General features: G+C 75.9%; 52 protein-coding genes. 13 read left to right on the top strand and 39 right to left on the bottom strand.

Going from position 1 to position 56,566, the window contains the following annotated elements; all coding sequences use genetic code 11:
- Nucleotides 1-106 precede the first annotated feature (106 nt).
- Nucleotides 107-1,447, bottom strand: a complete 1,341-nt coding sequence (locus tag ACI781_RS15295; RefSeq protein ID WP_456566974.1) for a M23 family metallopeptidase — start codon at nt 1,445-1,447, stop codon at nt 107-109.
- A gap of 215 nt (nt 1,448-1,662) precedes the next feature.
- On the opposite strand from ACI781_RS15295, the gene ACI781_RS15290 reads away from it, so the two are divergent.
- The gene (locus ACI781_RS15290; RefSeq protein ID WP_456566973.1) at nt 1,663-2,727 is read left to right on the top strand and encodes a Glu/Leu/Phe/Val family dehydrogenase; all 1,065 of its coding nucleotides are present in this window, start codon (nt 1,663-1,665) and stop codon (nt 2,725-2,727) included.
- 183 nt (nt 2,728-2,910) lie between these two features.
- The gene (locus ACI781_RS15285) at nt 2,911-3,132 is read left to right on the top strand and encodes a DUF3073 domain-containing protein (protein WP_456566972.1); all 222 of its coding nucleotides are present in this window, start codon (nt 2,911-2,913) and stop codon (nt 3,130-3,132) included.
- Between the two features lie 220 nt (nt 3,133-3,352).
- Here the strand turns inward: ACI781_RS15285 and purM are convergent, their stop codons facing one another.
- From purM to purS, 9 genes are all read right to left on the bottom strand, one after another.
- Complete coding sequence (gene purM / locus ACI781_RS15280) at nt 3,353-4,414, bottom strand: phosphoribosylformylglycinamidine cyclo-ligase (RefSeq protein WP_456566971.1); 1,062 nt, start codon at nt 4,412-4,414, stop codon at nt 3,353-3,355.
- Nucleotides 4,411-5,976, bottom strand: a complete 1,566-nt coding sequence (gene purF, locus ACI781_RS15275) for an amidophosphoribosyltransferase (RefSeq protein WP_456566970.1) — start codon at nt 5,974-5,976, stop codon at nt 4,411-4,413. The genes purM and purF overlap by 4 nt, the downstream gene beginning before the upstream one ends.
- Nucleotides 5,977-6,104: 128 nt before the next feature.
- A complete protein-coding gene (locus ACI781_RS15270) occupies nt 6,105-6,725 on the bottom strand; it encodes an MBL fold metallo-hydrolase (protein ID WP_456566969.1) in 621 nt (206 codons plus the stop codon).
- 2 nt (nt 6,726-6,727) lie between these two features.
- Nucleotides 6,728-7,813 (bottom strand): S-(hydroxymethyl)mycothiol dehydrogenase, encoded by a 1,086-nt coding sequence (locus tag ACI781_RS15265; protein ID WP_456566968.1) that lies wholly within the window; start codon nt 7,811-7,813, stop codon nt 6,728-6,730.
- Between the two features lie 247 nt (nt 7,814-8,060).
- Nucleotides 8,061-8,846: an acyl-CoA thioesterase domain-containing protein gene (locus ACI781_RS15260; protein ID WP_456566967.1), complete on the bottom strand. Its 786-nt coding sequence runs from the start codon at nt 8,844-8,846 to the stop codon at nt 8,061-8,063.
- A 17-nt stretch (nt 8,847-8,863) separates the two neighbouring features.
- Nucleotides 8,864-9,247: a sterol carrier family protein gene (locus tag ACI781_RS15255; RefSeq protein WP_456566966.1), complete on the bottom strand. Its 384-nt coding sequence runs from the start codon at nt 9,245-9,247 to the stop codon at nt 8,864-8,866.
- Nucleotides 9,248-9,270: 23 nt separating this feature from the next.
- Nucleotides 9,271-11,556 (bottom strand): phosphoribosylformylglycinamidine synthase subunit PurL, encoded by a 2,286-nt coding sequence (gene purL, locus ACI781_RS15250; RefSeq protein WP_456566965.1) that lies wholly within the window; start codon nt 11,554-11,556, stop codon nt 9,271-9,273.
- Nucleotides 11,553-12,224 (bottom strand): phosphoribosylformylglycinamidine synthase subunit PurQ, encoded by a 672-nt coding sequence (gene purQ, locus ACI781_RS15245; RefSeq protein ID WP_456566964.1) that lies wholly within the window; start codon nt 12,222-12,224, stop codon nt 11,553-11,555. The genes purL and purQ overlap by 4 nt, the downstream gene beginning before the upstream one ends.
- Before the next feature lie 10 nt (nt 12,225-12,234).
- A complete protein-coding gene (gene purS / locus ACI781_RS15240; RefSeq protein WP_456566963.1) occupies nt 12,235-12,474 on the bottom strand; it encodes a phosphoribosylformylglycinamidine synthase subunit PurS in 240 nt (79 codons plus the stop codon).
- 147 nt (nt 12,475-12,621) lie between these two features.
- Between purS and ACI781_RS15235 the strand changes: the two genes are divergently transcribed.
- A complete protein-coding gene (locus ACI781_RS15235) occupies nt 12,622-13,290 on the top strand; it encodes a flagellar brake protein (protein ID WP_456566962.1) in 669 nt (222 codons plus the stop codon).
- Nucleotides 13,291-13,331: 41 nt separating this feature from the next.
- On the opposite strand, the gene ACI781_RS15230 is transcribed toward ACI781_RS15235, so the two are convergent.
- Together ACI781_RS15230 and purB are read right to left on the bottom strand one after the other, a co-directional pair.
- On the bottom strand, nt 13,332-14,192 hold the full coding sequence (locus tag ACI781_RS15230) for a phosphoribosylaminoimidazolesuccinocarboxamide synthase (protein WP_456566961.1): 861 nt from the start codon (nt 14,190-14,192) through the stop codon (nt 13,332-13,334).
- Nucleotides 14,193-14,269: 77 nt separating this feature from the next.
- The gene (purB, locus tag ACI781_RS15225) at nt 14,270-15,577 is read right to left on the bottom strand and encodes an adenylosuccinate lyase (RefSeq protein ID WP_456566960.1); all 1,308 of its coding nucleotides are present in this window, start codon (nt 15,575-15,577) and stop codon (nt 14,270-14,272) included.
- A gap of 103 nt (nt 15,578-15,680) precedes the next feature.
- Here purB and ACI781_RS15220 point away from each other — a divergent pair, with 103 nt between their 5' ends.
- On the top strand, nt 15,681-17,099 hold the full coding sequence (locus tag ACI781_RS15220; RefSeq protein ID WP_456566959.1) for an AI-2E family transporter: 1,419 nt from the start codon (nt 15,681-15,683) through the stop codon (nt 17,097-17,099).
- 25 nt (nt 17,100-17,124) lie between these two features.
- Here the strand turns inward: ACI781_RS15220 and purD are convergent, their stop codons facing one another.
- Together purD and rsgA are read right to left on the bottom strand one after the other, a co-directional pair.
- The gene (gene purD, locus ACI781_RS15215; RefSeq protein WP_456566958.1) at nt 17,125-18,396 is read right to left on the bottom strand and encodes a phosphoribosylamine--glycine ligase; all 1,272 of its coding nucleotides are present in this window, start codon (nt 18,394-18,396) and stop codon (nt 17,125-17,127) included.
- Nucleotides 18,397-18,445: 49 nt separating this feature from the next.
- Nucleotides 18,446-19,468, bottom strand: coding sequence for a ribosome small subunit-dependent GTPase A (gene rsgA / locus ACI781_RS15210; RefSeq protein ID WP_456566957.1), 1,023 nt, complete (start codon nt 19,466-19,468; stop codon nt 18,446-18,448).
- 180 nt (nt 19,469-19,648) lie between these two features.
- Here rsgA and ACI781_RS15205 point away from each other — a divergent pair, with 180 nt between their 5' ends.
- On the top strand, nt 19,649-20,716 hold the full coding sequence (locus ACI781_RS15205; protein ID WP_456566956.1) for a glycerophosphodiester phosphodiesterase family protein: 1,068 nt from the start codon (nt 19,649-19,651) through the stop codon (nt 20,714-20,716).
- 16 nt (nt 20,717-20,732) lie between these two features.
- Here the strand turns inward: ACI781_RS15205 and ACI781_RS15200 are convergent, their stop codons facing one another.
- On the bottom strand, nt 20,733-22,019 hold the full coding sequence (locus ACI781_RS15200; protein WP_456566955.1) for an adenylosuccinate synthase: 1,287 nt from the start codon (nt 22,017-22,019) through the stop codon (nt 20,733-20,735).
- A 67-nt stretch (nt 22,020-22,086) separates the two neighbouring features.
- Here ACI781_RS15200 and ACI781_RS15195 point away from each other — a divergent pair, with 67 nt between their 5' ends.
- The 3 genes from ACI781_RS15195 (at nt 22,087) to ACI781_RS15185 (ending at nt 24,683) form a co-directional block, all read left to right on the top strand.
- A complete protein-coding gene (locus tag ACI781_RS15195) occupies nt 22,087-22,710 on the top strand; it encodes a hypothetical protein (protein WP_456566954.1) in 624 nt (207 codons plus the stop codon).
- Nucleotides 22,711-22,818: 108 nt separating this feature from the next.
- Nucleotides 22,819-23,871, top strand: coding sequence for an ABC transporter permease (locus tag ACI781_RS15190; protein ID WP_456566953.1), 1,053 nt, complete (start codon nt 22,819-22,821; stop codon nt 23,869-23,871).
- A complete protein-coding gene (locus tag ACI781_RS15185) occupies nt 23,868-24,683 on the top strand; it encodes an ATP-binding cassette domain-containing protein (RefSeq protein ID WP_456566952.1) in 816 nt (271 codons plus the stop codon). The genes ACI781_RS15190 and ACI781_RS15185 overlap by 4 nt, the downstream gene beginning before the upstream one ends.
- Before the next feature lie 60 nt (nt 24,684-24,743).
- On the opposite strand, the gene ACI781_RS15180 is transcribed toward ACI781_RS15185, so the two are convergent.
- The 10 genes from ACI781_RS15180 to clpB all read right to left on the bottom strand — a co-directional run bounded on the left by ACI781_RS15180 (nt 24,744) and on the right by clpB (nt 35,946).
- A complete protein-coding gene (locus ACI781_RS15180) occupies nt 24,744-24,890 on the bottom strand; it encodes a GPGG-motif small membrane protein (RefSeq protein ID WP_456566951.1) in 147 nt (48 codons plus the stop codon).
- A 100-nt stretch (nt 24,891-24,990) separates the two neighbouring features.
- Nucleotides 24,991-25,398: a DUF3151 domain-containing protein gene (locus ACI781_RS15175; RefSeq protein WP_456566950.1), complete on the bottom strand. Its 408-nt coding sequence runs from the start codon at nt 25,396-25,398 to the stop codon at nt 24,991-24,993.
- Nucleotides 25,395-26,429 carry a class II fructose-bisphosphate aldolase gene (gene fbaA, locus ACI781_RS15170; protein WP_456566949.1) on the bottom strand — a complete coding sequence of 345 codons (1,035 nt, stop codon included), beginning with the start codon at nt 26,427-26,429 and terminating at the stop codon, nt 25,395-25,397. Before fbaA ends, ACI781_RS15175 begins: the two co-directional genes overlap by 4 nt.
- Before the next feature lie 99 nt (nt 26,430-26,528).
- The gene (locus ACI781_RS15165; protein ID WP_456566948.1) at nt 26,529-27,878 is read right to left on the bottom strand and encodes an FAD-dependent oxidoreductase; all 1,350 of its coding nucleotides are present in this window, start codon (nt 27,876-27,878) and stop codon (nt 26,529-26,531) included.
- A 5-nt stretch (nt 27,879-27,883) separates the two neighbouring features.
- Nucleotides 27,884-29,281: an FAD-binding oxidoreductase gene (locus ACI781_RS15160; RefSeq protein ID WP_456566947.1), complete on the bottom strand. Its 1,398-nt coding sequence runs from the start codon at nt 29,279-29,281 to the stop codon at nt 27,884-27,886.
- A 73-nt stretch (nt 29,282-29,354) separates the two neighbouring features.
- The gene (gene pyrE, locus ACI781_RS15155) at nt 29,355-29,912 is read right to left on the bottom strand and encodes an orotate phosphoribosyltransferase (RefSeq protein ID WP_456566946.1); all 558 of its coding nucleotides are present in this window, start codon (nt 29,910-29,912) and stop codon (nt 29,355-29,357) included.
- 90 nt (nt 29,913-30,002) lie between these two features.
- Nucleotides 30,003-30,677 (bottom strand): fasciclin domain-containing protein, encoded by a 675-nt coding sequence (locus tag ACI781_RS15150; RefSeq protein WP_456566945.1) that lies wholly within the window; start codon nt 30,675-30,677, stop codon nt 30,003-30,005.
- A gap of 151 nt (nt 30,678-30,828) precedes the next feature.
- Entirely contained in the window at nt 30,829-32,544 is a 1,716-nt protein-coding gene (locus tag ACI781_RS15145; RefSeq protein WP_456566944.1) for a molybdopterin-dependent oxidoreductase, read from the bottom strand.
- 82 nt (nt 32,545-32,626) lie between these two features.
- Complete coding sequence (locus tag ACI781_RS15140) at nt 32,627-33,256, bottom strand: hypothetical protein (RefSeq protein ID WP_456566943.1); 630 nt, start codon at nt 33,254-33,256, stop codon at nt 32,627-32,629.
- A gap of 101 nt (nt 33,257-33,357) precedes the next feature.
- Nucleotides 33,358-35,946 (bottom strand): ATP-dependent chaperone ClpB, encoded by a 2,589-nt coding sequence (clpB, locus tag ACI781_RS15135; RefSeq protein WP_456566942.1) that lies wholly within the window; start codon nt 35,944-35,946, stop codon nt 33,358-33,360.
- Between the two features lie 209 nt (nt 35,947-36,155).
- On the opposite strand from clpB, the gene ACI781_RS15130 reads away from it, so the two are divergent.
- Together ACI781_RS15130 and ACI781_RS15125 are read left to right on the top strand one after the other, a co-directional pair.
- Nucleotides 36,156-36,614, top strand: coding sequence for a MarR family winged helix-turn-helix transcriptional regulator (locus ACI781_RS15130; protein ID WP_456566941.1), 459 nt, complete (start codon nt 36,156-36,158; stop codon nt 36,612-36,614).
- Nucleotides 36,615-36,696: 82 nt separating this feature from the next.
- Complete coding sequence (locus ACI781_RS15125) at nt 36,697-37,137, top strand: OsmC family peroxiredoxin (protein WP_456566940.1); 441 nt, start codon at nt 36,697-36,699, stop codon at nt 37,135-37,137.
- Between the two features lie 59 nt (nt 37,138-37,196).
- On the opposite strand, the gene ACI781_RS15120 is transcribed toward ACI781_RS15125, so the two are convergent.
- From ACI781_RS15120 to ACI781_RS15090, 7 genes are all read right to left on the bottom strand, one after another.
- Nucleotides 37,197-38,792, bottom strand: coding sequence for an MFS transporter (locus ACI781_RS15120; RefSeq protein ID WP_456566939.1), 1,596 nt, complete (start codon nt 38,790-38,792; stop codon nt 37,197-37,199).
- A gap of 74 nt (nt 38,793-38,866) precedes the next feature.
- Complete coding sequence (locus ACI781_RS15115) at nt 38,867-39,352, bottom strand: MarR family winged helix-turn-helix transcriptional regulator (protein ID WP_456566938.1); 486 nt, start codon at nt 39,350-39,352, stop codon at nt 38,867-38,869.
- Between the two features lie 355 nt (nt 39,353-39,707).
- Nucleotides 39,708-40,184, bottom strand: a complete 477-nt coding sequence (locus ACI781_RS15110) for a MarR family winged helix-turn-helix transcriptional regulator (RefSeq protein ID WP_456566937.1) — start codon at nt 40,182-40,184, stop codon at nt 39,708-39,710.
- A complete protein-coding gene (locus ACI781_RS15105; RefSeq protein WP_456566936.1) occupies nt 40,181-40,654 on the bottom strand; it encodes a heat shock protein transcriptional repressor HspR in 474 nt (157 codons plus the stop codon). Before ACI781_RS15105 ends, ACI781_RS15110 begins: the two co-directional genes overlap by 4 nt.
- Nucleotides 40,651-41,820 carry a DnaJ C-terminal domain-containing protein gene (locus ACI781_RS15100; RefSeq protein ID WP_456566935.1) on the bottom strand — a complete coding sequence of 390 codons (1,170 nt, stop codon included), beginning with the start codon at nt 41,818-41,820 and terminating at the stop codon, nt 40,651-40,653. Before ACI781_RS15100 ends, ACI781_RS15105 begins: the two co-directional genes overlap by 4 nt.
- Nucleotides 41,817-45,170: a lysine--tRNA ligase gene (lysS, locus tag ACI781_RS15095; protein ID WP_456566934.1), complete on the bottom strand. Its 3,354-nt coding sequence runs from the start codon at nt 45,168-45,170 to the stop codon at nt 41,817-41,819. Before lysS ends, ACI781_RS15100 begins: the two co-directional genes overlap by 4 nt.
- Nucleotides 45,167-45,352: a hypothetical protein gene (locus ACI781_RS15090; RefSeq protein WP_456566933.1), complete on the bottom strand. Its 186-nt coding sequence runs from the start codon at nt 45,350-45,352 to the stop codon at nt 45,167-45,169. Before ACI781_RS15090 ends, lysS begins: the two co-directional genes overlap by 4 nt.
- A gap of 244 nt (nt 45,353-45,596) precedes the next feature.
- Here ACI781_RS15090 and ACI781_RS15085 point away from each other — a divergent pair, with 244 nt between their 5' ends.
- On the top strand, nt 45,597-46,352 hold the full coding sequence (locus ACI781_RS15085) for a hypothetical protein (protein WP_456566932.1): 756 nt from the start codon (nt 45,597-45,599) through the stop codon (nt 46,350-46,352).
- Nucleotides 46,353-46,573: 221 nt separating this feature from the next.
- Nucleotides 46,574-49,492: an AfsR/SARP family transcriptional regulator gene (locus tag ACI781_RS15080; RefSeq protein WP_456566931.1), complete on the top strand. Its 2,919-nt coding sequence runs from the start codon at nt 46,574-46,576 to the stop codon at nt 49,490-49,492.
- Nucleotides 49,493-49,515: 23 nt separating this feature from the next.
- Here ACI781_RS15080 and ACI781_RS15075 read toward each other — a convergent pair whose 3' ends face one another.
- Genes ACI781_RS15075 through ACI781_RS15065 form a run of 3 tightly spaced genes read right to left on the bottom strand, consistent with a single transcriptional unit; the run spans nt 49,516 to nt 52,559 of the window.
- Nucleotides 49,516-51,042 (bottom strand): class I adenylate-forming enzyme family protein, encoded by a 1,527-nt coding sequence (locus tag ACI781_RS15075; RefSeq protein ID WP_456566930.1) that lies wholly within the window; start codon nt 51,040-51,042, stop codon nt 49,516-49,518.
- Between the two features lie 42 nt (nt 51,043-51,084).
- Complete coding sequence (locus tag ACI781_RS15070; RefSeq protein WP_456566929.1) at nt 51,085-52,269, bottom strand: alpha/beta hydrolase family protein; 1,185 nt, start codon at nt 52,267-52,269, stop codon at nt 51,085-51,087.
- Nucleotides 52,269-52,559 carry a hypothetical protein gene (locus ACI781_RS15065; RefSeq protein WP_456566928.1) on the bottom strand — a complete coding sequence of 97 codons (291 nt, stop codon included), beginning with the start codon at nt 52,557-52,559 and terminating at the stop codon, nt 52,269-52,271. The genes ACI781_RS15070 and ACI781_RS15065 overlap by 1 nt, the downstream gene beginning before the upstream one ends.
- Nucleotides 52,560-52,759: 200 nt before the next feature.
- On the opposite strand from ACI781_RS15065, the gene ACI781_RS15060 reads away from it, so the two are divergent.
- A complete protein-coding gene (locus ACI781_RS15060) occupies nt 52,760-53,962 on the top strand; it encodes an alpha/beta hydrolase family protein (RefSeq protein WP_456566927.1) in 1,203 nt (400 codons plus the stop codon).
- Nucleotides 53,963-53,974: 12 nt separating this feature from the next.
- Here the strand turns inward: ACI781_RS15060 and ACI781_RS15055 are convergent, their stop codons facing one another.
- The 4 genes from ACI781_RS15055 to ACI781_RS15040 form a co-directional block, all read right to left on the bottom strand.
- Nucleotides 53,975-54,994, bottom strand: coding sequence for an NAD(P)-dependent alcohol dehydrogenase (locus ACI781_RS15055; protein WP_456566926.1), 1,020 nt, complete (start codon nt 54,992-54,994; stop codon nt 53,975-53,977).
- Nucleotides 54,991-55,737, bottom strand: a complete 747-nt coding sequence (locus ACI781_RS15050; protein ID WP_456566925.1) for a DUF4386 domain-containing protein — start codon at nt 55,735-55,737, stop codon at nt 54,991-54,993. The genes ACI781_RS15055 and ACI781_RS15050 overlap by 4 nt, the downstream gene beginning before the upstream one ends.
- Nucleotides 55,734-56,015: a hypothetical protein gene (locus ACI781_RS15045; RefSeq protein WP_456566924.1), complete on the bottom strand. Its 282-nt coding sequence runs from the start codon at nt 56,013-56,015 to the stop codon at nt 55,734-55,736. The genes ACI781_RS15050 and ACI781_RS15045 overlap by 4 nt, the downstream gene beginning before the upstream one ends.
- A 104-nt stretch (nt 56,016-56,119) precedes the next feature.
- On the bottom strand, nt 56,120-56,305 hold the full coding sequence (locus ACI781_RS15040; RefSeq protein ID WP_456566923.1) for a response regulator transcription factor: 186 nt from the start codon (nt 56,303-56,305) through the stop codon (nt 56,120-56,122).
- Between the last annotated feature and the right edge of the window lie 261 nt (nt 56,306-56,566).

Here is a 56,566-nt window from a genome sequence, read left to right as displayed (position 1 = left end):
TTTCGGCACCGCCAAGTGCACGGGCGGCGCACCACCCCGCGACCGACGACCGCGCCCCCCCCCCCCCGCGGGGGGGCGGGCCGCTGTCGTGCGGGGGCCGGGTGGCTCAGCAGCCGCCGATGCTCACGCCGCGGGCGCGCAGCCACGGCGCCGGGTCCACCTGGCCGCCGTACATCGCGCCGCCGGGGTGCACCTCGAAGTGCAGGTGCGGGCCCGTGGACTGCCCGCGGTTGCCCACCTCGGCGATCTGCTCGCCGGCGGAGACCCGCTCGCCGGCACGGACGAAGTACTGGTTCACGTGCCCGTACACCGTCACCGCACCGTCGTCGCCGCGGATGTAGACGGCGTACCCGAAGCCCGTCGCCGTCCCCGCGCGCTGCACGACGCCGCTGTGGGCCGCGTAGATGGGCGTTCCGATCGGGGCCGCGATGTCCACGCCGCCGTGCAGCGTGCCCCAGCGGTAGCCGAAGCAGCTGGAGGTGCGGCCCGAGGTGGGCTTGACGTAGGGGCCGCCACCCCCGGAGGCAGCCGCCCCGCCGCCACCCGAGCTCTGCGCGCGGGCCGCCGCGGCCGCGGCCGCGGCCTCCTGGGCGGCCCGCTCGGCGGCGGCCGCGGCGGCGGCCTCCTCGGCCGCCTTCTGCTGCTGCCACTGCTGGTAGGCGTCCCGGGCGCCCTGCAGCTGCAGGAGCTGGATGTTGGCCGCCTCCAGCTGCTGGTCGTAGGCGGCCTTCTGGGCGGAGATCTCGGTGTAGGCGGCCTGCGCGGACGCGGCCTGGTCGTCGGCGGCCTGCTTGGCGGCCTCGGCCTCGGCCTCGGCGGCGGCCGCGGCGTCACGGGCGGCGCGGGCCGCGGACTCGGCGTTGGCCTGCTGGACGCGGGCGACCTCCAGGCCGTCGAGGACGTCGACCTGCGTGTCACCGACGTACTCCAGGAGGGCGGCGCGCTGCACGAGCTCCGCCGGGCCCTCCGCGTCGAGCAGCGCCTGGGTGGTGGTGAGCCGGCTGCCGTTCATGTAGCTGGTGCGGGCGAACTCGCCGATCCGGACGCGGGCGGCGGCCACCGCATCGGCGGCGGCCTGCAGCTGCGCGGCGGCCTCGTCGGCGGCGGCCTGCGCGGCCTGGCGCTGCTCCTCCGCGGCCAGGTACGCGGCGCCGGCGGACTCGGCCTGCAGGTTCAGCCGCTCGAGCTCGGCCTCGGCGCCGGCCACCAGGGCGGCGATGCGGCCCACCTCGGCGGCGGCGGCGTCCTGGGCGGCGCGGGCGTCGGCGAGCTGGCCGTCGCTGGGGTTGACCGGCGGGGCGGGCGCCGCGAGCGCGGGACCGGCGGCGCCCAGCAGCGCCGCGCCGGCGAGCGCGGTGGCCAGGGCCAGGCGCAGCCCCCGCGGACGGCGGCCGGATCGGGTCCGGTCGGCGTGCGTCCGGCGCCGGCCGGCGAGGCCCTGCAGCATGGTGTCGCTCCCTGGGGAAGAGGGGTCGGGCCTGGGCCCGGCGCGGTGCACTCCCGTCACGGGAGCCCCACGCGCTCGTTCCTGTCCCAGGAGTTCTCGTCACCCTCCCGGGTGACCTTGAGGCTTCCGGCCGGATTTCTCCCGGAACGTGCGCTGGGGCACACCGCCCGCGGCGCGGCCCGCGGGCAACCGGGTCCCTTCCCTACGCTCGGTCCGTGGACGTCTTCGGCTCCGGTCACGAACAGGTCGTCTTCTGCTCCGACCCGGGGTCGGGGCTGCGGGCGGTGATCGCCATCTACTCGACCGCGCTCGGGCCCGCGCTGGGCGGCACCCGCTTCCACCCGTACGCGGACGAGGCCGGGGCGGTCGCCGACGCCCTCGCCCTGTCGAGGGCCATGGCCTACAAGAACAGCCTGGCCGGCCTGGACCTCGGCGGCGGCAAGGCCGTGGTCATCGGCGACCCGCGGACGGACAAGACCGAGGCGCTGCTGCGGGCCTACGGGCGGTTCGTGGAGTCCCTGGGCGGGCGCTACCTGACCGCGTGCGACGTCGGCACCACCAACGCCGACCTCGACGTCGTCGCCCGCGAGACCCGGTTCGCGCACGGCCGGTCGGTGGCCATGGGCGGGTGCGGCGACTCCTCGGTGCTCACCGCCCACGGCGTCTTCCAGGGCATGCGGGCCGCCGCCGAGCACCGCTGGGGAGCGCCGTCGCTGGCCGGGCGCCGGGTCGCCGTCGCCGGGGTGGGCAAGGTCGGGAGCTGGCTGGTCGACCGGCTCGTCGCGGACGGCGCGGCCGTCGTCGTCACCGACGTGGACGCCGCCGCCGTGGCCCGGGTCCGGGCCCGCCACCCCGCGGTGGAGGCGGTGGCCGACACCGCCACGCTGGTGCGCACCCCGGCCGACGTCTACGCCCCGTGTGCGCTCGGCGGCGCCCTCGACGACGACACGGTGGCCGCGCTGCAGGCCGAGGTGGTCTGCGGCGGCGCGAACAACCAGCTCGCCCACGAGGGGACGGCGGACCTGCTGCTGCGCCGCGGCGTCCTGTACGCGCCGGACTACCTGGTGAACGCCGGCGGGGTGATCCAGGTCGAGGACGAGCGGCACGGTTTCGACTTCGCCCGGGCCGAGGCGCGCGCCGACGGCATCTTCGACGTCACGCTGCGGGTGCTGCGCGAGGCCGACGCCGCCGGCGTCTCCCCCGCCGTCACCGCCGACCGGATCGCCGAGGAGCGCATGCGCTCGGTGGGCCGTCTGGCCACGATCCGCCTGCCGCACTGAGCCCCCGGTCACACCGCGGGCGGGCGCGCCGACCCGGACGGGGGACCGGGGAGGGAGGACGTGTGCCCGGCGTCGACGCGTGTCGTAAGCTCGGTCCAGACACAGTCACTCAGTCGGGGTCGCCACGCGGGCCGCTCAGCCCGGAGCTGGGCTCCCGTACTCCGTAACGAGGGGGTCGAGCCGATGGGGCGCGGCCGAGCGAAGGCCAAGCAGACACGCGTGGCCCGTGAGCTCAAGTACAGCTCACCCAACACCGACCTCTCCGCGCTCCAGCGCGAACTGGCCGGTTCTCCGTCGACCTACACGCCGTCGCGTGCGGCGAAGGACGACGACGAGGACGACGACGAGTACGCCGACCGCTGGGCGGACGACGACTCGGACGACGACTGGGCGACCAGCCGCTGAGCAGCGGCTGAGCCCGGGCGCAGGCGCCTGACTCGACACCGCCGTCCCCTCCGGGGGACGGCGGTGTGTCACGCGTGCGTCCGGTCCCGCGCGGTCCGACGTCCTCCCCCGCCGCCGGCGGTGGGGTCGCCTCCGGGCGGCGCCGTCGCCGCCGGCGGCCACCTCCCTGCCCTGGGCTGCGCCCGGGGCCGGGTGAGACCTGGTCCCCGGGCGGGCCGGGTCAGCGGTAGGTGCCCACCAGGCGCGCCCCGGCCGACTGCCCCGGCGCGTCCTGCACCGTGCCGGCCACCCACGCGGGGACGCCGCGGTCGGTGAGCAGCGCGACGGCGCGGTCGGCGACCTCCGCCGCGACGACGGCCACCATGCCGACGCCGCAGTTGAAGGCGCGCTCGGACTCCTCGCGCGGGACGCCGTGCTCCTCCAGCAGGTGCACGGCCGCCGGCAGGGCCCACGTGCCGCGGTCCAGCACGGCCTCGGCGCCGTCGGGGACGACGCGCACCGTGTTGCCGGCCAGGCCGCCGCCGGTGATGTGCGCGAACGCGTGCACGCCGTCGGTGCCGAGCTCGCCGACCAGCGCCAGGCAGTCCAGCGCGTAGATGCGGGTGGGCTCCAGCAGCACCTCGCCCAGCGGCCGGTCCAGGCCCGCGGGGGTGCCGGTGAGGTCGAGCCCCGCGGCGGAGACGACGCGGCGGACCAGCGAGTAGCCGTTGGAGTGGAAACCGGAGGAGGCCATCGCGACGACGACGTCACCGGCCCGCACCCGCTCCGGGCCCAGCACCGCGTCGGCCTCCACGACGCCGACGGCGGTCGCCGCGAGGTCGTAGTCGTCGGCGGCCATCAGGTCGCCGTGCTCGGCGGTCTCCCCGCCGACCAGCGCCGCCCCGGCCCGGGTGCAGCCCTCGGCGATGCCGGTGACGATCGCGGCGATGCGCTCGGGCACCACCCGGCCGCAGGCGACGTAGTCCTGGAGGAACAGCGGCTCGGCGCCGCAGGCCACCAGGTCGTCGACGACCATCGCGACGAGGTCGATGCCGACCGTGTCGTGCCGGTCCAGCTGGCGGGCGAGGGCGATCTTGGTGCCGACGCCGTCCGTGGACGACGCGAGCAGCGGGCGCCGGTACTTCGCCACGTCGAGCGCGAACAGCCCTGCGAAGCCGCCCAGCCCGCCGACGACCTCCGGCCGGTTGGTGCGCTCGACCGCGCTGCGCATCAGCGTGACGGCCCGCTCGCCGGCGTCGATGTCGACGCCGCTGGCCGCGTAGGTGAACTGCTGGTCGCTCACGGGCGCTGCAGGGCGTCGTCCGCACCGCCGGGCACGGTGGCGCTGCCGGCCTGCTGGCCGATCCAGCCGGTGACGGCGCGCTGGGCTTCCGCCCGGGGCATGGCGGTCCGGCCGATCCCCTCGAGCAGGTGCTTGCCGAGGACGTCGGACTCGCCGAGCGCGATCGGGTACTGGCCGGTGAAGCAGGCGGTGCACAGGCGCGTGGCGGGCTGCTCGGTGGCGGCGACGAGCCCCTGCTCGGAGACGTAGGCCAGCGAGTCGGCGTTGATGGAGGCACGCACGCCGTCGACGTCCAGGCCGTTGGCGATGAGCTCGGCCCGGCTGGCGAAGTCGATGCCGTAGAAGCACGGCCACTTCACCGGCGGCGAGGAGATCCGCACGTGCACCTCGAGCGCACCGGCCTCGCGGAGCATGCGGATCAGCGCGCGCTGGGTGTTGCCGCGCACGATCGAGTCGTCGACGACGACCAGCCGCTTGCCGCGGATGACGTCGCGCAGCGGGTTGAGCTTCAGCCGGATGCCCAGCTGGCGGATCGTCTGCGAGGGCTGGATGAAGGTCCGGCCGACGTAGGAGTTCTTGACCAGCCCCAGCCCGTAGGGGATGCCGCTGGCCTCGGCGTAGCCGACGGCCGCCGGGGTGCCCGACTCGGGGACCGGGATGACCAGGTCGGCCTCGACCGGGTGCTCCTTGGCCAGCCGGCGGCCGATCTCGACGCGGGCGGCGTGCACGCCGCGGCCGCTGATGGTCGTGTCGGGGCGGGCGAGGTAGACGTACTCGAACACGCAGCCCTTGGGCTCGGCGGCGGCGAAGTGCTGGCTGCGCAGCCCGTTCTCGTCGATCGCGATGAGCTCGCCGGGCTCCACCTCGCGGACGACGGAGGCGCCGACGATGTCCAGCGCCGCGGTCTCGCTGGCGACCACCCAGCCGCGCTCCAGCCGGCCCAGGACCAGCGGGCGGACACCCTGCGGGTCGCGGGCGGCGTAGAGGGTGTCCTCGTCCATGAACGTGAGGCTGAACGCGCCCCGCAGCTGCGGGAGCACCTCCATCGCCGCGGCCTCGACCGACATGTCCGGGCGGGCGGCGATGAGCGAGGTGACGAGGTCGGAGTCGGTGCTCGCGCTGAACGCGCCCGGCACCCCCGCGTCGGCGGCCTTGCTGGCCAGCTCGGCGGTGTTGACCAGGTTGCCGTTGTGGCACAGGGCCAGGCCGGTGCCGGCGTCGGTGGTGCGGAAGGTCGGCTGGGCGTTCTCCCAGGTGGAGGAGCCGGTGGTCGAGTACCGGGTGTGGCCGACGGCGAGGTGCCCGCGCAGGCTGCCCAGCGTCGCCTCGTCGAACACCTGGCTGACCAGCCCGAGGTCCTTGTAGACCACGACCGAGGCGCCGTCGGAGACCGCGATGCCGGCCGCCTCCTGCCCGCGGTGCTGGAGCGCGTACAGACCGAAGTAGGTCAGCTTCGCGACCTCCTCACCCGGCGCCCAGACACCGAAGACGCCGCAGGCGTCCTGGGGTCCGGGGGACTGGGGGTCGAGGTCGTGCGTCAGCCGTCCGTCACCGCGAGGCACTCGTGCGAGAGTACCGGGGCCGCGCCCGGATGGGGGCCCCGGTTCCGGGATCCACGCCACACCCCGGCGCGTCGACCCGCCCGCGCGCCCCGGCGGCGGGGCGACCCGCCGCCGGGGACCCTCCGCTGTCAGCGGACGGTACCCAGCTCCGCGGCGATCGTGGTGTCCTCGCCGTGCCCGGTCCGGACGACGGTGTCGCCGGGCAGGGTCAGCAGCTTCGTGCGGATGGACTGCACGATGGTCGGGTGGTCGCTGAAGGAGCGGCCGGTGGCGCCGGGGCCGCCGCAGAACAGCGTGTCGCCGGTGAAGACGGTGCCCAGGTCCGCCGAGTGCAGGCAGGTGCTGCCCGGGGAGTGGCCCGGCGTGTGCAGCGCGACCAGCGTGGAGCCGGCGACGGTGAACGTCGTCCCCTCGACCAGGTCCCGGTCGGGGTCCGCGGCCGGCAGGGAGACCCCGTGGACCATGTCCCACAGCATCCGGTCCGCCGCCGGGAACCAGATCGGGGCGTCGACGGCATCGCGCAGCGCGACCGCCGCGGTGATGTGGTCGTTGTGCCCGTGGGTGAGCACGATCCCGGTCACGGTGCGGCCGCCGATCGCCTCGACGATGGGCTCGGCGCGGTGCGGGGCGTCGATGACCAGCACGTGGGTGTCGTCGCCGACCAGCCAGACGTTGTTGTCGACGTCGAAGTCCTGCCCGTCGAGGCTGAAGACGCCGCTGACGACGGTCTTGTCGATCCGCGCGGCCATGCTCAGAACACCACGACCGAGCGCAGGACCTCGCCCGCGTGCATCTTCTCGAAGGCGCTCTCGACGGAGTCCAGGCCGATGGTCTCGGTGACGAAGTCCGCCAGCGGGAAGCGGCCCTGCAGGTACAGGTCGGTGAGCATCGGGAAGTCCCGCGACGGCAGGCAGTCGCCGTACCAGCTGGACTTGAGCGCCCCGCCGCGGCCGAACAGCTCGATCATCGGCAGCGTGAGCTGCATGTCGGGGGTGGGGACGCCGACCAGCACCACGCGGCCGGCGAGGTCACGGGCCTGGAACGCCTGCTCGTACACCGCCGGGTGGCCGACCGCGTCGATCGCCACGTCGACGCCGAACCCGCCGGTCGCCGCGCGGATCGCCTCGACCGCGTCGGTCTCCCTGGAGTTGACCGTGTGGGTGGCGCCGAACTGCCGGGCCCACTCCAGCTTCCGGTCGTCGATGTCGACGGCGACGATCGTCGTCGCCCCGGCCAGCTTCGCCCCGGCGATCGCGGCGTCCCCGACGCCGCCGCAGCCGAACACCGCGACCGACTCGCCGCGGCGCACGGCGCCGGTGTTGATCGCCGCGCCCACGCCGGCCATGACGCCGCAGCCGAGCAGGCCGGCGGCCGTGGCGGGGGCGGCCGGGTCGACCTTGGTGCACTGGCCCGAGTGGACCAGGGTCTTCTCCACGAACGCGCCGATCCCCAGGGCCGGGGAGAGCTCCGTGCCGTCGGCCAGCGTCATCTTCTGCGCGGCGTTGTGGGTGTCGAAGCAGTACTGCGGCTCGCCCTTGAGGCAGGCGCGGCACTGACCGCAGACCGCCCGCCAGTTGAGGACGACGAAGTCCCCGACGGCGACGTTCGTGACGCCCTCGCCGACCGCGGCGACCGTCCCGGCGGCCTCGTGGCCGAGCAGGAACGGGAAGTCGTCGTTGATGCCGCCCTCGCGGTAGTGCAGGTCGGTGTGGCAGACGCCGCACGCCTGGACGTCGACGACCGCCTCGCCGGGGCCCGGGTCGGGCACGAGCACCGTCTCGATGCTGACCGGAGCTCCCTTGCTGCGGGCGACGACGCCCTTCACCTCGTAGGCCATGCCGCGAGCCTAGGGGCCCGGGCGGGGGCCCGCGGACCCCGTCCGGGCCACGGGCCGGCCGTCGCGGTGGCATGGCCCCACCGCACCCCCGGCCCCACCGCACCCCGGCACTGCCGCGAGGTGGGGGCGGGTGCCGCGCTGTGGGGCGGCACCGGAGCCCGAGGCCCGGCACTGCCGCGGTGCTCCGGTGCTGCGGAGCTGCGGAGCTGCGGAGCTGCGGGAGGGCCCGTCGAGCGGCTGGGGCCGCTCAGCGCTCGCGCTGCCGGATCCGCGGGTCGGCCAGGGCCGCGGCGGTGCAGCTGCCGATCCGGCCCTCGCGGTCGTACATCCAGGCCGTGCCGACGCCGACGCCGTCCGTCCCCACGTGACCGGTGGACTCCACGCCGATCCACTCCCCGACCGGGTCGCGGGACAGGTACATCGTCAGGTCGGCGTTGATGAACGCCAGGCCACCGCGGCCGGAGTTGGCGATCGGGTTGGCGAAGTCGGCCATGAGGGCGGCGCGCAACGCCGGGGTCAGCGGCTGCCCGGCCACGAAGTCGACCCGCTCCCGCAGCCAGACCCGGCCCGGGCCGGCGGCGCCGCGCCGGCGCGCGGCCGGCCGGATCTCGAACGACATCGGGCCGCCCAGCGACCCCTCGATCGCCTCGGGCAGGGGCACGTCCCACGGCTCGGGCGCCCACGGCTCGCCCTCGGGGTGCTCGGAGCGGCGCAGCAGCAGGGCGGAGCCGCGGGCCACCTCGACGTCGCCGTCGAGGACGGCGACGTCCACCGACCGCAGCCGCCGGCCCTCCCGCGTGCGGCGGGCGACCACGCGCAGCGGCCGCATCGGCACGGGCCGGACCATGTCGACCGTCAGCCGGGTCAGCTGCAGGTCGGGGTCGCTGCCGTCGTCCTCGGCGCCGTCGCGCTCCACCCCCCAGGCCACGAGCCCGCCGACGTGGTGGCCGTTGACCATCTCGTCCGACCACGGGCTGCGGGCGAAGGCGGTCGGGACCAGCAGGTCGCCGTCGGGGGTGAAGGACGCGTCCACGAGATCTCCTCGATCGGTCAGCGCAGCGGGCGCAGGGGGAGGTGGTCGCCGAGGTCGGCGCGGTTGCCGCTGGCGCTGACCAGCCCCTGGGCCACCGCCTCGGCCCAGCCGGTCGCGCCGGTGGCCAGCCGCAGCCAGGTGGCGGCGTCGGTCTCGACCACGTTCGGCGGGGTGCCGCGGGTGTGCCGGGGCCCGGGCACCAGCTGGACGGCGACGTGCGGGGGCACCCGCAGCTCCACCGACCGGCCCGGCACCTGCTGGGCCAGCCAGCGGGCGCTGGTCCTCACGGCCGCGCTCAGCACCGAGCGCGGCGGCTGCTCGGCCTCGCCGGCCAGCCAGGCACGCACCGGGTCGACGGCGGCGCGCAGCTCGTCGGCCGGGATCGGTGCGGTCGGTGCCATGGGACGGACGCCTCGCCGGGGCGTCAGCTGGTGGGGACGGTCCCCGCGGGGACGCTGCCCACCGTGGCCTCGGGGGTGCCGAAGAGCGCCGGGAGGGTCGCCGTCCACGCGGCGCGCAGCTCGGCCAGCGGCAGCTCGGGCAGGCCCTCGACGGCGAGGGACTCCCCGCCCGTGGTGCCCAGCTCGGTCACCGCGACCCCGGCCCACTCCGCGGTCGCCCGCACGGCGTCGGGGTCGGTCGTGGTGACCACGGCGCGGGCCCCGGACTCGCTGAACAGCGCGACGAACGGGTCGCCGGGAAGGGTCAGGCGGGCGCCGGTGCCGTACCGCAGCGCCGCCTCCGCGAGCGCCTGCGCCAGGCCGCCGTCGGCCAGGTCGTGGGCGGAGGTGACCCGCCCCTCGCGGGCGAGGGCGGCGAGCAGCTCGCCCAGCGCCCGCTCCGCCGGCAGGTCGACCGCCGGCGGGCGACCGCCGAGGTGGCCGTGGACGACCCCGGCCCACGCCGACCCGCCGAGCTCCTCGCGGGTGGTGCCGAGCAGCAGGACGGTCTCGCCGGCGGCGCGCCAGCCGGTGGGCACCCGGCGGCGGACGTCCTCGTGCACGCCCAGCACGCCGATGACCGGCGTCGGGTTGATCGCGACGTCGCCGGTCTGGTTGTAGAGGCTGACGTTGCCGCCGGTGACCGGCAGGCCCAGCTCGCGGCAGCCGTCGGCCAGGCCGCGCACGGCCTCGGCGAACTGCCACATGACCTCGGGGTTCTCCGGGGAGCCGAAGTTCAGGCAGTTGGTGACCGCCAGCGGCGTCGCGCCCGAGACGGCGACGTTGCGGTAGGCCTCGGCGAGGTTGAGCTGCGCGCCGGCGTAGGGGTCGAGCCGGGCGAAGCGGGCGTTGCCGTCCAGCGCCAGGGCGATGCCGCGGTGGGACTCCTCGTCGATGCGGACGACGCCGGCGTCCTCGGGCTGGGCCAGGACCGTGTTGCCGCGGACGTAGCGGTCGTACTGCTCGGTGACCCAGGACTTGTCGGCGCCGTCGGGGCTGGCGACGACGGCCAGCCAGTGCGCCTGCAGCTCCTCGGGGCCGGCCGGGCGCGGGAGGCGGGCGGCGTCGTCGGCCTGCAGCGCGTCCAGGTCGGCGGGGCGGGCCATCGGCCGCTCGTAGACCGGGCCCTCGTGCGCGACGGTGCGCGGCGGGACGTCGACGATCCGCTCGCCGTGCCAGTCGACGGTCAGCCGGTCGCCGTCGGTGACCTCACCGATGACGGCGGCCAGCACGTCCCACTTGCGGCAGACCGCGAGGAAGGCGTCGACCTTGTCCGGCTCGACGATCGCGCACATGCGCTCCTGCGACTCGCTCATCAGGATCTCGGCCGGGGTGAGCGTCGAGTCCCGCAGCGGCACGCGGTCGAGGTCGACGTGCATGCCCCCGGTGCCGGCGCTGGCCAGCTCGCTGGTGGCGCAGGACAGGCCGGCACCGCCGAGGTCCTGGATGCCGGTGACCAGGTCGGCGGCGAAGATCTCCAGGCACGCCTCGATGAGCAGCTTCTCGGTGAACGGGTCGCCGACCTGCACGCTGGGCCGCTTGGCGGGGCCGTGCTCGTCGAAGGTCTCGCTCGCCAGCACGCTCACGCCGCCGATGCCGTCGCCGCCGGTGCGGGCGCCGAACAGGACGACCTTGTTGCCCACGCCCTCGGCCTTGGCCAGGTGCACGTCCTCGTGCCGCATGACCCCGACGCACAGGGCGTTGACCAGCGGGTTGCCGGCGTAGCAGTCGTCGAACAGCAGCTCGCCGCCGATGTTGGGCAGGCCCAGGCAGTTGCCGTAGCCGCCGACCCCGGCGACCACGCCGGGCAGCAACCGCGCGGTGTCGGGCGCGTCGGCGCGGCCGAAGCGCAGCGAGTCCATGACGGCGACCGGGCGCGCGCCCATGGTGAGGATGTCGCGGACGATGCCGCCGACGCCGGTGGCCGCGCCCTGGTAGGGCTCGACGTAGCTGGGGTGGTTGTGCGACTCGACCTTGAAGGTGACCGCGTAGCCGTCGCCGACGTCGACCACGCCGGCGTTCTCGCCGATGCCGACCAGCAGCGCCTCGCTGCGCGGCAGGTCGCCGAAGCGGCGCAGGTGCACCTTCGAGCTCTTGTAGGAGCAGTGCTCGCTCCACATGACCGAGTACATGGCCAGCTCGGCGGTGGTGGGCCGGCGGCCGAGGATCTCGCGGATCCGGGCGTACTCGTCGGGCTTGAGCCCGAGCTCGGCGTAGGGCTGCTCGTCCCCGGGGGTGCGTGCGGCGACCTCGACGGTGTCCAGGCTCATGCGGACAGGACTCCCTGCAGGACGCTGGTGAAGAAGCCGAGGCCGTCGACCGAGGGGCCGGTGAGCTCCTCGACGGCGTGCTCCGGGTGCGGCATGAGGCCGACGACCCGGCCGTCGGCGCTGGTCACGCCGGCGATGTCGGCGAGGCTGCCGTTGGGGTTGCCGCCGACGTAGCGGACGGCGACCCGCCCCTCGCCCTCGAGCCGCTCCAGGTCGGCGGGCGCGGCGACGTAGCGGCCCTCGCCGTTCTTGACCGGGACCACGATGACCTGCCCGGCCTCGTAGGACGAGGTCCACGCGGTGTCGGCGCGCTCGATCCGCAGCTGCTGGTCGCGGTTGCGGAAGTGCAGGTGGGCGTTGCGGTGCAGGGCGCCGGGCAGCAGGCCGGCCTCGCACAGCACCTGGAAGCCGTTGCAGATGCCGAGCACCGGCAGCCCGGTGCGCGCGGCCGCCACGACGTCCTGCATGAGCGGCGAGCGGGCGGCGATGGCGCCGGCGCGGAGGTAGTCGCCGTAGGAGAAGCCGCCGGGGAGGACGACGGCGTCGACGTCCTTCAGGTCGTGGTCGCCGTGCCACAGCGCGACGGGCTCGCCGCCGGCCAGGCGCACCGCGCGGGCGGCGTCGACGTCGTCCAGGGAGCCCGGGAAGGTGATGACACCGATGCGCAAGGGGAGGTCCTCAGTCGTTCGGGAGGTGCAGCTCGACGTCCTCGATGACGGGGTTGGCCAGGAGCGTCTCGGCGATCTGCCGCAGCTCGGCCTCGTCGGGGGTGCCCTCGACGTCGAGGACGAAGTGTTTGCCCTGCCGGACGCCGGTCACCCCGGCGTGGCCCAGCCGGCCGAGAGCGCCGAGCACCGCCTGCCCCTGGGGGTCGGAGATCTCCGGCTTGAGGACGACGTCGACGACCACCCGAGGCACGACGGCCAGCCTACCGAGCCGCTCCCCCGGCGTGTCGGGCCGGGGCGGGCCGGACCGTCGCTAGCGTGGTTCCGAGACCGCCCCCGCCCCGAAACCGGAACGGGACCGGCCGTGCCGACGCGGCGCCGAGACGACGAGGTGAACATGGTGGACAGCCGGACGGTCGACCTCCCGCAGACCCGGGACATGGTGGACCTGCAGGTCGACGGGATCCCCGAGGGGCTGGTCGCCACGGTGCTCGAGGCAGCCCAGGGCACGCTGCTGGTGACGGTCGGCCGGACGGGCGCGGGGCGCGCGATGCGCCTCGACCCCGACACCGGCATGCAGGTCACCTGGCGGGACGGGAGCCGGTGGTTCGGGGTGCCGGCGCGGTACGTGGCCACCCACGCGGCGGCCGCCGGCGAGGCCGAGCCCCGCTGGGAGCTGCTGCTGGTCGGGGCGGCGAAGGAGACGCAGCGGCGCAACGCCGTGCGGGTCCCCCTGCGGCTGGGCGTGACGGTCAACGCCGGCCGCGAGGACCGGGCGGGGAGCACGCTCGACCTCAGCGAGGGCGGCGCGCGGCTGCTGCTGCACACCGCGCCCACGGACCGCGACGGCGGCATCCCGCACACCTCGGGCGACGCGCTCCGGCTGCGGCTGGACCTCGACGGCACGGTGGTCGAGGACGAGGTGCGGATCGTGCGCCGGTTCCTCCGGGAGGACGGCCAGTGGGAGGTCTCGGTGCGCTTCACCGGGCTGACCGAGAAGCAGCAGGACGAGATCCGGCGGCGGGTGTTCACCGAGATGCGCCTGCTGCGCAGCCGCGGCTCGCTCTGAGCCGGTCCCCGGGAGCCCGTGACGGGCTCCCGGGGCGCCGCTCAGGCGAAGGGCCGGCCGGTCAGCTTCTCGTAGGCGGTCACGTAGCGCTCCCGCGTCGCGGCGACGACGTCGGCGGGCAGCTCCGGCGGCGGCGAGACGCGGTCCCAGCCCGAGGACGTCAGCCAGTCGCGGACGAACTGCTTGTCGTAGGAGGGCTGCACCGCCCCCGGGGACCAGGTGACCGCCGGCCAGAAGCGCGAGGAGTCCGGCGTCAGCACCTCGTCGCCGAGCGTCAGCTGCCCCTCGGCGGAGCGCCCGAACTCGAACTTGGTGTCCGCCAGCACGATGCCGGCCTCCCGCGCGACCTCGGCGCCGCGGCGGTACAGCGCCAGCGTCAGCTCGCGCAGCTCCGCGGCCCGGTCGGCGCCGACCAGCGCGCCGACGGTGGCGAAGTCGATCGCCTCGTCGTGCTCCCCCACCGCGGCCTTGGTGGACGGCGTGAACACCGGCTCGGGCAGCTGTGACCCCTCGACCAGCCCGGCGGGCAGCGGGACGTCGCGGATCGACCCGGTCCGCTGGTACTCCACGGTCCCGGAGCCGGACAGGTAGCCGCGCGCCACGCACTCGACGGGCAGCATCTCCAGCCGGCGCACCAGCATCGCGCGGCCGGCCACCTCGGCCGGCACGTCGGTCGCCGACAGCAGGTGGTGGCCGGCCCCGAACCGCGCCAGCACCGGCGCCAGCTGCTCGAACCACCACACCGACAGCGCGGTGAGCACGCGCCCCTTGTCCGGGATCGGCGTCGGCAGCACGTGGTCGTACGCCGAGATCCGGTCCGACGCGACCAGCAGCAGCCGCCCGGCGCCGGCGTCGTAGACCTCGCGCACCTTGCCGCGGGCGACCAGAGGCAGATCGGTCACGGTGTCTCCCGGTTCGCTCCCGCGGGACGCTCCGCTCCTCGCTCGTTCCTCGCTGGGATGCTCACGTCCCTGTCCGCTCACGACAGGGCGGCGACGCGGTCGAACAGCGGGCCCAGCTGCTCGACGTAGCGCTCGGGCCGGCAGATCTCGTCCAGCCGCGCCTCGTCGAGGGCCACCCCGGCCGACCCCGCGCGGGCGCGCAGCGTCTCCCGGAACGGCGTGCCGGTGTTCCAGGTCTCCATCGCCGCGCCCTGCACCAGCGCGTAGGCGTCCTCGCGGGACAGCCCGCTCTCCACGACCTCCAGCAGCACCGAGGAGGTGTAGATCAGCCCGCCGGTGAGGTCCAGGTTGTCGCGCATCCGCTGGACGTCGACGACCAGGTTCTCCACCAGGCCGGTGGTCAGGTGGAGCAGGTAGTCGGTGGTGATCGCGGCGTCGGGCAGGAACACCCGCTCGGTCGAGGAGTGCGAGATGTCGCGCTCGTGCCAGAGCGGGATGCCCTCCATCACCGGGACGACGGCGGCGCGCACCACCCGCGCGAGACCGGCGATGCGCTCGGAGCGGATCGGGTTCTTCTTGTGCGGCATCGCGCTGGAGCCCTTCTGGCCCGAGCCGAACGCCTCCGACAGCTCCCGCACCTCGGTGCGCTGGCCGTGGCGGACCTCCAGCGCGACCGTCTCGCAGACCGTGGCGATGATCGCCAGCGCCGCGACCCACTCGCTGATCGAGTCGCGCAGCACCACCTGGGTGGAGGCGTCGGCGGCCCGCAGCCCCAGGGCCTGCGCGACCGTCGTCTCCACGGCGGGGTCGATGAGCGAGTACGTGCCCACGGCGCCGGAGATGGCGACGACGCCGACGCGCTCGCGCGCCGCCCGCAGCCGGTCGCGCGACCGCGCGGCGGCGAAGGCGATGTCGGCCACGCGGTGGCCCCACACGTCGGGCTCGGCGTGCACGCCGTGCGTCCGGCCGACCTTGATCGTGTCCCGGTGGGCCAGCGCGTGGTCGCGCAGGACCGCCACGAAGCGGTCCATCCGCGCCAGCAGCAGGTCGGTGGCCTCGGTCAGCTGCACCGCCAGCGCGGTGTCCAGCAGGTCCGAGGACGTCATGCCGTGGTGCACGTAGGCCGCGGCCGACCGCGGCTCGGTGTTGTCGGCCCAGGCGGAGAGGAAGGCGATGACGTCGTGCTGGGTCGTCTCCTCGATCTCGGCCACCCGCGCGGCGCTCGGCGGAGGGGCGTTGCGCACCGGCTCCACGACGTCGGCCGGGACCCGGCCGGCGGCGGCGTGCGCCTCCAGCACCAGGGTCTCGACGCGGCACCAGAGCTCGTACTTGTGCTCGTCGCTCCAGACCCGGCCCATCTCGGGGAGCGTGTAGCGGTCGATCATGCGGGTATCCGTCGCATCCGGTCAGCTCGTCGCAGCACGCTCACAGTCTCCCGCAGCGCTAGCGTGATCATGGACGCCCCCTACGGCTCGCCGGGAGGACCCGATGCTGCGACGTGCCACCGCGCTGGTCGAGCGGGCGCGCGAGCGGATCCGCACGGCCGCCGAGGCCGACCCGCACGGGTGGCACGCCGGTGACGAGGACCGCTCGATCCTGGTCCGCGACGACGAGCCCGACGGCGCCCTCCGCGACGCCGACGGCGGCGGCCAGGACCGGGCACCGGACGGCGTCCCCACGGGCGTCACCCGCCCCCCGCTGGGCAGCCCCGAGCCCGACGCCCCCGACCTCGACGGGGCGGTCGGCCCCGGCGGCGTCAGCGGCCCGCCCGCGGGCGGCTACCGCCGGCACTCGCCGCGGCGCCCGGTCGGCGACGACAGCGTGCCCACCGGGCTGCGCACGGCCGCCGCCTGGTCGTGGCGGCTGATCGTGGTCCTGGTCGGCGCGTACGTGCTGGTCACGGCCGCGGCCTACGTCGCCGTCGTCGTCGTCCCGGTCATCGTCGCGCTGCTGCTGGCGGCCCTGCTGCAGCCGGGCGCGGCGGCGCTGGTCCGGCACGGCTGGGCGCGGTCGCTGGCCGCGTTCGCCATGCTGCTGGTCGGGCTGGGCGTCGTGGCCGGGATCATCACGCTCGTCGTCGAGCGGTTCATCGACGGTTTCGACGACCTGTCCACCCAGGTCACCGCCGGCCTGGAGCAGGTCCGCGACTTCGTGGTGGACACCTTCCCGGTCTCCGAGCGCCAGCTGGACCAGGCGATCGACCAGGCGCAGGACTTCTTCGCCGGCAACCAGGACAAGATCGCCTCGGGCGCCATCAACACCGCGGCCACGGTCGGCGAGGTGTTCACCGGGATCGTCCTGGCGCTGTTCACGCTGTTCTTCTTCCTCAAGGACGGCCGGTCGATCTGGCTGTGGCTGGTCGGCCTGCTCCCCGGCGACGCCCGCGCCTACACCGACGAGGCCGCCCGCCGCGCCTGGCGGACCCTGATCAGCTACGTGCGGGCGACGGTGATCGTGGCGCTGGTCGACGCGGTCGGCATCGGCATCGGCCTGGCGGTCCTCGGCGTGCCGCTGGTCGTCCCGCTGGCCGCCCTGGTGTTCCTCGGCGCGTTCATCCCGATCATCGGCTCGTTCCTGGCCGGGTCGGTCGCCGTCCTGGTGGCGCTGGTGTCGGTGGGCCCGGTCAAGGCGCTGATCGCGCTGGCCGTCGTCATCCTGGTCATGCAGCTGGAGGGGCACGTGCTGCAGCCGCTGCTGCTCGGCCGGGCGGTGCACGTGCACCCGCTCGCGGTGGTGCTGGCGATCGCGGCCGGGCTGCTGGTCGCGGGCATCTTCGGGGCGCTCATCGCCGTCCCGGTCGTGGCCTGCACCAACGTGGCCGGCACGTACCTGGCCCGCCGGCACGACGGGCCGCGGCCGCCCGAGCCGCGGCCGGACCGGGCGCGGCCGGCGGTCGGCGTCCGCTGACGGTGCGCGCGGGCGGCCGGCCCGGCTACGGGACGGCGATGCGCCCCTCGACGGCGGCCAGCGCGATGTCGCTGCGCCAGTGCGCACCCGCCAGCCGCACCCCGGCGACCCGCTCGTAGGCGGCCTGCCGCGCGGCGGCGAGGTCCCCGCCGGTCGCGGTCACGGCGAGCACCCGGCCGCCGGCCGAGCGCACCGTGCCGTCGGCGGCGAGCGCGGTCCCGGCGTGCAGCACGCCCTCGCCGCCGGCCCCCGTCACCGGGTCCCCGGTGCGCGGCCGCTCGGGGTAGCCCGCGGCGGCGACGACGACGGTCACCGCGGCACCGGACCGCCACCGCAGCGGCGGGTGCGCGGCGAGCGTGCCGGTGGCCGCGGCGTGCAGCAGACCGCCCAGCGGCGTCTCCAGCAGCGGCAGCACCACCTGGGTCTCCGGGTCGCCGAAGCGGGCGTTGAACTCGACCACCCGGACGCCGCGCGAGGTCAGCGCCAGCCCGGCGTACAGCAGGCCGGAGAAGGGCTCCCCGCGGCGGGCCATCTCGTCGACGGTCGGCTGCAGCACGGTGGCCAGCACCTCGTCGACCAGCCCGGCCGGCGCCCAGGGCAGCGGCGCGTAGGCCCCCATGCCGCCGGTGTTGGGGCCGGCGTCGCCGTCGTCGCGGCGCTTGTGGTCCTGGGCCGGCACCAGCGGTAGCACCGTCGTCCCGTCGGTGACGGCGAACAGCGACACCTCGGGGCCGTCGAGGTACTCCTCGACCAGCACCGACCCGCCGGCGTCCAGCACGCGGTGGCCGTGCGCGACGGCGTCGGCCCGGGACGTCGTGACGACGACGCCCTTGCCGGCGGCCAGGCCGTCGTCCTTGACCACGTACGGCGCGCCGGGCACCAGCGCCGCCGCCTCGTCGAGCGCGGTCTCCAGCTCCGCCGGGCCGCCGACCGGCCACGCCCGCGCCGTCGGCACCCCCGCGGCGGTCATCACGTGCTTGGCGAAGGCCTTGCTGCCCTCGATCTGCGCGGCCTGCGCCGACGGGCCGAAGCAGGCGATCCCGGCGTCGCGGACGGCGTCGGCGGCGCCGGCGACCAGCGGCACCTCCGGCCCGACGACGACGAGGTCCGCGCCCCAGCCGGTGGCCAGCGCGGCCACCGCGACCGGGTCGGCGACGTCCAGCGACGCCGCCTCCGCGATCGCGCGGGTGCCCGCGTTCCCCGGCGCGCACGCCAGCGCGGTCACCGCGGGGTCGGACTGCAGAGCCACGCACAGGGCGTGCTCCCGGGCACCGGAGCCGATCACGAGCACGCGCACGGACGGCGACCCTACCGAGGTGCCCGGCGGTGGTGGCGCGGGGAGCGGGTCAGCGCGGCCGGGCCGGGTGCGCGCGCATCGCCTTGTGCAGGGCCTTGACGCGGGCGTGCTCGGTGGCGCGGGCACGGGCGTCCGAGCGCAGCGCCTGCCGGTGCGCCTCGGCCTGCAGCTTGCGCCAGCCGCGCAGCCGCCCGGCGTCGACCCGGCCCTCCTCCACGGCCGTCCGCACCGCGCAGCCGGGCTCGCTGTGGTGCCCGCAGTCGCGGAAGCGGCAGCCCGCGGCCAGCTCGGTCACGTCCGCGTAGGCGGTGTCGATGCCCTCGTCGTCGGTCAGCGCGAGCTCCCGCATGCCGGGGGTGTCGACCAGCAGGCCACCGCCGGGCAGCCGGTGCAGCTCGCGGGCGGTCGTGGTGTGCCGGCCGCGGCCGTCGGCGGCGCGCACCTCGCCGGTCGCGACGGCCTCCTCCCCCAGCAGCGCGTTGACCAGGCTGGACTTCCCGACGCCGGAGGGGCCGACGAGCGCGCCGGTCCGGCCGGGGCCGAGCAGGCCGCGCACCGCGTCCACGCCCTTCCCGGTGACGACGCTGACGGCCAGCACGCCCACGCCGGGGACCGCGCCCGACACCTCGGCCACGACGGCGGGGACGTCGTCGCACAGGTCGGCCTTGGTGAGGACGACGACCGGCGCGGCGCCGCTGCTCCAGGCGACGGCCAGGTAGCGCTCGATGCGCCGCAGCCGCGCCGGGCCGCCGAGGGCGTCGACGACCAGCACGGTGTCCAGGTCGGCCGCCACGACCTGCGGGGCGGAGGTGCGCCCGGCGGCGGTCCGCACGAACGCCGTCCGGCGCGGCAGCAGCTCGACGGCGAGCTCGCCGCGCAGGGCCACCCAGTCCCCGACCGCCGGTCCGGTGCCGGCGTACAGGGCGGGCGCCGGGTGCACGCGGCGCTCGCCGTCGCCGGCGAGGACGGTCAGCAGCCCCCGGTCGACGCGGGCGACCCGGGCGGGGTCGGTGCCGGCGGGGAGGTCGGCGGTGCGGGCGTCGTCCCACCCGAGGTCTGCGAGGTCGTGCATGCCGCGAATGGTCGACCCCGGCCGCCGCGGCTGTCGCCTGGTTTACCGCCGCGGCGGCGGGCGCGACATCCGTCACACGCATCCCGGTGGTGCACGCCCGACCTGCGCGGACGCCGAGACGTGCAGGAAACGCCGTGCCGCGTTCGCCGCCCGGCCACCTGTCTGGGGTGTCCTGGGGACATGCGCGCGACCGTGTCGCAGGCGACGAGTCCTGTGACCCGCCTCCCCCGTCCCGTGATCGTCGGCCACCGCGGCGCCCCGGCCTACCGCCCGGAGCACACGGCGGCCAGCTACGAGCTCGCGATCGACCTCGGCGCCGACCTGATCGAGCCCGACGTCGTCGTCACCCGGGACGGCGCCCTCGTCGTCCGGCACGAGAACGAGCTGTCCCGCACCACCGACATCTCCGTCCGCCCCGAGTTCGCCGACCGGCGCACCACCCGGCTGGTCGGGGACAAGGAGCGCACCGGCTGGTTCGCCGAGGACCTCACCCTCGCCGAGATCCGGATGCTGCGCGCCATGGAGCGCATGCCCGACATGCGCCCCATGAACACCGCCTACGACCGCCGGTTCGGGATCCTCACCCTCGCCGAGGTGGTCGCGATCGCCCGGCGCCGGTCGACGCCGACCCGGCCGGTCCGCGTGCTCGCCGAGCTGAAGAAGCCCACCTGGTCCGCCGAGCACGGCCTGCCGATGACCGAGCTGGTCGCCGCGGAGCTCCGCCGGCTCGACGCGGTCTCCCCCGACGGCACGGTCGTCGTCCAGTCCTTCGACGCCGCCGGCCTGCAGGACCTGCGCGCCCGGCTCGGCGACGACGGCCCGACGATCTACCAGCTCGTCGACGACGTGCCCGAGGACGACGGGCTGCTCACCAACGCCGGGCTGCGCGGGATCTCCACCTACGCGCAGGGCATCGCGCCGAGCCGGCACCGGATCCTGCCGCGCGACGCCGACGGCAACCTGACCGGCGTCACCGACCTGGTCACCCGGGCGCACCGGGCCGGGCTCGCGGTCCTCCCGTGGACCCTGCGGGCGGAGAACCTGTTCCTCCCCCGCCACCTGCACGTCGGCGACGACCCGGCCGCGACCGGCGACGCCGCCGGCGAGGCCCGGCTGCTGATGGGCCTCGGGGTCGACGGCGTGATCACCGACTCCCCGGAGATCGCCGTCGCCGTGCGCCGGGAGCTGTGCGACCCGGCGGGCACCCGGCCGGCACCGCGGCCGGCCGCCGTCCCCGGCCGGCGCTGAGCCCTCCCCGGCGACCTCAGATGAGGTCGCGCAGGACCACGTTCTCCTCGCGCCCCGGGCCCACGCCGATCACGCTCACCCGGGCACCCGACAGCTCCTCCAGCCGCCGCACGTAGGCCTGCGCGTTCGCCGGCAGCTCGTCGAAGGACCGGCAGTGCCGGATGTCCTCGAACCAGCCGGGCATCTCCTCGTAGACCGGCGTGGCGTGGTGGAAGTCGGTCTGCGTCATCGGCATCTCGTCGTGCCGCACGCCGTCGATGTCGTAGGCCACGCAGATCGGCACCGTCTCCAGGCCGGAGAGGACGTCGAGCTTGGTGAGGAAGTAGTCGGTGATGCCGTTGACCCGGCTCGCGTAGCGGGCGATGACCGCGTCGAACCAGCCGCACCGGCGGTCCCGGCCGGTCGTGACGCCGACCTCGCCGCCGTGCTTGCGCAGGTACTCGCCGTTGGCGTCGTGCAGCTCGGTCGGGAACGGGCCGGACCCGACGCGGGTCGTGTAGGCCTTGAGGATCCCGACCACCCGCTCGATGCGGGTGGGGCCGATGCCGCTGCCCACCGCGGCGCCGCCGGCGGTCGGGTTGGACGACGTCACGAACGGGTACGTGCCGTGGTCGACGTCGAGCAGCGTGCCCTGCGACCCCTCCAGCAGCACCCACTCGCCGGCGTCGAGGGCGTTGCCCAGCATCAGCCGGGTGTCGGCGATGCGGCCCTTGAGCAGCTCCGCGTAGCCCGCGTACTCCTCCACGACCTCGTCGACGTCGATCGCCTTGCGGTTGTAGACCTTGACCAGGACCTGGTTCTTCTCCTGGAGCGTGCCCTCGAGCTTCTGCCGCAGGATCGACAGGTCGAGCAGGTCGGCCACGCGGATGCCGGTGCGGGCCACCTTGTCCCCGTACGCGGGGCCGATCCCGCGGCCGGTGGTGCCGATCTTCCGCTTGCCCAGGAAGCGCTCGGTCACCTTGTCCAGTGCTCGGTGGTGGGGCATGATCAAGTGCGCGTCGGCGGAGATCACCAGCCGCGACGTGTCGACGCCCCGCTCCTCCAGCCCGGTCAGCTCGCGGATGAGGACCTCGGGGTCCACCACCACGCCGTTGCCGATGACCGGCGTGCAGCCGGGGGTCAGGATCCCCGACGGGATCAGGTGCAGCGCGTACCGCTCACCGTCCGGGGTGATCACCGTGTGCCCGGCGTTGTTCCCGCCCTGGTAGCGGACCACGTAGGGCACCCGGCCACCGAGGAGGTCGGTCGCCTTGCCCTTGCCCTCGTCGCCCCACTGGGCACCGATCAGCACGACAGCCGGCATCGCTCGTCAGATCCCCTCGCGCATCGACACCGGTGATCACCGGCCTGCCAGGTGGCAGGGTAATCGCATGCCCGACGTCGACGTGGACCTGCGCGGCCTGTCCCCCGACCAGGCCCCTCCCCGGGACGCCGTCGCGGCGGCCGTCGCGGGCCCGTCCGTGCTGGTCCGCGGCCCGGTCCCGGCGCTGGCGGGGGTGCTCGCGGAGCTGCACCGCGCCGCCCGGACCGCCGCCGTCGTCGTCTCCTGGGAGCCGGCCGGCGACAAGCTCTCCACCGGCCTGGCGCGTGACCTGGGCATCGGGGACGGCGGGCCGGCGCGCGAGATGACGCTGGTCCGCGACGACCACGGCGGGGTGCTGCTGCACTCCGGGCGCGTGGAGCCCGCGGCCGACGGCAGCCGACGGCCGCTGCTGTCGCGGCGGCTGGGGGCCCAGGCCCACCACGACGACGCGAAGGTCGCCGACGGGATGGTCACCCGCATCACCGCGCGCCCCGACTGGCAGGCCGTGGACACCCTGCGCGTCGTGGTCACGGTGGCGCCGCTGCGCCCGCCGCGGCTCTCGCGCGGCCGGGCCCTGCAGATCGCATGTGACCCCGCCCACGTCACCCGCGACGGCGTCGCCCACCCACGCCCGGTGAGCCGCTGGACCTGGTACGCCGACGACCGCGTCCGCTGGCGCCTGCAGCCGTGAGCGCCCCGCCGGTGCCCGGCGCACGCGGACGGCGGGTCTCGTAGACACTGGGAGCCGCCCGCTCGTCCGCAGGAGGCCCCCGCTGCCGTCGTCCCGCCCCCGGCGCCCGTGACCGCGCGCCCGCTGTCCGGTCCCGCCCTGGTGCCCGGGCGCCCGGGTCGCCGCCTGCCCGCCCGGCCGCTGGCCCGCCCGAGCACCGCCGCCTGGGTGGGGCTGCTCGTCGCCTCGGTGTTCTTCGCGATCGAGGCGCCCGGGCTGCTGACCGCGGCCGGGATCGCCGGCGTGTTGGACAGCGCGGCGCTGCTGGGCATCGGCGCGCTCGCGGTCGGGATGCTGCTCGTCGCCGGGCACGTCGACCTGTCCATCGGGATGGTCGCGGTGGCCAGCGCGCTGGGGACCGGCCTGCTGGTCACCGAGGCCGGCTGGGGCATCTGGCCCGCCCTGGGCGCCTCCCTGGCCGGCTCGCTGGCCGTGGGGCTGCTCAACGGCTGGCTGGTGGTCCGGACGGGGCTGCCCAGCTTCCTGGTCACCCTCGCCGCCCACCTGGTGCTCCAGGGGGCCGCGCTGGCCCTCACCCGGGCCCTCACGGGCACCACGGTGATCCAGGGCCTGCCGGACGCGGCGGGCTGGACGTCGGCGCGGGCACTGTTCGACGCCACCGTGCAGTGGGGCGAGGGCCTGTTCCACGTCTCGGTCGTCTGGTGGCTCGTGCTCACCGCGTGGGCCGCCTGGGTGCTGTGGCGGACCCGGTTCGGCAACGGGCTGCTCGCCACCGGCGGGGTCCGGCACGCCGCCCGCGAGCTCGGGGTGCCGGTGCGCCGGACCACCCTGACGATGTTCTGCTGCACCGCGGCCGCCGGCTGGCTGGTCGGCACGCTCGCGCTGGTCCGGATCGGCAGCGTGGAGGGCACCGCCAGCCTCATGCCGGCCATCGAGTTCCTCGTCGCCGCGGTCATCGGCGGGTGCCTGCTCACCGGTGGCTACGGCTCGGCCGTCGGCACCGCCGCGGGGGCGCTGCTCTACGCCGTCGTCGAGTTCGGGGTCACCCTGGCCGGCTGGGACCCGTTGTGGTTCCAGGCCTTCCTGGGCGTGCTGCTGCTCGTCGCGCTGCTGGCCAACGGTGCGGTGCGCGCCCGGCTGCGGGCGGTGCCCCGGTCGTGACCGCCGCCGACGCCGCCGTCCTCGGTCCCGCGCTGGAGCTGCGCCGGGTGACCGTGCGGCACGGCAGCGAGGCCGTCCTGTCGCGGGTCGGCGCGGCGTTCGCGGCCGGGACCATCACCTGCGTCCTGGGCGAGAACGGGTCGGGCAAGTCGACGCTGGTCTCGGTGCTGTCCGGGCTGACCCGGCCGGAGGAGGGCGAGGTCCTGCTCGACGGGCGGCCCGCGCGGTTCCGCTCGCCCCGCGACGCCCGCGCCGCCGGCATCGCGACCGTCTGGAACGACCTCGCCGTCGCCCCGCTGCTGTCGCTGTGGCGCAACGTCACCCTCGGCGCGGAGCCGACCACCGGCCCGTGGCCGCTGCGCCGCCTGGACCTCGCCGCGGCGCGCGCGACCGCCGTCCGGGCGCTGCAGGAGGTCGGGATGGGCGACGTCGACCCCGACCAGCCGGCGAGCGCCCTGCGGACCGGCGAGCGGCAGAGCCTGGCGATCGCCCGGGCCCTGCACTTCGGCAGCCGCGCCCTGGTTGTGGACGAGCCCACCGCGCCGCGCAGCCTCGCCGGCGCCACCCAGGCCGGCCAGGCCCTGCTGGCGGCGCGGGCCCGCGGGCTGGCGGTCGTCGTCGTCACCGCGAACCCGCGCTACGCCCACCTCATCGGCGACCGGTTCCTGCTGCTGGCCAGCGGGCAGGTGGCTGGCAACCTCACCCGGGAGGACGTCGACTCCGACGGCCTGACCCGCATCATGGCCGGCGACGACGAGCTCACCGCGCTGACGGCGACGATCGAGCGCACCTACCCCGAGCTCGACCGTTGACCCGTCCCGGCCGCGCACGCCCTCCCGGCGGGACCGATCGGTCCCGCCGGGAGGGCCCGGTCAGACGTTGAAGACGCTCACCCCGCCGGGGCCGACCAGCAGGCCGACGACGATCAGGACGATGCCCCACAGCAGCTGGCGACGGACGATCGCCACGATGCCGGCGACCACCAGGACGACGGCGAGGATCCAGAGCAGCGTTGCCATGACCCACTCCTCTCACGACGGGGTGCCGGGCGACACCTCGGGAGACGCAGTGTGATCGCGGACCGGCCGTTCCGCCTGCTGAGATGACCGAGAGTGACCGTCAGGGAGCCAGCGACGGGTCGCAGTCGCGCAGCAGCTGGGTGCAGCGCTCCTGCTCGGCGGTCTCGCCGATCGCCTCGGCGGCCCGCGCCAGCACCGTCACGCAGCGCAGGAACCCGCGGTTGGGCTCGTGCGTCCACGGCACCGGGCCGTAGCCCTTCCAGCCGTTGCGGCGCAGCGCGTCCAGCCCGCGGTGGTAGCCGGTGCGGGCGTAGGCGTAGGCCTCGATCACCCGGCCGCCGTCGATCGCCTCCTCGGCCAGCGCCGCCCAGGCACCGCTGTGCGTCGGGTGGTGCGCGGCGACCTCGGCCGCCGGCAGCCCCTCGGCGAGCTCGCCCTCGGCCTCGGGGTCGGCCGGCAGCAGCGTGGCCGGCGGCTCGCCGAGCAGGTTGTGGTGGGCGTGCGTCATGCGTTCGGGGACTGGCCGGCCGACAGCAGGTCCTCGCAGGCCTCGACGACGCGGGCGGCCATGCCCGCCTCGGCGGCCTTGAGGTAGCTGCGCGGGTCGTAGGTCTTCTTGTTGCCGACCTCGCCGTCGACCTTCAGCACGCCGTCGTAGTTGCTGAACATGTGCCCGGCGACGGGGCGGGTGAAGGCGTACTGGGTGTCGGTGTCGACGTTCATCTTCACCACGCCGTAGGACAGCGCCTCGCGGATCTCCGACTGCAGCGAGCCCGAGCCGCCGTGGAAGACGAAGTTGAACGGCTTGCTGCCCTCGGGCAGGCCCAGCTCGGCGCTGACGACGTCCTGGCCCTCCTTGAGGATCTCCGGGCGCAGCTTGACGTTGCCGGGCTTGTAGACGCCGTGCACGTTGCCGAACGTCGCGGCCAGCAGGTAGACGCCCTTCTCGCCCAGGCCCAGCGCCTTCGCCGTGGCCACGAAGTCACCGGGGGCGGTGTAGAGCTTCTCGTTGATGTCGTGGGCGACGCCGTCCTCCTCGCCACCGACGACGCCGATCTCGATCTCCAGCACGATCTTCGCCGCGGCGCACTTGGCGATGAGCTCCTCGGCGATCTGCAGGTTCTCGTTCAGCTCGACCGCGGAGCCGTCCCACATGTGCGACTGGAACAGCGGCGCCTGGCCGGCGTCGACGCGGTCCTGCGAGAGCGCGATCAGCGGCCGCACGTAGGAGTCCAGCTTCTCCTTCGGGCAGTGGTCGGTGTGCAGCGCGACGTTGACCGGGTACCGCTCGGCGACCACGTGCGCGAACTCGGCCAGCGCCACCGCACCGGTGACCATGTCCTTGACCTTGGTCCCCGAGCCGAACTCGGCACCGCCGGTGGAGAACTGGATGATCCCGTCGCTGCCGGCGTCGGCGAACCCGCGCAGCGCCGCGTTGATCGTCTCCGAGGACGTGCAGTTGATCGCGGGGTAGGCGAAGCCGCCCTCCTTGGCCCGGCTGATCATGTCGGCGTAGACCTCAGGGGTCGCGATGGGCATGCGGGGCACTCCTGTCGTCGGCGGCTGCGCAGTCGTCGCGGGTCAGTATCCCGCTGATCCGCGGCCCCGCTGCAGGGCCCCGCGTCCGCGGGCCCTCCCTCACCCCAGTTCGAGGCGGCTGGACACCCGCGCGGCGACCAGCACGGGGTCGTAGGTCGGCGAGAACGGCGGCGCGTAGGAGAGGTCGGAGCCGGCCAGCTCCTCGGCGGTCAGCCCGGCCCAGATGGCGGTGGCGAAGACGTCGATCCGCTTGCCGCTGCCCGGGCCGCCGACGATCTGCGCGCCCAGCAGCAGCCCGGAGCCGCGCTCGCTGATCAGCCGCACCGTGATGTCCTCGGCGCCCGGGTAGTAGCCGGCCCGGGTGGTGGCCTCGATGGTCTCCACCCGCGGGTCGTAGCCGGCCTCCCGGGCGTGCTGCGTGCTCAGCCCGGTGAGCGCCACCTCGGTGTCGCCCACCTTGGTCAGCGCCGTCCCGAGGACGCCGGCGAAGCGGGCCGGCGTCCCGGCGATGACCGAGCCCGCCACCCGGCCCTGCTTGTTGGCGTGCGTGCCCAGCGCGACGTGCACCGCCTCCCCGGTGATGCGGGAGAACGTCTGGGAGCAGTCGCCGGCGGCGGACACCTCCGGGTGGGAGAGGCTGCGCTGGGTGCGGTCGACCTCGATCGCCCCGGTGCTGCCCAGCTGCAGGCCGGCGTCCGCCGCGAGCGCCACCTCCGGCCCCATGCCCAGCCCGAGGACGACGAGGTCGGCCGGGTGGCAGCCGCCGTCGGTGCGCACGGCGCGGACGACGCCGTCGGCGTCGGCCTCGATCTCGCGCACCGGCTCGCCGGGGTGGACGTCGATGCCCATGTCCCCCATCGCCGCGCAGACCCGCTCCCCCAGGTCCTCGTCGAGCTGCGCCATCGGCAGCGGGTCGGCGAGGACCACGGTGACCGCCAGGCCACGGCCGTGCAGCACCTCGGCCATCTCCAGCCCGATGTAGCCGCCGCCGAGGACGACGGCCCGCCGCGCCCCGGCGGCGATCGCGGCGCGGATGTCGGCGCCGTCGGCGAGCCGGTGGACCCCGTGCACCCCGTCGGCGTCCAGGCCCGGGACCGGCGGGCGGGCCGGCCGCCCCCCGGTGGCCACGACCAGCCGGTCGTAGCCGAGCGTCTCGCCAGTGCTCGTGCGCACCGTCCCGGCGGCCAGGTCGATCCCCTCGGCGCGGGTGCCGGTGCGGACGTCGATGTCGCGGGCGGCGAACTCGTGCGGGGTGCGGGCGATGAGCCGGTCGCGGTCGGGGACGACGTCGCCCACCCAGTAGGGGATGCCGCAGGCGGAGTAGGAGACGTCCGGGCCCTGCTCGAGGACGGTGATGTCCAGGTCGTCGGGGCGCAGCCGGCGGGCCTGGGACGCGGCGGACATGCCGGCGGCGTCCCCGCCGATGACGAGCAACCGGTCTCGGCTCATGGGCCTCAGGGTGTCAGGCGGCGCAGCACCTTGCCGGGGTTGAGCAGGCCCGCCGGGTCCAGCGCGTCCTTGATCGACCGGTGCACCTCCAGCGACACGGGGCCGATCTCGCGCTCCAGCCAGTCGACCTTGAGCGCGCCGACGCCGTGCTCGCCGGTGATCGTGCCGCCGAGGGACAGGCCCAGCTCGAGGATGTCGTCGAAGGCCGCGAACGCCCGCTCGCGCTGGCCGGCGTCGGCGGGGTCGAAGCAGATGGTCGGGTGCATGTTGCCGTCGCCGGCGTGCCCGACCACGCCGATGGTCAGCTGCCGCCGGGCGGCGATGGCGTCGCAGCCGTCGAGGAAGCCGGCGATCGCCGAGCGCGGGACGGCGACGTCGTCGATGAGCGTGCTGCCCAGCTGCTCCAGCGCCGGCAGCGCCATCCGCCGCGCGGCCAGCAGCAGGTCGCCCTCCGCCGGGTCCTCGGTGGTGTGCACGAGGTCGGCGCCGGCCTCCCGGCAGAGCTGGGCCAGGGCCTCGATCTCGGCCAGGGCCGCGGCACCCCCGGTGTCGGACTGGGCGACCAGCAGCGCGTGCGCGCCGCGGTCGAGGTCGGCGTGCAGCAGGTCGTCGACGGCGCAGATGCAGGTGTTGTCCATGACCTCGAGCAGGCTGGGGACGAGCCCGGAGGTGACCACCCGCTCGACGACCTGGCCGGTCTGCGCGGTGGTGGCGAAGGTGGCGGCGAGGGTGACCGGCCGCTGCGGCGCCGGGCGCAGCGCCAGCGTCGCCTCGGTGATCACGCCGAGGGTGCCCTCCGAGCCCACGAACAGCCGGGCGAGGTCGTAGCCGGCCACGCCCTTGACCGTGCGCCGGCCGGTCCGCAGCACCCGCCCGTCGGCGAGCACGACCTCCAGGCCCAGCACGTAGTCGGTGGTGACGCCGTACTTGACGCAGCACAGCCCGCCGGAGTTGGTGGAGAGGTTCCCGCCGATCGTGCACCAGTCGTAGCTGGAGGGGTCCGGCGGGTAGAACAGCCCGTGCCCGGCGACGGCGTCGCGCAGCTGCTTGTTGACCACGCCGGGCTGGACGACGACGAGGCGGTCGGCGAGCGACACCTCCAGGACGGCGTCCATCCGGGTCATCACGACCGTGATCGCGCCGTCGACGGCGTTGCTCGCCCCCGCCAGGCCCGACCCGGCGCCGCGGGGCACCACGGGGACCCCGTGCCGGGAGGCGATCCGCATCACCGCGACCACGTCGTCGGTGCTCCGCGGGAAGACGACCGCGGCGGGGGTGCCGGCCTCGGCCAGCATCGCCTGGTCGCGGGCGTAGGAGGCGGTGACGTCGGGGTCGGTGAGCACGCTGCCCGGGCCGAGCGCGTCGGCCAGCTCGGCCGCCCACGCCGTCGTCACTGTGGTCACGGACACACCGTACGACGGGCCGCCGTGCGGGACCGCGCTCCTGCACGGTGCAGGAGCGCGGTCCTGCGCGCGACTACTCCAGGCCGAGGTCGGCGAGGGTGAACGCGGACCGGTACTCCAGCCCCGCGGCCTCCACGGCGGCCCGGCCGCCGCGGTCCACGATGACGGCGACGGCGACCGGCTCGGCGCCGGCCTCGCGCAGCGCCTCGACGGCGGTCAGCGGGCTGCCGCCGGTGGTGGAGACGTCCTCGACGACGAGCACCGCGCGGCCCTTGACGTCCGGCCCCTCGATCCGCCGCTGCAGCCCGTGCGCCTTGCCGGCCTTGCGGACGACGCACGCGTCGAGGAACCCCTCGCCGTGGGCCGCCGCGTGCAGCATCGCCGTCGCCACCGGGTCCGCGCCCAGCGTCAGGCCGCCGACGACGTCGTAGCGCAGGTCGGCGGTGAGCTGGCGCATCACGCGGCCGACCAGCGGGGCGCCCTCGTGGTGGAGGGTCAGCCGGCGCATGTCGATGTACCAGTCGGCCTCGCGGCCGGAGGAGAGCGTGACCCTCCCGTGCACGACGGCGAGCTCGACGATCAGCTCGAGCAGGCGGTCCCGGTCGGGGTGGCTGGCGGCGGCCTTCTCCATGCGCCCGACCCTACGCAGCACGGCGGCCCGGCCCCCGAGGGGAACCGGGCCGCCGTCCTCGGCCTCGCGGCGGGGCCGCGGGGGCCTGCCTCAGCCGGCGGCGGGCGCCAGCACCTGGTCGATGATGTACACGGTGGCGTTGGCGGTCTGCACGTTGCCGCAGATCACCGTGGCCTGGGCCTGGGTGACCGTCCCGTCGATGGTGAACTGCTCGCCCGACCCGGCGATGGTGACCTGGTCGCCGTTGAGCGTGGTGTGCGTGCCCGCCAGCTCGTCCGGCGCGAGCCGGCCCTCGATGACGTGGTGGGTCAGGATCGCGGTGAGCTGGGCGCTGTCGGCGAGGACCGCGTTGAGCTGGTCGGCCGGGACGGCCTCGAAGGCCGGGTTCGCCGGGGCCAGGACGGTGATGTCCTGGGCGGTGTTGAGGGCGTCCCCGAGGTTGGCCGCGGTCACGGCCGAGACCAGCGTCGACAGGGCCGGGTTGTTGCCGGCGGCGGTCGCCACCGGGTCGTCGGTCATCCCGGTGAAGCTGCCCTCACCCTCGGGCGGGACGGCGGAGCAGCCGGCACCGAAGGGCTCCTCGGACATCGACGGGTCGGAGGAGGGCGCGCTGCTGGACATGCTCTCGTCCGCGGCGCTGCTGCTGCCCGACGACCCGCTGTCGGCGGCGGTGTCGTCCGAGTCGTCGGAGCCGCAGGCGGCCATGCTCAGCGTCAGGGCCGAGGCGGCCGCCAGCATCACGCCGCGGGTCAGGGTGCTCGTCACGAGGTGCTCCATCTCTGTCCGTTGCGGCGCCGGGGTCACGGGCGCCGCGGGGCGGGTGGTGCTCCCCCGGCCCGGGGGACGGGTCGGGAGATGCGTCTGCGGCCGGGTGGCCGAGACGGGTCTCGGGGGTGGGTCCGGGGGCGGACGACGGCTAGGTCGCGATCACCCGGATCGAGTGCAGCCCGGTCGCCCCGGAGGGGAACGGGGTGGCGCGGTCGGCGGTCTGCGTCTCGCCGTCGGCGGTGGTCGCGCGGACGGTGAGCTGGTAGCTGCCGGGGGCGAAGTCGTGGGGCAGGACCCACTGGCGCCACAGGTCGGCGTCCACCTCGGGGGCGAGGTCGGCGGCCAGCCAGTCGCCGTCGTCGACCCGGACCTCCACGGCGGCGATCCCGCGGGTCTGCGCCCAGGCGACGCCGGCGACGGGCAGCCGGCCGGCGGGGAACCGGCGCAGCGGCGCAGGGGTGTCGATGCGGGAGGCGACCCTGATCGGGCCCTGCTGCGTCCAGCCGCGCTGCACCCAGTAGGCGTCGTAGGCGTCGAAGGTGGTGGCCTCGATGCCGACCAGCCACTTGCAGGCCGAGACGTAGCCGTACAGGCCCGGGATGACCATCCGCACCGGGAAGCCGTGCTCCACGGGGAGCGGCTCGCCGTTCATGCCGATGGCGAGCATCGCGTCCTCGACGTCGAGCGCCGACCGGGTCGGGGCGCCGATGGTCATCCCGTCGCTGGAGCGGCAGACCAGCTGCGTGGAGTCCGGGGAGATGCCGTGCTCGCGGAGGAAGGCGCCCAGCGGGACGCCCAGCCAGCGGGCCGTGCCGGCGAGCCGGCCGCCGACCTCGTTGGAGACGCAGGTCAGGGTGACGTCGCGCTCGATCAGGTCGTCGCGGCCGTAGAGGTCCTCGAGGGAGAACGTGGCGCGGTCGTCGAAGGAGCCGGTCAGCTCCAGGCGGTAGTCGCCGGGCCGGATCTGCGGCACGGTGATCGCGGTGTCGATCCGGTAGAAGTCCGCGTTGCGGGTGATCAGCGGGGTGACGCCGTCCACGGTCCCGGCGAGGTCGGCGCCGGCGGGCAGCGGTGCGGCGGGCGAGGCCGGCGCGGGCAGCCTGAGGTCGGCGCGGGCGGCGCTGACGTCGAAGCGGCGCTGCAGCAGGTACCCGCCGCCGCCGGTGGCCGCGGCGACGCCGAGGGCGGCGCCGGAGGCGAGGAAGAAGCCGCGCCGGTCCAGGCCCTTGCGGTCGCCGGCCGTGCCGAGGGCCGCGCGGAGGCGGTCGACGGCGGAGGGGTCCTGGGCGGTCGCGCCGTCGCCGGTCGGGACGTGCCGGGCCGCGGCCGCCGTCGCGTCCGCCGGGGGCCGCGAGCGGGGCAGCACGGGCCGACCGGTCAGCGGGCGGAGCAGCACGAGGAGGGCCAGGACCCCGGCGACGGCGCCGACGGTGGAGGGCAGCCAGGCCAGCCGCTCGGCGGCCGGCCTGGTCGCCGCGGCCAGGGCCCCGAGGACGCCGAACAGCACGACGCCGAGGACGCCGACCGTCCGCGAGCGCAGTGACAGCAGGCCCACGAGCAGCGCGTAGAGCGCGACGACGACGAGCGTCCCGACGACGAGGGCGATCTTGTCGTTCTCGCCGAAGGTCCGGATGGCGAACTGCTTGACCGGCTCCGGCACCAGCGTGATCACGGTGTCGCCGACGGCCACGACGGGCGCGGTGGACGGGCCGGTGGCGGCCGACACGAGCTGGGCGACCCCGAGGGCGACGGCCGCGGCCAGCAGCCCGGCCAGGGCCGCGAGCAGGCGGCGCAGCCCGCGGCCCCCGCGGCCGCGGGGAGCGGCGTCGGGGGCGGCTGCGGGCGCCTGCTCGAGCGTGGTCACACCAGGCCTTCGCCCCGGGGGCCCTGATCGGTTCATCACGGTTGGGTCACGGCGCCCGGACGTCGCCGCCCGGGCGCCGGTCTCACCGGCTGGCGGCCCGGCGGGCCCCCTCGTGGCGGTACCACTCCGAGGACGGCTTCAGCGCGAGCGCGATGACCCCGGCGGCCGTGAGCAGCAGCGAGAAGACCGACAGCGAGGTGAGGAACCCGTTGGCGGTGGAGGCACCGGCGGCGCCGCTGAAGGCCGCGAGACCGCTGAGCACCCCGAGGCCGCCCAGGACGAACAGCACGATCCGCGCCCAGTTGCGGCCCTGCCAGGCGAACCAGATGAACATCGCCTGCAGCGCGACGAGCAGCAGGCCGATCACGATGCCGACGGTGAGGGCGGTGCGGGCGATGTCCTCGGTGACCGACGGGTCGGCATCGCGCAGCTGGTCGACGAGGCCGTCGGTGTCGGCGAACTGCACGAGCGTGGCGATCAGCCCCAGGACGAGCGTCGCCACGAAGGCGCCGATCCCCACCCGGACCGTCACCGGCCGCTCCATCGGGGGTGGCGGCGGGGCGCCCCACCCGGCGGAGGGCGCCGGCTGGTAGCCGTACTGGCCCTGCTGCTGCCCGGGGTACGCCGGCGGCTGCTGCCAGCCCTGGCCGCCCGGCTGCGCCGGGGGCTGCTGCCACCCCTGCTGGTCGGGACCACCCTGCCCTGCCGTCATGTCCGCTCCCTGCTCCGCACCGGTGTCGCCACGATCATGACCGACGACCGGCCGGGGCGACGGGTAGCGCCACCCCGGCCGGCCCGGGTCGCGTCGCCGCCTCAGGCGCGGCGGACGTCGAGGCCCTCGACCGACAGGTCCGCCGGCGCGTCCACCACGACCTGGTCGCCGTCGCGGATGTCGCCGGCCAGCAGCGCCCGGGCGAGCTGGTCGCCGATGGCCGACTGCACCAGCCGGCGCAGCGGCCGGGCGCCGTACACCGGGTCGAACCCGTTGAGCGCCAGCCACTCGCGGGCCCCGTCGGTGACCGTGAGGGTCAGCCGGCGGGCGGCCAGCCGGCGGGCGAGGACGCCGACCTGGATGTCCACGATGCCGGTCAGCTCGTCGCTGCCGAGCGCGCGGAACACCACGACGTCGTCCAGCCGGTTGAGGAACTCCGGCTTGAAGTGCCCGCGGACGACCTCCATGACCGCCTCCCGGCGCCGCTCCTCGGGCACCGACTGGTCGGCGATCAGCTGCGAGCCCAGGTTCGACGTCAGGATCAGGATGGTGTTGCGGAAGTCGACCGTGCGGCCCTGGCCGTCGGTGAGCCGGCCGTCGTCCAGCACCTGCAGCAGCACGTCGAAGACGTCCGGGTGGGCCTTCTCCACCTCGTCGAGCAGGACGACGGTGTAGGGCCGCCGCCGGACCGCCTCGGTGAGCTGGCCGCCGGCCTCGTACCCGACGTAGCCGGGCGGGGCGCCGACCAGGCGGGCCACCGAGTGCTTCTCGGAGTACTCGCTCATGTCGATGCGGACCATGGCGCGCTCGTCGTCGAAGAGGAACTCCGCCAGCGCCTTGGCCAGCTCGGTCTTGCCGACGCCGGTGGGGCCCAGGAACAGGAACGAGCCGGTGGGCCGGTCGGGGTCGGCGACGCCGGAGCGCGCCCGGCGGACGGCGTCGGAGACGGCCCGCACGGCGTCCGGCTGGCCGACGACCCGCCGGGCGAGCTCGTCCTCCATCCGCAGCAGCTTCTGGGTCTCGCCCTCGAGCAGCCGCCCGGCGGGGATGCCGGTCCACGCTTGCACGACCTCGGCGATGTCGTCGGGGCCGACCTCCTCCTTGAGCATGGAGTCGCCCGTCTCGACCGACTCCTCGGCCTCGGCGAGCGCCTTCTCCAGCTGCGGGATCCGCCCGTAGCGCAGCTCCGCCACGTGCGCGAGGTCGCCGTCGCGCTCGGCCCGCTCGGCGTCCGAGCGCACCCGCTCCAGCTCCTCCTTGATCTGCTGGATGCGCACGATGGCGCTCTTGTCCTGCTGCCAGCGCGCGGTCAGCTCGTCCAGCTGCTGGCGCCGGTCGGCGAGGTCCTCGCGCAGCGCGGCCAGCCGCTCGACCGAGGAGGGGTCGTCCTCCTTGGCCAGCGCCATCTCCTCGATCTCCAGCCGGCGCACGGCCCGCTCGACCTCGTCGACCTCGACCGGGCGGGAGTCGATCTCCATCCGCAGCCGGCTCGCCGCCTCGTCGACCAGGTCGATCGCCTTGTCGGGCAGGAAGCGGGCCGTGACGTACCGGTCCGACAGCGCGGCCGCGGCGACGATGGCGGCGTCGGTGATGCGCACTCCGTGGTGCACCTCGTAGCGCTCCTTGAGCCCGCGGAGGATGCCGATGGTGTCCTCGACGCTCGGCTCGCCGACCAGCACCTGCTGGAAGCGGCGCTCCAGCGCCGGGTCCTTCTCGATGTGCTCGCGGTACTCGTCGAGGGTGGTGGCACCGACCATCCGCAGCTCGCCCCGGGCCAGCATCGGCTTGATCATGTTGCCGGCGTCCATCGCGGAGTCGCCGGTGGCGCCCGCGCCCACGATCGTGTGCAGCTCGTCGATGAAGGTGACGACCTGCCCCTCGGCCTCGGTGATCTCCTGCAGGACGGCCTTGAGCCGCTCCTCGAACTCGCCGCGGTACTTGGCGCCGGCCACCATCGCGCCCAGGTCCAGCGCCATCAGCCGCTTGCCCTTGAGGCTCTCCGGGACGTCGCCGGCCACGATGCGCTGGGCCAGGCCCTCGACGATCGCGGTCTTGCCGACGCCGGGCTCGCCGATCAGGACGGGGTTGTTCTTGGTGCGCCGGGACAGCACCTGCACCACGCGGCGGATCTCGGTGTCCCGGCCGATGACCGGGTCGATCTTGCCCTCCCGGGCCCGCTCGGTGAGGTCGACGGCGAACTTCTCCAGCGCCTGGAAGGTGCTCTCCGGGTCCGGCGTGGTCACCTTGCGGGTGCCCCGGACGGTGCGGAACGCGGCCAGCAGCGCCTCGCGGGTGGCACCCGCGCCGGTGAGCACGGTGGCCGCCTCGCCGTCGGAACCGGCGAGGCCCACGAGCAGGTGCTCGGTCGAGATGAACTCGTCGCCCAGGGCGCTCGCCTGCTCGCCGGCGACGTTGAGCACGCGGAGGAACTCGCGGGACGGCGAGGGGGCGGGCACGGTGGCGCCGCTGACGCTGGGCAGGCGGCGCACGGCGGCCTCGGCCTTGGCGCGCACGTCGGCGGGGTCGGCGCCGGTGGCCTGCAGCAGCGGGCCCGCGATGCCGTCGGACTGCTCCAGGAGGGCGACCAGCAGGTGCAGGGGCTCCAGCGCGGCCTGCCCGCGGTCGACGGCCAGGCGCTGGGCGGCCGTGACCGCCTCCTGCGAACGGGTGGTGAGCTTGCTCTGCGCCATCGGGGGCTGGGCTTCCTCTCGCGTCGGGGCCGGGGTCCCGGCCGGCTCGATCGGTCCAACGCACTCAGGGTTGAGTCTGTTCCACTCAACCCTCCTGCGTCCAGGACCCGCACCCCTGCGCCGGGGAGTGTGAGCCACACCTCAGCTCACCGTGCATCCACCGGCACACGTCCGGAGGAAGGGGCCGGTCGCGCCGTAGGATCCGGCGCATGACGCGTCTGCCGGCCCCGAGCGTCCTCCTCGAGGACCAGCTGTGCTTCGCGCTGTACGCCGCGTCCCGCGCCCTGACCGCGCGGTACCGGCCGCAGCTCGACGAGATCGGGCTGACCTATCCGCAGTACCTCGTGATGATGCTGCTCTGGGAAGAGGACAACCAGACCGTCGGGCAGCTCGGCTCGCGGCTGAACCTCGACAGCGGCACGCTCTCGCCCCTGCTCAAGCGCCTCACCGGCGCGGGGCTGGTGAGCCGGCACCGCCGCGTGGAGGACGAGCGTTCGGTCGCCATCGCGCTGACCGACGCCGGCCGCGCCCTGCGCGAGCGCGGCCTGGCCATCTCCCAGGACATGATCTGCGCGCTGCAGTTGGACGCCGACGGCTTCGGCGCCCTGAAGACCCAGCTCGAGACGCTGATCGAGCGCGTGGGCACCCCGGGCCGCTCGGTCTCCTGACCCTCCCGGTTGCGCCCCGACCGGCCGGGTAGGGCCCGGGACGCGCCGTCCGGACCGGGCGGCCGGACCCGATGGAGGAGCGATGCCCTCTCGTACCGCCCGTACGGCCTGGAACGGCACCCTGCAGGAGGGGTCCGGCCAGGTCGAGCTGTCCAGCTCGAAGGCGGGGACCTTCGACGTCAGCTTCCCGAAGCGGACCGCCGACGAGGCCGGCGGGACCACCAGCCCCGAGGAGCTCATCGCCGCCGCGCACTCCTCGTGCTTCGCGATGGCCCTGTCCAGCGAGATCGGCAAGGCCGGCGGGACGCCGCAGTCGCTGGAGATCAGCGCCGACGTGACGCTGGGCCAGAAGGACGGCGCCCCGACGATCACGCGCATCCACCTGACCGTGCGCGGCGAGGTCGAGGGCCTGGACGCCGCCGGCTTCGAGCAGGCCGCCCAGGCCGCCAAGGCCGGCTGCCCGGTCAGCAAGGCCCTCGCGGGCGTCGGCGAGATCAGCCTGGACGCCGCCCTGGAGTCCTGAGACGCCGACGGGCCCGCACCCTCGGGGGGTGCGGGCCCGTCGGCCGGCTCGGACCTGCCTCAGCGGGAGAGGGCGGCCTCCTCGGCGTCCACGGCCTCCTCGGAGCGCATCCGCTCCTCACCGCTCTCGGTCTTCAGGGCCACCTCGCGGATGAACAGGATCGCGACGACCGCGGTGACGGCGACGATCGCCGCGACCAGGAAGATCCGGCCGGTCGCGTCGCCGTAGGAGACGGTGATGAGCTCCCGCACGGCCGGCGGCGCGTCGGCCAGGTCGGCCAGCCCCACGCTGCCCGACCCGGCGGCCGCGGTGGCGCCGTCCGGCAGCCCGGCGGTGATCAGCGTGGTCACCCGGGCGCTGAGCACGGCGCCGAGGACCGAGACACCGATCGTGCCGCCGAGGCTGCGGAAGAAGGCCACCGCCGAGCTCGCCGCACCCAGGTCCTGAGCGGCGACCGTGTTCTGCACCGCGAGCACCAGGTTCTGCATGGTCATGCCGATGCCGGTGCCGAGGACGAAGAGGAAGACGCCCAGCAGCGGGATCGGGGTGGCGTGGTCGATGGTGGCCAGCAGGGCGAAACCGGCGACGACGGCGAGCGAACCGCCGACGAGGAACCGCTTCCACCGGCCGTAGCGGGTGATCAGCTGGCCCGACACGGTCGAGGAGATCAGCAGGCCGCCGACCATCGGGACGGTGAGCAGGCCGGCCGCGGTCGGCGAGTAGCCCCGCGAGATCTGCAGGTACTGGCCGAGGAAGACCGACGCGCCGAACATCGCGATGCCGATCGCGACGCTGGCGATGACCGCCAGCGTGGTGGTGCGGTCGCGGAACAGCCGCAGCGGGACGATCGGCTCCTTGGCACGCGACTCGGTGACCAGGAAGGCCACCACGGCCAGCAGCCCGCCGGCGAGGAACAGCGCCGTCTCCGTCGAGGCCCACGGGAAGGTGTTGCCGGCCAGCGTGACCCAGATGAGGAGCGCCGAGACGCCCGCGGTCAGGAAGGCCGCACCCAGGTAGTCGATGGACACGTCGCGCTTGGTGACGGGCAGGTGCAGCGTGCGCTGCAGCAGCACGAGGGCGACCGCCGCGAACGGGACGCCGACGTAGAAGCACCAGCGCCAGCCCAGCCAGCTCGTGTCGACGAGCAGGCCACCCAGCAGCGGGCCGCCGACGGTGGCCACCGCCATGACGCCGCCCAGCAGGCCGGAGTACCGGCCCCGCTCACGCGGGCTGATCATCGCGGCCATGGCGATCTGCACCAGCGCCTGCAGGCCGCCGAGGCCCAGGCCCTGCAGGACGCGCCAGGCGATGAGCGTCTCCACCGACTGCGCGAGCCCGGCGAGCATCGACCCGACGATGAAGACCACGATCGAGAGCTGGATCAGCAGCTTCTTGCTGAAGAGGTCGGCCAGCTTGCCCCAGATGGGCGTCGAGGCGGTGGAGGCGAGCAGGGTGGCCGTGACCACCCAGGTGTACTGGCTCTGCGAGCCGTGCAGGTCGGTGATGATCGTCGGCAGGGCGTTGGAGACGACGGTCGAGGACAGGAACGCCACGAACATCGCCAGCAACATCCCCGAGAGGGCCTCGAGGATCTGCCGGTGGCTCATCCGGCCCTGCTGTTCCACGGACGCCGGCGGGGCGACGGTGCTGGTCACGGTTCTCCTGGTCGGTGCGGGTGCGGCGGAGGTCGGGTCGGGGGCCCCGGACGAGCTCCCGGCGGGCGGGGCGGTCACGAGGCCACCGGGGCGGGCGCGGCGCGGCCGGGGTCGCGCAGCGCGGCCTCCAGGTCGTCGAGGAGGCGCTCGACGAGCTCGGAGAGGCGGACGGCGTCGACCTCGTCCCAGCCGGACAGCGCCGTGGCGGCCCAGTCGTTGCGCAGCGCCCGGGTGGTGGCCAGCGCGGCGGCGCCGGCGTCGGTGAGCCGCAGCAGGCTCGCCCGCCCGTCACGGGGGTCGGGGCGGCGCTCCACGTAGCCGGCCCGCTCGAGCGCGGCCACCTGCCGGCTGGCGACCGACACGTCGATGTCCACGGCGGCCGCCAGCGCGCTGCAGCGCTGCTCGCCGTCCCGCTCGAGCGGGACGAGCAGCGCCCAGCCGTAGGAGGGCAGGTCGCCGTAGAGGACGTCGGCCGCGCGGCCACCCAGGTGGCGACCGGTGCGCAGCAGTCGGGAGAGGCCGGCGGTCAGCCGGTCGCGGGTGTCGCGGGTGGTGGGCATCGGGTCCCCCGGTCCATCAGGTGCTTGCAGACACCAACCATACATCCAGTTGGTTGCCGTCTGCAACGGAGACGCGGCGTGGCGGCGCCCACTCCCCCCTCGCACGAGCGAGGCCCGCCCCCGCGGTCGGGGCGTCGCGGGCGTCGGGGGCGTCGGGGCGTCGGGGCGGGGCGTCGGGGGCGCCGGACACACACTGCGACGAGCCCCAGCGGACGCCGCCCGGATGCGCATCACGGCGGCCACCGGGGGCGGGATGACCGCCGTCATACGCACGGGGACGACGCCCTGCACCGCTGGGGGCGGGGTCGACTCGGGGCGGGCGGGCGGGTCCCCGGGCGCCGGCGAGGGCGGCGACTCAGCCGCTGGTGCCGCGGATCTGGGCCTCGCCCAGCTGGTTGAACCGGCCCAGGAGCTCGCCCAGGCGGGCCACGTCCTCCGCCGGCCAGTGGGAGAGGTCCTCCTCCCAGCGGGCGCGGCGGGCCTCCCGGATGCGCGCCAGCCGCTCGGCGCCCTCCGCCGACGGCGTGAGCACCTGCGCCCGCCCGTCGGTCGGGTCGGCCTCGCGGGAGACCAGGCCCAGGTCGACCAACGAGGACACCTGCCGGCTGACCGTGCTCTTGTCCAGGCCCAGGCGGATCACCAGGTCGGTCGCCCGCAGCGGGCCGGCGTCGGCGAGCAGGGCGAGCAGCCCGTACGCGGCGCCGTCCAGGTCGGGGTGCAGCTCCCGCGCCAGCCGGGTGGACATCGCCCGCGACCGGCGCAGCAGCAGCCCGATCTCCCGCTCGACGGCGACGTACGCCTCGTGCGTGTCGACCGGCCGGTCCGCGCTCACCGCGACTCCCTCGGGCGCCACACGACCAGCGCCGAGGTGGCCGGCCGCAGCGGCACCAGCGCCCCGCCGTAGCCGGCGTCGCCGAGGGAGCCGGCGCGGGCGGCGGACTCGGCGGCGATCCGGCGGCGCTCGGCAACCTCCAGCTCGTCGATCAGCTCCCGGACGCGGTGCTGGAGCGCCTCGACCTGCGACTCCAGGTCGATGATCCGCTTGATGCCGGCGAGGTTGACGCCGTCCTCCTGCGAGAGGCGCTGCACCTCCCGCAGCAGCGCGACGTCGCGCGGGCTGTAGCGGCGGCCGCCGCCGGCCGTCCGGCCCGGGCGGACCAGCCCGAGCCGGTCGTACTGGCGCAGCGTCTGCGCGTGCATGCCGGCCAGCTCGGCGGCCACCGAGATGACGAAGACCGGCGCGTCCTCGGCGACGGCGCGGGCGGCCGCGTCCGCGTGCCCGCGGTCCGGCGAGGCGGTCACCGCGCACCCCCGCCGGAGACCGCGGCGGTGATCCGCGGCCGCGGGTCACCCAGCTCGGCCTCGAGGGTCTTGATCGCCTGCTCGGCGGCGGCCGACACCCGCTTGGGGACGGCGACCTCGACGGTCACCAGCAGGTCACCGGCGCGGCTCTTGCCCGTCACGCCCCGGCCGCGCACCCGCAGCGTCTGCCCGCTGGCGGTGCCGGCGGGGACCCGCAGCGACACGTTGCCGTCGAGCGTCGGCACGGTGAGGGTGGTGCCGAGCGTGGCCTCGCCGAAGGTGATCGGCACGGTGAGGGTGAGGTCGTCGCCGGTGCGCGCGAACAGCTCGTGCGGCGACACGTGCACGACGACGAACAGGTCACCGGCCGGGCCGCCCCGCCGTCCCGGCGCGCCCTTGCCGGCCAGCCGGATGCGCTGGCCGTCCTTGACGCCCGCCGGGATGCGCACGGTGATGGTGCGGGTCTGCGTCGTCACGCCGCTGCCGGAGCAGGTCGGGCACGGGTCGTCGACCACCGAGCCGCTGCCGCGGCAGTTGCGGCACGGCTCGGAGAACGCGAACGCGCCCTGGCTGCGGCTGGTCACCCCGGCGCCCTGGCACACCGGGCAGGTGTGCGGCGACGTGCCGGGCCGCGCGCCGCTGCCGGCGCAGGTCGGGCAGGTGCCCGGGCTCTGCATGCGCAGCGGGACGGTGACCCCGAGGACGGCCTCCTCGAACGAGAGGGTCGCCTCGGTCTCGACGTCCTGCCCGCGGGCCGGGCCCGACGCCGCCTGGCTGCGTGCCCGGGCGCTGCCCGGTGCGGCCCCGCCGCCGAACAGGCCGCCGAGCAGGTCCCCCAGCCCGCCGGCCCCGCCCCCGCGGCCGGCGGCGGAGCCGAACCGGTGGACGACGACGGTGGCCGGGTCGTCCGGGCACTCCGCGGCCACCGCGTACGCCCGGCCGGACACCGCGCCGGCCGCCCAGCCCTCCTCGTCGTCGTCGTCGACGGAGGTGCAGACCTGCAGGCCGCCGGCCCGGACGGCCTCCTCGACGAGGCCGTCGGCGTCGGCCCCGAAGGCGGCGCGGCCGGAGCCGGCCCACAGCACGGTGCCGAGGACGGCGAGCAGCGGCACCAGCACTGCCGCCACCGCGAGGGGGGTCGCGCGCGCGGCGCCCCCGAAGGTCACGCCGCCGCCTGCTCCGGCGGCGCGGACGGTGACGGCACCCCGCCGACGGCGCGGGGCACGAGCAGGTCGCCGACGCCGGGGACGGCGAGGAAGCCCTCCGCCCCGGCGTAGCGCAACCCGACGCGTGGCAGGTCGGCCACCCGGCGGACGGCGAGCACCCGCGGCAGCCACTCCGGCCCGAACCGGGCGTTGAAGTCCCGCAGCGACTCGATCTGGAAGAACGGGTTGAGCACCCCGACCGCCCACCGCGCCACCCGCTGGGCCGGCGTGAACGGGACGTCATCGGCGAACAGCCGGCCCCACATGGCGAAGTTCATCGACAGCCGGGCCACCCCGCGGTCGCGCAGCGCCGCCGCCGTCGAGGCGATGAGGAACTCGGTCATCCCGTTCGGCGCGTCCGGGTCGTGGCGCATCAGGTCCAGCGTGTAGCCGAACGACGGCCCGTAGGCGGGCACCAGCCGCAGGAACCCCCCGGGCACGCCGTCGGGGCGCACGGCGACGCAGAGCAGGAAGTCCGGGTTGGCGCCGGCGCCGGCGACGTCCTGGGACAGCGACATGGTGAACCCGCGCTCGGGGTGCTTGCCCCGCCACCGGGCGCTGATCGCGTTGAGCTGCGCGACCAGCCCGGGCGGCGCGTCCGACTCGGCGAGCAACCGGAAGCGGTACCCGCGGCCCACCCGGCGGACTGCGGCCCGCAGCCCCTTGCGCCCCGGCCCGTCGAGGGTGAACCGGCGGCAGTCGATGATCGCCTCGTCACCCAGGTAGAGGGAGGTGAACCCGCGGGAGGCGTACAGCGGCATGCTCGCCTCCCGCACGGCCAGCAGCGCCGGCGTCCAGCCGCGCTCGTCGCACATGGCGAGGAACTCGTCGAGGACCCGGACGACGGAGTCGCGGGCGCCCACCGGGTCCCCGGAGACGAGCGCGTAGCCGCCGACGTAGGTGTGGGCGAGGAACGCCTCGCCGTCGGAGCCGAAGAAGAAGCTCTTGTCGTCGCGCAGCGAGAAGTACGCCAGCGTGTCCCAGCCGTAGGTCCGGACCAGCCGGGTGGCGCGCTGCCAGTCGTCCTCGGTGTGCGGCCGGCGGGCGACCACGGGACGCAGCAGCAGCACGGCCAGCAGCACCAACCCGAGGACGCCCAGGACGAGCAAGGCGTCGGGCAGGAAGGCGGCGACGAACCGGGAGCCGTAGGTGTAGGGCCCGTCGACGCCGACCAGCCCGCCCAGCACCGTCCCCAGCGCCCCGCCGGGGGTGAGTCCCGGCTCGATCCGGTCCCGCTCGGCCCACAGCGTGGTCAGCCCGAACAGCAGGACGCCGCCCAGGTAGACCGGCAGGAGGCGGAGCGCCCGCAGCAGCGACGGCGGGTCGGCCGGCGCGGTGAACGCCCGCCGGGAGCCGAGCAGCCCGGCCAGCACGCCCAGGCACATCGCGACGGCGAGCGGGTGCGGGCCCTTGAGGACGTGCCCGACCGCGGCGAGGGCGAACAGCGCGACGGCGACCTGCCAGGCCCGTCGCCGGCGCCGCGCCAGCTGGTCGGCGACGACCAGCAGCAGCACCCCGGCGACGACCGAGCCGACCGCACCGGCGACCGGCAGCCACAGCGGGTCGAGGTCCACCGTGCCGCCGCCGATCCGCTCGTGCAGCACCGGCAGCCGGATCACGAGCTGCAGGACCCCGCACAGCGCGGTCAGCCCGGCGAGCACGCGCACGGTGCCGGCCGAGGTCCCCGCCCGCGGCGGTGCGGCGGGCAGCGGGTGTGCCGACGGGGCCGTGTCCGGGAGCGCGACGACCGAGGCCGCCGCGGCGGCCACCGACTGCGCCGGGGCCGCGTGCGCGCCGCCGCCGGGCCCGCCGGCCGGCGGGGTCCCCGCCTCGGGCCGCAGCGTCGGGAAGAGGATCACCTCGCGGATCGAGTCGACGCTGGCCAGCAGCATGACGAGCCGGTCGATGCCGATGCCGAGCCCGCCGGTGCAGGGCATGCCCCGCTCCAGCGCGCGCACGTAGTCCAGGTCGACGTCGCCGGCCTCCGGGTCGCCGTGCGCCTTGGCCCGCGCCTCGGCCTCGAAGGCGGCCAGCTGCTCGACCGGGTCGTTCTGCTCGGAGTAGGCGTTGCACAGCTCGAAGCCGGCGACGATCAGCTCGAACCGCTCCACGTAGGCGGGGTCGTCGCGATGGGTGCGGGCCAGCGGCGACACCTCGCGCGGGTAGTCGACGCAGAAGACCGGCCCGACGATCGTGTGCTGCACGCGCTCGTCGTAGACCTCCTTCATCATCCGCCCGGCGCCCCAGCCGGCCTCGTGGGCGATGCCGAGCCCGTCGAGCACCGCCCGCGCCTGCTCGACCGGCATGGCCGGGTGCATGACGGCGCCGGTCGCGTCGGCGATCATGTCCGCGAAGCGCCTGCGCGGCCACGGCGTCGCGGCCAGGTCGATGGCGTGCCCGCCGTAGTGGACGGTCAGGTCCTCGGTTAGCGCGGCCCGCGCGGCGTCGAGCACCATGCCCTCGACCAGGTCCATCATGTCGCCGTAGTCGGCGAAGGCCTGGTAGGCCTCCAACATCGTGAACTCGGGGTTGTGCCGGGTGTCGATGCCCTCGTTGCGGAACACCCGGCCGATCTCGAAGACCCTCTCCAGGCCGCCGACGACCAGCCGCTTGAGGTGCAGCTCCAGCGCGATCCGCAGGTACAGGTCCAGGTCCAGCGCGTTGTGGTGGGTGATGAAGGGCCGCGCGCTGGCACCGCCCTGGATGCTCTGCAGCACCGGGCCCTCGACCTCGGTGAAGCCGCGGTCCTCCAGGTGCCGGCGGATGGCCCGCACGGCGGCGTGCCGGATGCGGAAGACCTCCCGGGTCCGCTCGTTGACCTCCAGGTCGGTGTAGCGCTGGCGGTAGCGGGTCTCGACGTCGGTGAGCCCGCGGTGCTTGTCCGGCGGCTCGAGCAGGGCCTTGCCCAGGACGGCGAAGTCCTCGACGCAGACGGACAGCTCGCCGCGGCGCGTGCGCATCACCGTGCCCTCGACGCCGAGCCAGTCGCCTCGGTCGACGTCGTCGAAGTCGGCGTGCCGCGCCGCGCCGAGCACCGAGGTGTCGACGAACAGCTGGAGGGCACCGGTCCGGTCGCGCAGCGTGGCGAAGGTCAGGTGGCCCTGACGGCGGATCAGCTCGACGCGGCCGGCCAGCCGCACCCGCTCGTCCGTCCGCTCCCCGGCGGCCAGACCGGCGTGCCGCGTGCGGACGTCCGCGGCGGCGGCGTCGGTGGGGAACCGGTAGGGGTAGGCCGCCGGCCCGCCGGCCTTCAGCGCCTCGAGCTTGGCCAGGCGCCGGGCGCGCTGGTCGGCGGCTCGGTCGGCGGTCACCGGTGGACCCGTCCGGGCACGGTGACGGGCCCCGGCAGCGGCAGCCGGGGGCGGCTCCACGAGTGGTCGCCGATCGTGTGCCCGTCGTGGGACGTCAGCGCGACGCAGCGCAGCACGGCGCCGTCCACCGGCAGCAGCGACCGACAGCCGCAACGACCCACCGGGTGAGTGCGGTGGGTCACGTCCGCTGAGATCCCCACCGTGCCTCCTCTCCGGGCCGGGGAACCGTCCCGCGGCCGCGTCGGGGGCACTCTGGGACGGCCGGCTCCAACGCCGCTCCAACCGGGCACGGCCCAGGACCGCGGGGCGGGGTGGGTCGCCGGCGGGCGGGTGCCGCGACGGCGTTGGCGTGCCGTTGGACCCCGCTCGGGCAGGCTGCGGCCCACCCGGGGAGGCGGAGGCCGGGCGGCGAGCGGAGGGGACGACGTGGTCTGGGAACCGGAACTGCTCCCCGCGCTCACCGGTCGCCGCGAGCTCGTGCTGTGGCTCGTGCTCGGCTTCCTGACGACCTTCCTGGTCACCCGCTTCGTCACACACGCGATCCGCACCGGCCGGGGGCCGTTCCGGGACGCGAGCGTCGGCGGGGTGCACGTGCACCACGAGGTGTACGGCATCTTCCTGCTGCTCGGCGCGGGGACGGCGGAGTTCGCGTACCGCCCGGGCGGGGGGTGGGCCGCGCTGCTCGCCGTCCTCTTCGGCGCGGGCGCGGCGCTCACGCTGGACGAGTTCGCGCTCTGGCTGCACCTGGAGGACGTGTACTGGTCGCACGAGGGCCGCAGCTCGGTGGACGCCGTGCTCATCGCCGCGGTCGTCGGCCTGCTGCTGCTGGTCGGCGCCAACCCATTCGACGCCGACCCGGCGCGCGGCGAGGGCGTCGTGGCGCTGACCGTCCTGCTCAACCTCGGCTTCGCCGTCGTCGCGATCCTCAAGGGCCGGGTGGTGCTCGGCGTCGTCGGCGTCTTCCTGCCGCTCGTCGCCGCCGTCGCGTCCGTGCGTCTGGCGCGTCCCGCGTCCCCGTGGGCCCGCCGCTGGTACCCGTCCGGCAGTGCCCGGGCGGCGCGCTCGCGTCGGCGGTTCCCCCCCGGCCGGCGCAACCGCTGGGACGCGCTGGTCGACCTGTTCGCCGCGGTGCCCCGCGGCTCGCCGGACCCCGCCCCGGCGCTGGTCACCGGCCCGACCTGACGCCCGGGGCCCCGGTCGGGCACCCGCGCAGGTGGCAGCCGGTGTCGCACTTCCGCCTCGCAGGGCCGCCCGGGCCTACCGCGACGGGCGCGGATGCGGTACGCAGGGGTCCGACGAGGCACCGGGCGACCGGTTCCGGGCGCGACGAGCGTCCACGTCGGTCACCGAGGTGGGGGACCTCCCCGCCCTGCCGTACGGGGACGGCTGCCAGGAGGCCCTCCGTGCTGTCCGATCCTCCCGACGGCGGGTTGCGCATCCGCGACCTCGGCCCGCTCGAGGTCGAGCGCGCAGGGGTCCCGGTGGCCCTGGGCGGCACCCGCCTCGCCGCTGCCCTCGCCCTGCTCGTGGTCAACGCCGGCCGGCACGTCGGGGTCGACGCGCTCGCCGACGCCATGTGGGGCGCCCAGTCCCCCGCCCGGTCGCCGTCCACCCTGGACTCCCACGTCTTCCGGCTGCGCAAGGCGCTCGAGCCGCAGCGCGAGCGGGGCGCGCCGTCCGCGGTGCTCCGGCACGACCGCGGCGGGTACCGGCTGGTCGCCGGTGCGGCTGCCATCGACTCGGTGCGGTTCACCGCGCTCGCCGACGAGGCCCGCGACCTGCTCGCCGGGGGGCGGCCGGCCGAGGCCTGCCGGTGCGCCGAGGAGGCGCTGCAGCTGTGGCGGGGGCGGCCGTACGCCGGCCTCGCGGACGAGCCGTGGGCCGTCGCCCCGGTGGCCCGGCTGACCGAGGTCCGCGACCAGGTGCGCGAGCTGCACGCCGACGCCCTGCTGGCCGCGGGCGCGCCGGAACGCGCCCTGCTGGCCCTCGGGCCGGCCCTGGCCGAGACGCCGCTGCGCGAGCGGCTGTGGACCCTGCGCATGCTCGCCCAGCACCGCCTGGGGCGGGCCGAGGAGGCGCTGCGCAGCTACGCCGAGGTCCGCGCGCTGATCCTCGACGAGCTGGGGCTCGAGCCGGGTCCCGACGTGCGGGAGATGCACGCCCGGATCCTCGCCGAGGACCCCGGCCTCGCCGGCCCGCCCCCGGCCACCGTGCCGCCGCCCCGGCCGGCGCCGGCCGGGGACGTCCGGCAGGCGGCGGCCGCGAGCGGCGAGGTGCACCTCCCCCACCGGGTGTCGGCGCTGGTGGGCCGCGAGGAGGAGCTGGCGGCGCTCGCGCGGTCCGTGCCACGGACCGGTCTGACCACGCTGGTCGGCGCGGCCGGGTGCGGCAAGACGCGGCTGGCGGTCGAGGTCGCCCGCACGGTCGCCGACCGCTACCCCGGCGGTGTCTGGTTCGTCGACCTGACCGCGACCCGGGACGCCGCGTCGGTGCTCGCCGCGGTCGTGTCGTCGCTCGCCTTCGCCCCGGCGAACACGGCGCGGCCCGGGGAGGCGCTGCGGGCCTTCCTGCGCGACCGGCGGGCCCTGCTCGTGCTGGACAACTGTGACCAGGTCCTCGACCCCGTCGCGGACCTGGTCGACGACTGGTTCCGCGAACCCGGCCCGCCGACGGTCCTGGCCACCAGCCGGGAGCCGCTGGAGGTGGACGGTGAACGGGTCCACCCGGTCGGCCCGCTCCCCCTGCCCGGCGACGGGGACGACGCGACGTCCTCCCCCGCCGTGGCGCTGCTGCTCGACCGGCTGGCCGCCGCCGGCGCCGACCGCGAGGACCTCGGCCTGCTCAGCGCCGCCGTCCGGATCGCGACCGCCGTGGACGGCGTGCCGCTCGCCCTGGAGCTCGCCGCCGGCCGGGCCCGCGCGTTCACGCTGGAGGAGATCGCCCACCAGGTCACCGCCGACCCCAGCTCGCTGGCCCGCCTGGGACGCGGCAGCGACCACCACCGCACCGTGCGCGCGGCGATCGAGCAGAGCTACGCCGCGCTCCCGCGCGACGAGGCCGCGGTGCACCGCAGCGTCTCGGCCCTGCCCGGCCCGTTCACGGTGGCCGCGGCCGACGCCGTGCGCCGCGGCCCCGGGACCGACGGGGACACCGGGCGGACCGCGGACCTCGTCGCCCGCCTGGTGCACCACTCGCTGCTGGTGCCCCTGGGGTCGGCCCGGCCCGGGCGGCCCTCGCTGTTCAGCCAGCTCGCCACCGTCCGGGGGCACGCCGCGCACGCCGCGAGCGCGGAGGCAGGCCGGCTGCGCCGGTCCCGGGACGCCTGGGTGACGGGCCTGGTGCGGGACAGGCCGCCGCTCGGGCACCTGACCGAGAGCGCCTGGTTCGACGCGCTGGACGACGACCTGCCCGCGCTCCGGGCGACCCTGCAGCACCTGCTCGTGGAGGCCCCCGCGGCCGAGGGCGTCTGGCTGGCCGGCCGGCTGGGGACCTTCTGGTACTTCCGCAGCAAGACCGTCGAGGGGCGGGCCTGGACCGAGCGGGCGCTGGAGCACGAGCAGCTGGCCGATCCGCTGTCCGTCGCGCTGGTCCGGCTGACCCTCGCCCACCTGCTGGCCTCCAGCGGCCGGACCGAGGTCGCCGAGGCGCACGTCGCACCGGCGCTCGCGTCGTTGGACGCCGGCGGCCACGCGGGCGCGCGCATCGTGGCCGAGGCGCAGATGCTGCTCACCCACTCGCTGGTGATGGCCGGGGCCACCGACCGTGCGGCCGAGATGGCCGCGCGGGTGCGGGCGGTCGCGGCCGCCGGCAGCGACCCGGAGCTGGACCTGTTCGCGGAGGCGAGCGCGGCGCACGTCCGCAGCATCGGCGGATCGACCACGGACGCCGGGCTGGCCGAGCTGCACGGCCGGGCGCTTGCCCTGGGCAACGTGCACGTGGCGCTGCTCATGGCCGGCATGGCCGTCGTCACCGCGATCCGCGACGGCGACCCGGGCCGCGGCCTGGCCTGGTCGGACCGGATGATCGCCCACCGGCTGTCCTTGGGCGACACCGACGGCCCCGTCGCCTTCGAGCTGCGCGCGCTCGTGGCGGCGATGGCCGGCCGGCCGCGGGAGGCCGTCCGGCTGTTCTCCGCTTCCCGCACCCAGGCGCTGCGCAACGGGCTGCGCTGGCCGGCCGCCGGGCCGACGGCCACGGTCCTGCCCGAGGTCACCCGCTCGCTGGAGCCGGCCGAGGCGGAGCGCGCCCGCGTTGCCGGTGCCGCGCTCACGCTGGCCGACCTCGTCCCCGAGCCGCGCGCCGCCGAGCACGCCTCCGCCTGACCCGGCGGCGCCGGAGCGGCCCGTCAGCAGCTCCCCGGCGCGCCGGCCGACAGCGCCGCCGCGCGGATCGCGGCCCGGTCGGGCTTGCCCTGCTCGGTCAGCGGGACGCGCTCGACCGGCAGCACGCGCAACGCGGCACCGACCGCCGGCCCGTGCGCGGCGACGACGGCGGCCCGGCACGAGGCGACGTCGACCGAGCCGCCCGGCCAGGGCTCCACCGCCGCCAGCCGCACGCCGCGCTCGAGGTCGGTCACCGGGACGGCGTACCGCACCGACGGCAGCCGGCACAGCGTCTCCTGCAGCGCGACCGGGGGGACACCGACCGGCCCGCCGGCGTCGGCCGCCCGCCCGAGCACGCGCAGCATCCCCTCGTCGTCCAGGCAGCCGAGGTCGCCCGTGCGGTACCAGCCGTCGACGAAGCGCTCGGCCTCGTCGACGGGCCGGTGCCGGTAGCCCTGGGCCATCGCCGGGGAGCGGACCTCGATCGCGCCGGCCGCCGGGTCGAGGGCGCCGTCGGCCCGGCGGAACCGGACCTCGACCCCTGGGTGGACCCGGCCGGCGCAGGCGAACCGGGAGGGCCGGTCGTGCTCGGCCGGGGTGAGCGCGCTGACGATGCCGACCTCGCTGGAGCCGTAGGCGTGGGCGACGACCGGGCCGAGCCGTGCCCGCGCCCGCCGGCGCAGGACCGGGGCGGCCAGTGCGCCGATGTGCACCAGGGACTCCAGCGAGCCCAGGTCGTAGCGCCCAACGTCCGGGGAGTCCATGAGCTCGACGAGCTGCGGCTCGACGAGGAACAGGTCGGTGATCCGTTCCGCCTCGATCGCCGCCAGCGTCGCTGCCGGGTCGACCCGGTCCTGCAGCACCACGGTGCCGCCGCCCAGCAGCGTCTGGTCGACGAGGACCTGGGTGAGGTGGGCCAGCGAGCCGTTGACGAGCCGGCGGCGGCCCGGCGCCGGCGGCCCGGTGACCATGGCGGTGTAGGCGGCGACGTCGCGCCGGCTGCCCCGCGGCACGCCGGTCGTGCCGCCGGAGGAGATCACCACGGCGAGGTCGCCACGCCCGGCCCGGCTCGGCAACGGGGCCGCCGGCTGTCCGGCCGCGGCGAGATCCAGCCGGAACCGCACCCCCGGGACCGGCCCGACGGCCGCCAGGTCGACGTCCAGCCCGGCCGGGACCAGGTGCGCCGTCTCCGGGAACACGACGAGCAGCCGCGGCTCGAACTGGGCGATCGTCCGGCGCCGGCGGTCCGGATCGGGTGGCGCCGGCAGGTACGCGGTGCCCGCGCCGAGCAGGTGCGCCGCGTAGCGGACGGCCAGCGCGTCCGGCCGGTTGGGCGCCAGCAGTGCGACCAGGTCGCCGGGACCGATGCCCGCGGCGCCCAGCGCCCGGGCGGAACGGGAGATCGCGGCCAGGAGGCCGGTGCCGCTGGTGTCGGCACCGGCGCAGCGCAGCACGGCACGGTCCCCCGCCCGGCGCAGGACGGCGAGCAGGTCGACGACGTAGGAGCGGGCGGCGGAGGGCCGCGCCGCGGCGGTGGTGGGGCGGGTCATCTCGTGCTCCGGGAGGGGACGGGTGGGACGGGGCGGGAGGGGTCAGCCGCGGACGGCGGAGCGGGCGAGGACCTCGTGCAGCCACGGGTACACGACGCCGGCCCACACCTGCTGGCCGAGGCCCGCGCAGTGACCGTCCGCGCCCTGGTCGGCGGTCAGACGGACGAGGCGCGCGGGGGCGGTCATCGCGTCCACGAGCTGCCGGCCGCTGCCGCCGGCGAAGTCGTGCTCGGCCTCGACGACGAGGACCGGGCAGGTGATGCGCCCGGCCAGCGGCAGCATCGAGTACCGGCGCAGCTCGGCGAGGTACTCCCCGACGTCGCTCAGGCCGTGGGTGGCCATCCGGGCGCCGAAGAACTCCCGCCGCCGAGGGTCGCGCCGCATCTGCAGCCGGACGACGGGCGCGGCGAGGCGGGCGGCGATCCCCCGCGGGAGCCGGGCGGCCATCTCCGGCTGGGCCGGGTCGCAGACGAGCGCGGCGATCCGGTGCTCGGCGGTGGCCGCGCGAGGGGCCAGGTAGCCGGCGAACGAGCGGCCGAAGAGCACGATCGCGCCCGGGTCGACCTCGGGCCGGCCGACCAGCCAGTCCAGGACCGGGGTGAGGACGTGCTCGAAGTCCGGGCGCATGGTCAGGCCCTGCTCGATCAACGCGCCACCCTGGCCGGGCCCCTCGACGACGAGGGCGTTGTAGCCGCGCGCGAGGGCCGGTGGGACGTCGGCCCAGCCGTACTCGGCGGTGGAGTCGTAGCCGCAGAGCATCACGATCGTCGGCCGCGGGGTGCCGGTGGCGTCCGGCGCGAAGAGGTAGCCGCCGAGCGTGGCGCCCTCGAAGGGGACGCGGACGCGCTCGGCCGGGTGGTCCATCAGCGCGGTGGCGGCGACGAAGTCCTCGACGTGCCGGCGGTACCCCTCCCGCAGCCGCGGGTCGCGCAGGTCCGAGCGGAGGAAGTACCAGCTCTGCCGGCGGTACTCGCCGGCCCGCAGCAGTGCGTCGCGGGCGCTGACCCGGTCGCCGGCGGAGGTGGCCGCGGCCGCCGCCGCCTCGGCGGCTTCCGCGGCCTGCGACCAGCCGGTGTGCCAGCGGTCGCGGTCCGCCGAGCGGATCCGGCGGGCGGCGGCCATCGCCTCGCCGAGGTCGGCGGCGTGCACCACCGCCATCGACAGGGTCCGGACGAGCTGGCCGTCGTAGACCGGGTCGGCGAAGAGGATGCGGGCGGGGTCGCTCATCACGCCCGGTCCCGGGTCCGCGTCGTCAGGGTGCCCGGTGCGCCGCCGGACGAGCCCCCGCCGGTCACGGTGACGGTGGTGGACGCCGTCCCGTCGCTGCGGGTGAGCAGCACCGTGTGCGAGCCCTCCGCGGCGCCGGAGGCGATCGTCGCCGTCCCGTCGGCCGCGGTCGGGCAGGTGCCGGAGATCCGCCCGCTGGCGCCGGGCGCGGCGCTCGCGGGCGACGACGACACGGCCAGCAGCGGGGAGGTGCCGGCGGAGGCGGTGGTCGGCAGGAGCCTGGTGCGCATCGGGGGTTCCTCCGGTGGGGGCCGCCCGAGGGCCGGGCGTCCGCCGGGGGAAACCGTCGCGGCCGCCCCTCCAAGGGGCCTCCAATCCCGCTCGACGGCCGCCTGCCGCCGCGGTTGGAGACGCCTTGGAGCCGGCCTGGCGACAGTCCGGCCCTCGGATGGACGCGCCACCGGGGCGCCGCCGGAAACGGAGACCCGACATGCAGGCCTTCTTCAAGGACGACGACTTCCAGTTCTCGGTGGAGAACGTCCTGGGCAGCGTCTACTCGCGGGCGGCGGACATCGGGGAGGTGCTCACCACCGTCGACCGGATCCCGAACGGTCACGCGCGGGCCTGGGTCACCGAGTGGACCGCGACCGGCGACCGCCTGGCCGGCGAAGCCGCCACCGCCGAGGAGGCCGGCGCCCTCCGGACGGCGGCGGCCCGCTGGCTGCGCGCCTCCAGCTACTACTCCGAGGCCTGCGACAAGGCGGACGCGACGGGGTCCTTCACCGACCTCTGGGAGCGGCACCGCGCCGCATGGGACCGCTTCGTGGACCTCACCGCCACCGTCGGCGACATCACCGCCGAGCGGATCGAGATCCCCTACGAGGGCACCACCCTGCCCGGCTACCTCTTCCGCCGCGGCCCGGCGACCGAGGCCCGCCGCACGCTCGTCTACACCAACGGCAGCGACGGCTCCGTGACCGGCGCCTGGAGCCGCTGCGTCGCCGACGCCCTCGCGCGCGGCTGGACTGCCATGACCTACGACGGCCCAGGCCAGAACGCCGCACTCGTCCGGCAGGGGCTGCCGTTCCGCCCCGACTGGGAGCACGTGCTCACCCCGGTCCTGGACCTGCTCACCAAGCGGCCGGACGTCGACCCCGGCCGGATCGCGGTCATGGGCATCAGCCAGGGCGGTTACTGGGTGCCCCGGGCGGCGGCGTTCGAGCACCGGGTCGCCGCCGCGGTGGCCGACCCCGGCGTCGTCGACGTCTCCACCACGATGCTGGGCCAGCTGCCGCACTTCCTCGTGCGACTGCTCGACGAGGGGAAGCGGGAGAAGTTCGACGAGGAGATGTCGTGGGCCCTCAGGGTCTCCCCCGCGACCCGCACCATGCTGCAGTGGCGGATGCGGCCCTACGGCGTCACCTCGCCGTTCGACTTCTTCACCGCGGCCCGCGCGTACGCCCTGACCGACGAGCAACTGGCCGCCATCACCTGCCCGGTGCTGATCACCGACCCCGAGCAGGAGCAGTTCTGGCCCGGCCAGTCGGCGCGCATGGCCGCGGCGCTCACCTGCCCGGTCACGCTGCTGCCCTTCACCGCGGCGGAGGGTGCCGCGTCGCACTGCGAGCCGGCGGCCGCGGGTCTGCGCGGCGAGCGGATCCTCGACTGGCTCGACCAGCAGGTCCCCGCTTGAGCCGCGCCGCGGTCACGGTGCCGTCCCCCGCGCGTGATGCGGGACGGGAGGGGTGGTCGATCCGGGGATGCGGAGGACGACGTTGCCGCGCTTGCGGCCGGTGTCGACGTAGCGGTGCGCCTCGGCCACATCGGCCAGGTCGAAGGTGCGGTCACGCACCGCCCGGAGGTCGCCGGCCTCGGCCAGGGCCACGAGGGCGGCGAGGTCGTCGGCGGTGGGCGTGCCGCCGGCGGTCGTGATCCGGAGACCGCTGCGCCGGCTGCGGAGGGGGGCGCGCAGGATCGCGGGCAGGTCGGCGATGACGAGCAGCAGCGCCCCGCCGGGCCGCAGCAGGTGCCGGGCGCGCTCGTACGGGGCGTTGCCGACGCAGTCCACGATCACGTCGTAGCCGGCCGGACCGGCGGTGAGGTCCTCGGTCGTGTGGTCGATCACCCGGTCGGCTCCCAGCGACGTGACCAGGTCCCGGTTGCGCCCGCTGCACACCGCGGTGACGTGCCCGCCGGCGTGCGCGGCCAGCTGCACCGCCGCGCTGCCGACGGCGCCGGAGGCGCCGTTCACCAGCACCGCGGCACCGGGGCCGAGCGGCGCCCGGAGCAGGAAGCGGCGGGCGGTGACGCCGCCGAAGACGAGGGCGACGGCGTCCTCGAACGTCATGTCGCGCGGCTTGCGGGCGATCGCGCCGTCGGACCGGATGCGGGCGTACTCGGCGTGGCCGCCGAAGTCCGCCCCCAGCATCGCGATCACCTCGTCGCCGGGCGCGAACCGGGTCACGTCGCGCCCGACCGCCTCGACGACGCCGGCGGCGTCCATCCCGAGCACGCGGCGCTTGGGGCGCAGCAGGCCGATCCCGGCGGCGGCGGGCAGGGCGAGCCCACGCGGCACCTCCCGGCTGCGGGCGCGGTGGTCGGCGGCGCTGACCGTGCTGGCGTGCACCCGGACGAGGACGTCGCCCGGTCCGACCTCCGGCCGCGGGACCTCCTCGACGCGGACGGTGTCCGGTCCGCCGAACCGGCGGTAGACCGCGGCCCTCATCGCCGGTCCTGCCGGGCCTGCAGGGCGGCGACGGCCGCCGGCCGGAAGCCCTTGGCGACGAGCCAGACGCCGAGGGAGATCTCCCACACCGCGATGGGGAGCGCGCCGACGGCCGCGGCGGGCGAGCTGCGGTCGTACAGGTCGAAGAAGACCGCCAGGTCCGAGAGCAGCAGCAGCGGGGCACCGATCAGGCCGATGGCCGGGAGGACCCGCGGCACGAGCCCGGAGCGGTACAGCACGGTCCCGAGGCACACGGCGTTGACGACCGGCATGAGGCTCTGGCTGAGCAGGAACGTCCAGTCGTAGGTCGTGGACAGCACGTGGCCGGCGGTGAGCAGGGACGCGGTGTCCGCGTCGGCGGTGCCGGCGACGTCGCGGCGCAGCGTGACCATGGTGAGCACGCTGGCGACGCCGACCAGGATGAGGGCGCCCTCGACGACCCGGGCGGCCACGAAGCCGATCGCGGCGGACTCGCTCACCCGCCGCGCGACACGGAACAGGACCACGGCTGTGCCGATGCCGGCGAGGGCGACGACGACCTCCGACAGCGCCGCCCAGCGCACCCCGGCGTCGCTGCCGGCGCCCAGGACGAAGTCGTCCTCCTCCCGCACGGCCTGGTACAGGGCGAGGGTCGGCATGGACACGAACGTGAGCAGGTAGCAGATGCCGGCGGCGAGCGAGGTGCGGCGCCAGGGGTCCGTCGGGGGCCGGGTCACTGCCGGGACCTGGGTGGTGGTGGTCATGACGGTTCCTCCTGAACGGTGGGGGTGACGCCGGGCGTCCGGGTGGGGTCGAGGCGGACGAGCGAGAGCAACGGCAACCCCAGGTCGCGGACCTGCTGCAGCAGCCCGTGCAACGCGGCCTCGTCGACCACCGGGCCGGACAGGACCGTGGTCCCGTCGGCGTCGGTGCGCAGGGACAGCCCGTCGAACCACGCCGTCCACCGCGGGTCCAGGTGCCCCTCGAGGCGGATCTCGTAGTGCGGGGGACGGCCCGCCCGCCGTGCTGGGGGTCTGCTCATCGTCTGCTCCTGCTCCCCTCGGACGCGGAGAACCTAGGAGTCGGGCTGGTGAGCGCGGATCACCACGCCTGGTGAACCGGGTGGTGATCCGGGGCGCGTTCGCGTCAGATGAGGCCGAGCTCGGCGGCCCGGCGGACCGCCGCCCGGCGGCTGTTGACGCCGAGCTTCGCGTAGAGGGTGCGGGTGTGCGTGCGCACGGTGTTGATCGACAGGTACAGCTCGCGCGCGATGGCGGGGCCGTCCAGGTCGGTGCCGAGCAGCCGCAGCACCTCCAGCTCGCGGGCGCTCAACGGCTCGACCGGTCCCGGCGCGGCGGCCGGGGGGGGGGGGGGGGGGGGGGGGGGCGCGGGGGGGGGGGGGGGGGGGGGGGGGGGGGGGCCCGGCGGGGGGCGGCGGGGGGGGGGGCGCGCGCGCGGCGCCCCCGAAGGACACGCCGCCGCCTGCTCCGGCGGCGCGGACGGTGACGGCACCCCGCCGACGGCGCGGGGCACGAGCAGGTCGCCGACGCCGGGGACGGCGAGGAAGCCCTCCGCCCCGGCGTAGCGCAACCC

Source organism: Blastococcus sp. SYSU D00695 (assembly GCF_054050555.1).
Note: the sequence above shows the minus strand (reverse complement) of the source record. Positions and strands in the feature narration are given on the sequence as shown.

Bases quoted from the DNA above. Each gene is read 5' to 3' on its own strand.
- ACI781_RS15065 (WP_456566928.1), bottom strand. From the start codon at position 52,559: ATGCGCACCAGGCTCCTGCCGACCACCGCCTCCGCCGGCACCTCCCCG.
- ACI781_RS15055 (WP_456566926.1), bottom strand. From the start codon at position 54,994: ATGAGGGCCGCGGTCTACCGCCGGTTCGGCGGACCGGACACCGTCCGC.
- ACI781_RS15265 (WP_456566968.1), bottom strand. From the start codon at position 7,813: ATGGCCTACGAGGTGAAGGGCGTCGTCGCCCGCAGCAAGGGAGCTCCG.
- pyrE (WP_456566946.1), bottom strand. From the start codon at position 29,912: ATGGAGAAGGCCGCCGCCAGCCACCCCGACCGGGACCGCCTGCTCGAG.
- ACI781_RS15285 (WP_456566972.1), top strand. From the start codon at position 2,911: ATGGGGCGCGGCCGAGCGAAGGCCAAGCAGACACGCGTGGCCCGTGAG.
- ACI781_RS15220 (WP_456566959.1), top strand. From the start codon at position 15,681: ATGCTGCGACGTGCCACCGCGCTGGTCGAGCGGGCGCGCGAGCGGATC.
- ACI781_RS15140 (WP_456566943.1), bottom strand. From the start codon at position 33,256: ATGACGGCAGGGCAGGGTGGTCCCGACCAGCAGGGGTGGCAGCAGCCC.
- ACI781_RS15070 (WP_456566929.1), bottom strand. From the start codon at position 52,269: ATGAGCGACCCCGCCCGCATCCTCTTCGCCGACCCGGTCTACGACGGC.
- ACI781_RS15205 (WP_456566956.1), top strand. From the start codon at position 19,649: ATGCGCGCGACCGTGTCGCAGGCGACGAGTCCTGTGACCCGCCTCCCC.
- ACI781_RS15195 (WP_456566954.1), top strand. From the start codon at position 22,087: ATGCCCGACGTCGACGTGGACCTGCGCGGCCTGTCCCCCGACCAGGCC.
- ACI781_RS15200 (WP_456566955.1), bottom strand. From the start codon at position 22,019: ATGCCGGCTGTCGTGCTGATCGGTGCCCAGTGGGGCGACGAGGGCAAG.
- ACI781_RS15175 (WP_456566950.1), bottom strand. From the start codon at position 25,398: ATGACGCACGCCCACCACAACCTGCTCGGCGAGCCGCCGGCCACGCTG.
- fbaA (WP_456566949.1), bottom strand. From the start codon at position 26,429: ATGCCCATCGCGACCCCTGAGGTCTACGCCGACATGATCAGCCGGGCC.
- rsgA (WP_456566957.1), bottom strand. From the start codon at position 19,468: ATGCACGACCTCGCAGACCTCGGGTGGGACGACGCCCGCACCGCCGAC.
- ACI781_RS15295 (WP_456566974.1), bottom strand. From the start codon at position 1,447: ATGCTGCAGGGCCTCGCCGGCCGGCGCCGGACGCACGCCGACCGGACC.
- ACI781_RS15115 (WP_456566938.1), bottom strand. From the start codon at position 39,352: ATGCCCACCACCCGCGACACCCGCGACCGGCTGACCGCCGGCCTCTCC.
- ACI781_RS15050 (WP_456566925.1), bottom strand. From the start codon at position 55,737: ATGACCACCACCACCCAGGTCCCGGCAGTGACCCGGCCCCCGACGGAC.
- ACI781_RS15130 (WP_456566941.1), top strand. From the start codon at position 36,156: ATGACGCGTCTGCCGGCCCCGAGCGTCCTCCTCGAGGACCAGCTGTGC.
- ACI781_RS15180 (WP_456566951.1), bottom strand. From the start codon at position 24,890: ATGGCAACGCTGCTCTGGATCCTCGCCGTCGTCCTGGTGGTCGCCGGC.
- ACI781_RS15270 (WP_456566969.1), bottom strand. From the start codon at position 6,725: ATGGCCGCGCGGATCGACAAGACCGTCGTCAGCGGCGTCTTCAGCCTC.
- ACI781_RS15255 (WP_456566966.1), bottom strand. From the start codon at position 9,247: ATGGCACCGACCGCACCGATCCCGGCCGACGAGCTGCGCGCCGCCGTC.
- clpB (WP_456566942.1), bottom strand. From the start codon at position 35,946: ATGGCGCAGAGCAAGCTCACCACCCGTTCGCAGGAGGCGGTCACGGCC.
- ACI781_RS15075 (WP_456566930.1), bottom strand. From the start codon at position 51,042: ATGACCCGCCCCACCACCGCCGCGGCGCGGCCCTCCGCCGCCCGCTCC.
- ACI781_RS15165 (WP_456566948.1), bottom strand. From the start codon at position 27,878: ATGAGCCGAGACCGGTTGCTCGTCATCGGCGGGGACGCCGCCGGCATG.
- purL (WP_456566965.1), bottom strand. From the start codon at position 11,556: ATGAGCCTGGACACCGTCGAGGTCGCCGCACGCACCCCCGGGGACGAG.
- ACI781_RS15045 (WP_456566924.1), bottom strand. From the start codon at position 56,015: ATGAGCAGACCCCCAGCACGGCGGGCGGGCCGTCCCCCGCACTACGAG.
- ACI781_RS15125 (WP_456566940.1), top strand. From the start codon at position 36,697: ATGCCCTCTCGTACCGCCCGTACGGCCTGGAACGGCACCCTGCAGGAG.
- purB (WP_456566960.1), bottom strand. From the start codon at position 15,577: ATGATCGACCGCTACACGCTCCCCGAGATGGGCCGGGTCTGGAGCGAC.
- ACI781_RS15060 (WP_456566927.1), top strand. From the start codon at position 52,760: ATGCAGGCCTTCTTCAAGGACGACGACTTCCAGTTCTCGGTGGAGAAC.